This is a genomic window from Pandoraea sp. PE-S2T-3 (genome assembly GCF_002179965.1).
Lineage (GTDB): Bacteria > Pseudomonadota > Gammaproteobacteria > Burkholderiales > Burkholderiaceae > Pandoraea.
This window is the reverse complement of sequence record NZ_NGUQ01000011.1, coordinates 57672-113948: the sequence shown is the minus strand read 5'-3', so window position 1 is coordinate 113948 and position 56277 is coordinate 57672. Positions and strand designations below refer to the sequence as shown.

Annotated in this window: 54 protein-coding genes and 1 riboswitch (2 of these 55 running past the window's edge); of the genes, 27 read left to right on the top strand and 27 right to left on the bottom strand. The window is 63.5% G+C overall.

The genetic code is table 11. The features are described 5' to 3' along the window. From CDV46_RS07865 to CDV46_RS07855, 3 genes are all read right to left on the bottom strand, one after another. A protein-coding gene (locus tag CDV46_RS07865; RefSeq protein ID WP_058377739.1) for an ABC transporter ATP-binding protein crosses the window boundary here: on the bottom strand, nt 1-905 show its 5' portion. 25 nt of this gene lie to the left of the window's left edge; only the first 905 of its 930 coding nucleotides appear in the window; its start codon is at nt 903-905; the stop codon falls past the left edge of the window. 156 nt (nt 906-1061) lie between these two features. Beyond that, a complete protein-coding gene (locus CDV46_RS07860) occupies nt 1062-1490 on the bottom strand; it encodes a VOC family protein (RefSeq protein WP_087686618.1) in 429 nt (142 codons plus the stop codon). Between the two features lie 94 nt (nt 1491-1584). Then, entirely contained in the window at nt 1585-2007 is a 423-nt protein-coding gene (locus tag CDV46_RS07855; protein WP_087722252.1) for a YybH family protein, read from the bottom strand. Nucleotides 2008-2231: 224 nt separating this feature from the next. Here CDV46_RS07855 and CDV46_RS07850 point away from each other — a divergent pair, with 224 nt between their 5' ends. Beyond that, the gene (locus CDV46_RS07850; protein ID WP_087686620.1) at nt 2232-2885 is read left to right on the top strand and encodes a TetR/AcrR family transcriptional regulator; all 654 of its coding nucleotides are present in this window, start codon (nt 2232-2234) and stop codon (nt 2883-2885) included. An 85-nt stretch (nt 2886-2970) separates the two neighbouring features. On the opposite strand, the gene CDV46_RS07845 is transcribed toward CDV46_RS07850, so the two are convergent. Beyond that, nucleotides 2971-3885, bottom strand: coding sequence for a LysR family transcriptional regulator (locus tag CDV46_RS07845; RefSeq protein ID WP_087686621.1), 915 nt, complete (start codon nt 3883-3885; stop codon nt 2971-2973). 162 nt (nt 3886-4047) lie between these two features. Between CDV46_RS07845 and CDV46_RS07840 the strand changes: the two genes are divergently transcribed. Beyond that, nucleotides 4048-4806: an SDR family NAD(P)-dependent oxidoreductase gene (locus CDV46_RS07840; RefSeq protein ID WP_087686622.1), complete on the top strand. Its 759-nt coding sequence runs from the start codon at nt 4048-4050 to the stop codon at nt 4804-4806. A 54-nt stretch (nt 4807-4860) separates the two neighbouring features. Here CDV46_RS07840 and CDV46_RS07835 read toward each other — a convergent pair whose 3' ends face one another. After that, entirely contained in the window at nt 4861-5772 is a 912-nt protein-coding gene (locus tag CDV46_RS07835; protein ID WP_087686623.1) for a DMT family transporter, read from the bottom strand. Then, complete coding sequence (locus CDV46_RS07830) at nt 5765-6244, bottom strand: Lrp/AsnC family transcriptional regulator (protein WP_058377746.1); 480 nt, start codon at nt 6242-6244, stop codon at nt 5765-5767. The genes CDV46_RS07835 and CDV46_RS07830 overlap by 8 nt, the downstream gene beginning before the upstream one ends. A 342-nt stretch (nt 6245-6586) precedes the next feature. On the opposite strand from CDV46_RS07830, the gene CDV46_RS07825 reads away from it, so the two are divergent. The 3 genes from CDV46_RS07825 to CDV46_RS07815 all read left to right on the top strand — a co-directional run bounded on the left by CDV46_RS07825 (nt 6587) and on the right by CDV46_RS07815 (nt 10226). Then, nucleotides 6587-8824: a TonB-dependent siderophore receptor gene (locus CDV46_RS07825; RefSeq protein WP_087722251.1), complete on the top strand. Its 2238-nt coding sequence runs from the start codon at nt 6587-6589 to the stop codon at nt 8822-8824. Nucleotides 8825-9012: 188 nt separating this feature from the next. Next, nucleotides 9013-9597 (top strand): TetR/AcrR family transcriptional regulator, encoded by a 585-nt coding sequence (locus CDV46_RS07820; protein ID WP_087686625.1) that lies wholly within the window; start codon nt 9013-9015, stop codon nt 9595-9597. 203 nt (nt 9598-9800) lie between these two features. Next, entirely contained in the window at nt 9801-10226 is a 426-nt protein-coding gene (locus CDV46_RS07815) for an organic hydroperoxide resistance protein (RefSeq protein ID WP_058377748.1), read from the top strand. Nucleotides 10227-10386: 160 nt separating this feature from the next. Here the strand turns inward: CDV46_RS07815 and CDV46_RS07810 are convergent, their stop codons facing one another. Next, nucleotides 10387-10992 (bottom strand): DUF1439 domain-containing protein, encoded by a 606-nt coding sequence (locus CDV46_RS07810; RefSeq protein WP_087686626.1) that lies wholly within the window; start codon nt 10990-10992, stop codon nt 10387-10389. 169 nt (nt 10993-11161) lie between these two features. Continuing rightward, complete coding sequence (locus tag CDV46_RS07805; RefSeq protein WP_058380156.1) at nt 11162-11365, bottom strand: SlyX family protein; 204 nt, start codon at nt 11363-11365, stop codon at nt 11162-11164. Nucleotides 11366-11479: 114 nt separating this feature from the next. Between CDV46_RS07805 and CDV46_RS07800 the strand changes: the two genes are divergently transcribed. After that, complete coding sequence (locus CDV46_RS07800) at nt 11480-11797, top strand: YnfA family protein (protein ID WP_058377750.1); 318 nt, start codon at nt 11480-11482, stop codon at nt 11795-11797. Nucleotides 11798-11852: 55 nt separating this feature from the next. Here CDV46_RS07800 and CDV46_RS07795 read toward each other — a convergent pair whose 3' ends face one another. Next, nucleotides 11853-12455, bottom strand: coding sequence for a helix-turn-helix transcriptional regulator (locus CDV46_RS07795; protein ID WP_369597103.1), 603 nt, complete (start codon nt 12453-12455; stop codon nt 11853-11855). A 128-nt stretch (nt 12456-12583) separates the two neighbouring features. On the opposite strand from CDV46_RS07795, the gene CDV46_RS07790 reads away from it, so the two are divergent. Continuing rightward, on the top strand, nt 12584-14077 hold the full coding sequence (locus tag CDV46_RS07790; RefSeq protein WP_087722249.1) for an MFS transporter: 1494 nt from the start codon (nt 12584-12586) through the stop codon (nt 14075-14077). Then, nucleotides 14074-15189 carry a LysR family transcriptional regulator gene (locus tag CDV46_RS07785; RefSeq protein ID WP_087722248.1) on the top strand — a complete coding sequence of 372 codons (1116 nt, stop codon included), beginning with the start codon at nt 14074-14076 and terminating at the stop codon, nt 15187-15189. The genes CDV46_RS07790 and CDV46_RS07785 overlap by 4 nt, the downstream gene beginning before the upstream one ends. Here CDV46_RS07785 and CDV46_RS07780 read toward each other — a convergent pair. Both CDV46_RS07780 and CDV46_RS07775 read right to left on the bottom strand, forming a co-directional pair. Further along, nucleotides 15096-16652 (bottom strand): sensor domain-containing diguanylate cyclase, encoded by a 1557-nt coding sequence (locus CDV46_RS07780; RefSeq protein WP_249277388.1) that lies wholly within the window; start codon nt 16650-16652, stop codon nt 15096-15098. The genes CDV46_RS07785 and CDV46_RS07780 overlap by 94 nt on opposite strands. Before the next feature lie 122 nt (nt 16653-16774). Further along, a complete protein-coding gene (locus tag CDV46_RS07775; protein ID WP_058377755.1) occupies nt 16775-17239 on the bottom strand; it encodes an Lrp/AsnC family transcriptional regulator in 465 nt (154 codons plus the stop codon). Between the two features lie 269 nt (nt 17240-17508). Here CDV46_RS07775 and CDV46_RS07770 point away from each other — a divergent pair, with 269 nt between their 5' ends. The 5 genes from CDV46_RS07770 (at nt 17509) to CDV46_RS27055 (ending at nt 22716) form a co-directional block, all read left to right on the top strand. After that, a complete protein-coding gene (locus CDV46_RS07770) occupies nt 17509-18138 on the top strand; it encodes a LysE family translocator (RefSeq protein WP_058377756.1) in 630 nt (209 codons plus the stop codon). Nucleotides 18139-18649: 511 nt separating this feature from the next. Next, nucleotides 18650-19726: a ubiquinol oxidase subunit II gene (cyoA, locus tag CDV46_RS07765; protein WP_084656064.1), complete on the top strand. Its 1077-nt coding sequence runs from the start codon at nt 18650-18652 to the stop codon at nt 19724-19726. 15 nt (nt 19727-19741) lie between these two features. Then, nucleotides 19742-21721 carry a cytochrome o ubiquinol oxidase subunit I gene (cyoB, locus tag CDV46_RS07760; RefSeq protein ID WP_087687186.1) on the top strand — a complete coding sequence of 660 codons (1980 nt, stop codon included), beginning with the start codon at nt 19742-19744 and terminating at the stop codon, nt 21719-21721. Between the two features lie 2 nt (nt 21722-21723). Then, nucleotides 21724-22350 carry a cytochrome o ubiquinol oxidase subunit III gene (locus CDV46_RS27060; protein WP_058377758.1) on the top strand — a complete coding sequence of 209 codons (627 nt, stop codon included), beginning with the start codon at nt 21724-21726 and terminating at the stop codon, nt 22348-22350. Then, a complete protein-coding gene (locus CDV46_RS27055) occupies nt 22351-22716 on the top strand; it encodes a cytochrome o ubiquinol oxidase subunit IV (protein ID WP_058377759.1) in 366 nt (121 codons plus the stop codon). It abuts the gene before it with no gap. A 237-nt stretch (nt 22717-22953) separates the two neighbouring features. Here the strand turns inward: CDV46_RS27055 and CDV46_RS07750 are convergent, their stop codons facing one another. From CDV46_RS07750 to CDV46_RS07740, 3 genes are all read right to left on the bottom strand, one after another. Continuing rightward, a complete protein-coding gene (locus tag CDV46_RS07750; RefSeq protein ID WP_254915959.1) occupies nt 22954-24675 on the bottom strand; it encodes a peptidoglycan D,D-transpeptidase FtsI family protein in 1722 nt (573 codons plus the stop codon). A 315-nt stretch (nt 24676-24990) separates the two neighbouring features. Beyond that, nucleotides 24991-25827: a DUF3047 domain-containing protein gene (locus CDV46_RS07745; RefSeq protein WP_087722247.1), complete on the bottom strand. Its 837-nt coding sequence runs from the start codon at nt 25825-25827 to the stop codon at nt 24991-24993. A gap of 47 nt (nt 25828-25874) precedes the next feature. Continuing rightward, nucleotides 25875-26501, bottom strand: a complete 627-nt coding sequence (locus CDV46_RS07740) for a LysE family translocator (protein WP_087686633.1) — start codon at nt 26499-26501, stop codon at nt 25875-25877. Between the two features lie 37 nt (nt 26502-26538). Here CDV46_RS07740 and CDV46_RS07735 point away from each other — a divergent pair, with 37 nt between their 5' ends. Then, on the top strand, nt 26539-28296 hold the full coding sequence (locus tag CDV46_RS07735) for a hypothetical protein (protein WP_140413321.1): 1758 nt from the start codon (nt 26539-26541) through the stop codon (nt 28294-28296). A 9-nt stretch (nt 28297-28305) separates the two neighbouring features. Here the strand turns inward: CDV46_RS07735 and CDV46_RS07730 are convergent, their stop codons facing one another. Both CDV46_RS07730 and CDV46_RS07725 read right to left on the bottom strand, forming a co-directional pair. Further along, on the bottom strand, nt 28306-28836 hold the full coding sequence (locus CDV46_RS07730; RefSeq protein WP_087686635.1) for a chromate transporter: 531 nt from the start codon (nt 28834-28836) through the stop codon (nt 28306-28308). Continuing rightward, nucleotides 28833-29456: a chromate transporter gene (locus CDV46_RS07725; RefSeq protein ID WP_087686636.1), complete on the bottom strand. Its 624-nt coding sequence runs from the start codon at nt 29454-29456 to the stop codon at nt 28833-28835. Before CDV46_RS07725 ends, CDV46_RS07730 begins: the two co-directional genes overlap by 4 nt. Nucleotides 29457-29616: 160 nt before the next feature. Between CDV46_RS07725 and CDV46_RS07720 the strand changes: the two genes are divergently transcribed. Continuing rightward, nucleotides 29617-30600 carry a LysR family transcriptional regulator gene (locus CDV46_RS07720; protein WP_087722245.1) on the top strand — a complete coding sequence of 328 codons (984 nt, stop codon included), beginning with the start codon at nt 29617-29619 and terminating at the stop codon, nt 30598-30600. Between the two features lie 55 nt (nt 30601-30655). Here the strand turns inward: CDV46_RS07720 and CDV46_RS07715 are convergent, their stop codons facing one another. Together CDV46_RS07715 and CDV46_RS07710 are read right to left on the bottom strand one after the other, a co-directional pair. Then, nucleotides 30656-31258 (bottom strand): TlpA family protein disulfide reductase, encoded by a 603-nt coding sequence (locus CDV46_RS07715; RefSeq protein WP_087686639.1) that lies wholly within the window; start codon nt 31256-31258, stop codon nt 30656-30658. 55 nt (nt 31259-31313) lie between these two features. After that, nucleotides 31314-32477 (bottom strand): transglutaminase-like domain-containing protein, encoded by a 1164-nt coding sequence (locus CDV46_RS07710; protein ID WP_087722244.1) that lies wholly within the window; start codon nt 32475-32477, stop codon nt 31314-31316. Between the two features lie 233 nt (nt 32478-32710). On the opposite strand from CDV46_RS07710, the gene selD reads away from it, so the two are divergent. Further along, nucleotides 32711-33823, top strand: a complete 1113-nt coding sequence (gene selD / locus CDV46_RS07705; RefSeq protein WP_254915958.1) for a selenide, water dikinase SelD — start codon at nt 32711-32713, stop codon at nt 33821-33823. Here the strand turns inward: selD and CDV46_RS07700 are convergent. Beyond that, complete coding sequence (locus tag CDV46_RS07700; protein ID WP_140413320.1) at nt 33707-34957, bottom strand: FAD-dependent monooxygenase; 1251 nt, start codon at nt 34955-34957, stop codon at nt 33707-33709. The genes selD and CDV46_RS07700 overlap by 117 nt on opposite strands. 144 nt (nt 34958-35101) lie before the next feature. On the opposite strand from CDV46_RS07700, the gene CDV46_RS07695 reads away from it, so the two are divergent. Continuing rightward, nucleotides 35102-35815: a TetR/AcrR family transcriptional regulator gene (locus tag CDV46_RS07695; RefSeq protein ID WP_087722242.1), complete on the top strand. Its 714-nt coding sequence runs from the start codon at nt 35102-35104 to the stop codon at nt 35813-35815. An 83-nt stretch (nt 35816-35898) separates the two neighbouring features. On the opposite strand, the gene CDV46_RS07690 is transcribed toward CDV46_RS07695, so the two are convergent. The 4 genes from CDV46_RS07690 to CDV46_RS07675 all read right to left on the bottom strand — a co-directional run bounded on the left by CDV46_RS07690 (nt 35899) and on the right by CDV46_RS07675 (nt 40636). Beyond that, complete coding sequence (locus CDV46_RS07690) at nt 35899-36738, bottom strand: alpha/beta fold hydrolase (protein ID WP_087722241.1); 840 nt, start codon at nt 36736-36738, stop codon at nt 35899-35901. 14 nt (nt 36739-36752) lie between these two features. Then, nucleotides 36753-38327 carry a benzoate-CoA ligase family protein gene (locus CDV46_RS07685; protein ID WP_087722240.1) on the bottom strand — a complete coding sequence of 525 codons (1575 nt, stop codon included), beginning with the start codon at nt 38325-38327 and terminating at the stop codon, nt 36753-36755. 187 nt (nt 38328-38514) lie between these two features. Beyond that, nucleotides 38515-40092 (bottom strand): 3,4-dehydroadipyl-CoA semialdehyde dehydrogenase, encoded by a 1578-nt coding sequence (locus CDV46_RS07680; RefSeq protein WP_087722239.1) that lies wholly within the window; start codon nt 40090-40092, stop codon nt 38515-38517. A gap of 73 nt (nt 40093-40165) precedes the next feature. Further along, nucleotides 40166-40636: a DUF4863 family protein gene (locus CDV46_RS07675; protein WP_087722238.1), complete on the bottom strand. Its 471-nt coding sequence runs from the start codon at nt 40634-40636 to the stop codon at nt 40166-40168. A 250-nt stretch (nt 40637-40886) separates the two neighbouring features. Here CDV46_RS07675 and CDV46_RS07670 point away from each other — a divergent pair, with 250 nt between their 5' ends. The 4 genes from CDV46_RS07670 (at nt 40887) to boxA (ending at nt 46411) form a co-directional block, all read left to right on the top strand. Next, entirely contained in the window at nt 40887-41801 is a 915-nt protein-coding gene (locus CDV46_RS07670) for a helix-turn-helix transcriptional regulator (RefSeq protein WP_087722237.1), read from the top strand. 112 nt (nt 41802-41913) lie between these two features. Continuing rightward, complete coding sequence (gene boxC, locus CDV46_RS07665) at nt 41914-43569, top strand: 2,3-epoxybenzoyl-CoA dihydrolase (protein WP_087686647.1); 1656 nt, start codon at nt 41914-41916, stop codon at nt 43567-43569. An 89-nt stretch (nt 43570-43658) separates the two neighbouring features. Beyond that, nucleotides 43659-45086, top strand: a complete 1428-nt coding sequence (gene boxB, locus CDV46_RS07660) for a benzoyl-CoA 2,3-epoxidase subunit BoxB (protein WP_058377774.1) — start codon at nt 43659-43661, stop codon at nt 45084-45086. A 59-nt stretch (nt 45087-45145) separates the two neighbouring features. After that, the gene (gene boxA / locus CDV46_RS07655; RefSeq protein WP_087686648.1) at nt 45146-46411 is read left to right on the top strand and encodes a benzoyl-CoA 2,3-epoxidase subunit BoxA; all 1266 of its coding nucleotides are present in this window, start codon (nt 45146-45148) and stop codon (nt 46409-46411) included. A gap of 149 nt (nt 46412-46560) precedes the next feature. Here boxA and CDV46_RS07650 read toward each other — a convergent pair whose 3' ends face one another. Next, on the bottom strand, nt 46561-47211 hold the full coding sequence (locus tag CDV46_RS07650; RefSeq protein WP_087722236.1) for a TetR/AcrR family transcriptional regulator: 651 nt from the start codon (nt 47209-47211) through the stop codon (nt 46561-46563). 165 nt (nt 47212-47376) lie between these two features. Here CDV46_RS07650 and CDV46_RS07645 point away from each other — a divergent pair, with 165 nt between their 5' ends. Further along, on the top strand, nt 47377-47958 hold the full coding sequence (locus CDV46_RS07645) for a DJ-1/PfpI family protein (RefSeq protein ID WP_058377777.1): 582 nt from the start codon (nt 47377-47379) through the stop codon (nt 47956-47958). An 86-nt stretch (nt 47959-48044) separates the two neighbouring features. On the opposite strand, the gene CDV46_RS07640 is transcribed toward CDV46_RS07645, so the two are convergent. Further along, nucleotides 48045-48602 (bottom strand): DUF523 domain-containing protein, encoded by a 558-nt coding sequence (locus CDV46_RS07640; protein ID WP_087722235.1) that lies wholly within the window; start codon nt 48600-48602, stop codon nt 48045-48047. Nucleotides 48603-48825: 223 nt separating this feature from the next. Between CDV46_RS07640 and CDV46_RS07635 the strand changes: the two genes are divergently transcribed. Continuing rightward, nucleotides 48826-50250, top strand: coding sequence for a hypothetical protein (locus tag CDV46_RS07635; RefSeq protein ID WP_140413319.1), 1425 nt, complete (start codon nt 48826-48828; stop codon nt 50248-50250). Here the strand turns inward: CDV46_RS07635 and CDV46_RS07630 are convergent. Next, nucleotides 50237-51331, bottom strand: coding sequence for a LysR family transcriptional regulator (locus CDV46_RS07630; RefSeq protein ID WP_087722233.1), 1095 nt, complete (start codon nt 51329-51331; stop codon nt 50237-50239). The genes CDV46_RS07635 and CDV46_RS07630 overlap by 14 nt on opposite strands. A gap of 142 nt (nt 51332-51473) precedes the next feature. On the opposite strand from CDV46_RS07630, the gene CDV46_RS07625 reads away from it, so the two are divergent. From CDV46_RS07625 to CDV46_RS07610, 4 genes are all read left to right on the top strand, one after another. Then, nucleotides 51474-52469 (top strand): zinc-dependent alcohol dehydrogenase family protein, encoded by a 996-nt coding sequence (locus CDV46_RS07625; protein WP_087722308.1) that lies wholly within the window; start codon nt 51474-51476, stop codon nt 52467-52469. A 100-nt stretch (nt 52470-52569) separates the two neighbouring features. Then, nucleotides 52570-52677: riboswitch (ZMP/ZTP riboswitch) on the top strand. 98 nt (nt 52678-52775) lie between these two features. Continuing rightward, a complete protein-coding gene (gene glyA / locus CDV46_RS07620; protein ID WP_087686653.1) occupies nt 52776-54023 on the top strand; it encodes a serine hydroxymethyltransferase in 1248 nt (415 codons plus the stop codon). 18 nt (nt 54024-54041) lie between these two features. Then, on the top strand, nt 54042-54524 hold the full coding sequence (gene nrdR, locus CDV46_RS07615; protein WP_058377782.1) for a transcriptional regulator NrdR: 483 nt from the start codon (nt 54042-54044) through the stop codon (nt 54522-54524). Nucleotides 54525-54815: 291 nt separating this feature from the next. Further along, on the top strand, nt 54816-55931 hold the full coding sequence (locus tag CDV46_RS07610; RefSeq protein WP_176399032.1) for an autotransporter outer membrane beta-barrel domain-containing protein: 1116 nt from the start codon (nt 54816-54818) through the stop codon (nt 55929-55931). 147 nt (nt 55932-56078) lie between these two features. Here CDV46_RS07610 and CDV46_RS07605 read toward each other — a convergent pair whose 3' ends face one another. After that, nucleotides 56079-56277, bottom strand: partial view of a porin gene (locus CDV46_RS07605; RefSeq protein WP_087686655.1) — the 3' portion only. It continues 863 nt past the right edge of the window; 199 of the gene's 1062 nt are visible here — the last part of the coding sequence; the start codon falls outside the window, past its right edge — the gene reads right to left on this strand; it ends in the stop codon at nt 56079-56081.

Genomic DNA, 56277 nt, shown 5'->3' with positions numbered 1-56277 from the left:
GAGACGAAGATGTCTTCGAGCGAGCTTTGCGTCGTATTCAGATCCTTCACGGCGATGCCGGCGCGTTCCAGATCGCGCAACAGGGCGGCGATGGTCGTCTGTTCGATGTTGGCATCGTAGGAGAAGACCAGTTCGTTGCCTTCCTGTCCGATCGTGAGGCCGTAGCCGCCCAGCGCATCGGGCACGGCCGAGAGCGGTTCGCTCAGTTGCAGCGTCAGGTGCTTGCTGCCGAGGCGTCGCATCAGTTCGGTCTTCTCTTGCACCAGCGTGATTTCGCCGCCGGTGATGATGCCCACGCGGTCCGCCATTTCTTCGGCTTCTTCGATGTAGTGCGTGGTGAGAATGACGGTCACGCCAGTCTCGCGCAGTGACTGCACCAGCCGCCACATGTCGCGGCGCAACTCGACGTCGACACCGGCGGTGGGTTCGTCGAGGAACAGCACACGCGGTTCGTGCGAGAGCGCTTTGGCGATCAGCACACGCCGCTTCATGCCGCCCGAGAGCTGCATGAGACGGTTGTCCTTTTTCTCCCAGAGCGAGAGCGAGCGCAGCACCTTTTCGATGTGCGCCGGGTTCGCGGGCTTGCCGAACAGGCCGCGCGAAAAAGAGACCGTGGCCCACACCGATTCGAACGCGTCGGTGGTCAGCTCCTGCGGCACGAGACCGATGGCTTCGCGCGCAGCACGGTAGTCGGTGACGATGTCGTGACCGTCGACCGTGACCGTGCCCGAGGTGGGCCGCACGATGCCGCAAATGGTGCTGATGAGGGTTGTCTTGCCGGCGCCGTTGGGGCCGAGCAGTGCGAAGATCTCGCCGCGGTGGATATCCAGGTTGATGTTCTTGAGCGCCTGGAAGCCCGATGCGTACGTCTTCGACAGATTTTGGATTGAGATCACTGGAGGCATGGCGGCGACGATAGCACAGGCTTGCGTAATCTGTTGGCGAGGGGCGACGGCTGTGCCCAATGAAAACGCGGGCATCGGGCCGTTGCCAGCCCGATGCCCGTGGACCCGCCCTTGAGGGGGCGGGCCGATACCCTGCCTGCGGCGTGCTTCCGTACGTCAGGCCTTCGGCATCTCGCGCGGCACGATGACCATCCAGTTCATGCCGAAGCGGTCCTTGACCATGCCGAACGTGATGGCGAAGAAGGTCGGTCCGAGTGGCATGCCGATCTCGCCGCCGTCGGCCAGTGCGTTGAAAGCCTTTTCGGCGTCTTTGCTTTCGGTGAAGTCGACCGACAACGAGAAGCCGCCGAAATTCGGCTTACCGCTCACCCGGCCGTCGGACACCATCACCATCGTTTCGCCGATGGTCATTTCGCCGTGCATGATCTTGCTCTCGCTGCCCGGCGGCAGCATGCCTTCCGGACACGACTCCGGGCTGTCGCTGTAACGCATCATCATGCCGGGTTTGGCACCCAGCGCCTTCTTGTAGAACTCCAGCGCTTCTTCGCAACGGCCTTCGAAAAACAAATAGGAATGAACTTGCATGGAATGCTCCTCGATCTCTTCTGGGGATGGGGGGCTGATACCCGCAGGCGACGGCCCCTGATACGGTCAAACAAGATGAATCAACGGTGACAACTCAACACGGTGCCATCGCCATCGGCACCGACGCATGCTCGTGCACGACACGCCAACGGCCCTCGGTTTTGCGATAGCAGACGGTGGCACGCACGGTGGCGCCACGCGACTGGCCGTCCGGGCTCGTATTGCGCACAGTGTTCACGCTGTGACTGAACGCCAGTTCACCGGCGAGCGTGAGCTGCCACTGCGCCACTTCGAAATGAATCGGTCCGACCGCATGGCTGAACCAACTCTCGAGCAACTCACGGTATGCCTCGATACCGCGATGCTCGGCGGGTGGCATCACGTCGAACAACACGACTTCGGGGTCGTAATGCGCGAACAGTGTGCCGACCTTCTTGTTGCGCACGGCGTCGAGCCATGCCGCATTGATCGCACGAATGGCGGCTTCGTCGCCGTGTGCGGGATACGTCTCAACCATAGTGCCTCCTGATGCAAAGCGTGTGACTTCGGGGGGACTGCAACGGCGGCGAAACGAAACGATTGAAATGAACGCGGGCGCGGCATGAGAGCGAGGGGAATAACGCCTGCGTCGACCGTCCCGGTGAGTGCAAATAACGCCTTTTTGCGCACTGCAACTTGCCTTTGTGGACAGTGTACACAAACAATAGCAGACATAATGGACACTGTCCACAAGGAGTTGCAATGACAGAAGAAGACACAACAGCGGGGCCGGTGCGCACGACTTACCGTCACGGGGACCTGCACCGGGCCTTGCTGGAGGCGGGGATTGCGCTTGCGCGCGATGGTGGACCGGACGCCGTGATCCTACGTGAAGCCACCCGCCGGGCCGGGGTGGTTCCCAACGCGGCGTATCGGCACTTTGCCAACCGGCAGGATTTACTGGATGCCGTGCGCTCAGCCGCACTGGCCGAATTGGCCATCGCGATCGAGCAGGAACTTGCCACCCTCGACGCGATGCCGCAGGACGATGCGGTGGCACTTGCGCGTGCGGGGTTGCGGGCGGTAGGGATTGGCTATCTGCATTACGCCCGGCAGCATCCGGGGTTGTTTCGCACGGCGTTTGCGAGTTCGGAGAATGTGCGCGGGCCGGCCGATCCTGAGAAGGCGGGCGCGAGCGGGTTGAACCCGTTCCAGTTGCTCGGCGCGGCGCTCGACCGGATGCTGGCGGCGGGGATCATTGCGCCGTCGCAGCGGCCCGGCGCGGAATATCTGGCCTGGGCCGCCGTGCACGGCTTGTCGGTGCTGGTGATCGACGGCCCGCTGCGGGATCTGCCGGACGAACAAGTCGATGCGCTCGGCTACCGGCTCGTGGCGATGGTGGAGCAGGGGCTGTAATGCATGGCGGCATCCGGCGCGGGATAACGTGCTGGCTGATGTGCCGGCTGATGTGCCGGCTGATGTGCTGGTGTGCCGGTTGTGCCTATTTGCCCTCGGTTGCCGTCAGCTTCGGCGTGAGCAAATCGGCGAGCCAGTTCATGAAGGCTTGCGCGCGGCGGGGCAGGTGGCGGCGGTTGGCGTAAAGCAACGTCACTGCCAGCGGCTCGGCCTGAAAGCCGGGCATCACTTCCCGCAGCGTGCCTTCTGCCAGATGCGTGCGCACGCCGGTTTCCGGTGCTTGAATCAGCCCCAGTCCCGCGAGACAGGCCGATTGATAGGCATCGGTGTTGTTCACGGTCAGCACGCCGTCCATTGGCCACTGAGCGTAACGCTCACCATCGAAATACTCCCAGCCGATGGGGCGCGTGCCGAGCGTGGTCGTGTAGTGAATCAACCGATGCTCATGCAGGTCTTCGAGCGATTTGGGCTCGCCATAGCGCTTCAGATATGCGGCACTGGCGACGTTCACCTGACGCAGCGACCCTAGCGGGCGTGCGATCAGTGTCGAATCGGCGTTGGTGCCGATCCGCAGCACGCAATCAAACCCCTCTCGCACGAGATCGACGCGCCGGTCGGTGCTCGACAGCTCCACGCGCAGCGCCGGATGCAACGCCAGAAACGCCGGGAGCTGCGGAATCACGACCGTGCGCGCGATCGTCGCAGGCAAGTCCACACGCAGCCGCCCCGTGAGCGCTTCGTCGCGCGCCACGAACATCGTTTCCCACTCTTCCATATCGGCAAGCAGGTCCTTGCAGCGCTCCAGACACGCCTGACCGTCCTGCGTGAGTTGCACGCGCCGGGTGGTCCGGTGGAGGAGGCGCGTGCCCAGTTTGGTTTCGAGTTGCTTGATGGCGTTGGACACGCTGGCGCGCGGCAGTCCCAGACTGTCGGCGGCCTGCGTGAAGCTGCCGGTCTCCGTCACCCGGACGAAGATGCGCATGGCGTCGAGTTGATGCATGGCGGGCGTTGGCCGGTGGGCGTGCCGGTCGATTGTTATCGGAATTTGATCAGTTTAATCAAATTCATCGGGTTTATTGGCGGAATTCGTTGCAATAGGATGTTGATACCGAGGCGCCGTCAGCACCTACCGCATGCAGCGCTCGAACTCAGGAGTTACACCATGACCCGCAAGATCGTTCTCATCACCGGTGGCAGCCGCGGTCTGGGCCGCGCTTCGGCACTGGCCGCCGCCCGTCGCGGTATCGACGTCATCGTGACCTATCGCAGCCAGCGTGCCGACGCCGACGCGGTCGTCACCGAGATCGGCAAGCTCGGTGCCAATGCCGTCGCCTTGCCGCTCGACGTCGCCGATAGCGCGCAGTTCGCACCGTTCGCCGCCGAGGTGAAGCGTGTGCTCAAGGAAGTCTGGAAGCGCGACACGTTCGACTTCCTCGTGAACAACGCCGGCACGGGGTTACACGCACCGTTCGCGGAAACGACCGAAGCGCAGTTCGACGACCTCGTGCGCATTCACCTGAAGGGCCCGTATTTCCTCACGCAGACGCTGCTGCCGTTGATTGCCGATGGCGGGCGCATTCTGAATGTGTCGAGCGGTCTGGCGCGCTTCTCGCTGCCGGGGGCATCGGCCTACGCGATCATGAAGGGCGGCATCGAGGTGTTCTCGCGCTATCTCGCGAAAGAGTTGGGCGCGCGGGGCATTCGCGCCAACACGGTTGCACCGGGAGCGATTGCCACGGACTTCAACGGCGGCACGGTGCGTGACAACGCGGGCGTGAATCAGATGGTCGCTGCGAATACGGCACTCGGCCGCGTGGGCGAAGCCGAGGATATCGGCGGCATGGTGGCGGCGCTGCTGGCCGATGAAACGGGCTGGATCAACGCCCAACGCATCGAAGCCTCGGGCGGCATGTTCGTCTGAGCGGCTAGCGGTTGTGTCACACAGGGGCTTCGGCCCCTGTTTTTTCGCGTGGCCTCAGTGGGCGCCGCGACGCCCGCGCATCCAGCCGGACCATGCAACGGCCCCGACGATGCACGCGCCGCCCACGAGCATCTTGAGCGTGGGCGAGGTGCCGAACAGCACCCATGCAAACGCAATCGCATACACCGGTTCCAGCGCAATGACGACGGCCGCCTGACTCGCCTTCACGGTGCGCAACGCGTGGATGAACAGGGTGTACGCGAGCGCCGTGCATACGATGCCGAGGCACGCGAGCCAGCCCCATTGCGACGCAGGCAGGTCGAGCGCTTCGCGGCCGACGAAGGGCGCGAGCACGATCACGATGGCGAGGCACTGCCACCAACTGGCCTGCAACGGCGACGCCTGCGCGCCAAGCACCCGATTCGAGAGCGCAATGACGGCGTAGATCGCACCGGAGAGCACGCCCCACGCGAGACCGATGGTGGCGTTGGCCTGCCAGTCGAATTGCGGCGTGACAAGCGCAAGCCCGATGCACACCAGCGCGATGACACCCGCGTCGCCAAGCGTCGGGCGCTCACGGCGCAATGGCCATTCGAGCAGGATGACGAACGCCGGGAAGCACGCAAAACCGAGGGTGCCGACGGCGACCCCGCCTTCCTTGATGGCAAGAAAGAAGGCCAGCCAATGCACGGCGAGCAGGACGCCCGCGATGAGCAGGCGCACGGCCGACGACGGGGCGAGACCCTGCCATGGCGCGCCGCCCGAGAGCCGCGCAGCACTGCGCAAGCCAGCGAGTCCCGCTACTGCGATGACGGTGAGTGCCAGCCACGAGAACAGGCCGCGCCCGAACACGATCATCGTGCTCGATGCCGCAATATGCTCGCCGAACAACGCCGACGCGCCAAAGAGCATCGCGGCCGTGTGCAAGGCAAGTTGTTGACCGAAGTGCGACGTGCCCTCAGGCATCGCCGGACGCGTCGGGCACCGGCACGGCAGTTGTGTAAAGCACCTGCTTGAGCGCGAAGCTGGAGCGGATGTTGCGAATGCCGGGGATGCGCGAGATGCGATCGGTGATCAACGTTTCGTAGGCGCTCATGTCGGCCACCATCACGCGCAGCAGATAGTCGGCGTCACCCGACATCAGGTAACACTCCATGACGTTGGGCAGGGCGGTCACGGCGGCTTCGAAGGCGTCGAGGCCGTCGCGATGCTGGTTCTCCAGCGTGACGTGAATGAACACGTTGATGTGCAACCCGAGACGTGCCGGGTCGAGCAACGTCACGCGCTGCCGGATGTAACCCGCCGTTTCGAGCGCTTTCACCCGCGCCAGGCAAGGCGAGGGCGAGAGGTTCACGCGCGAGGCGAGTTCCACGTTGGTGAGGCGGGCGTCGGCTTGCAGCTCCCGCAGAATCTTCAAATCAATAGCGTCGAGTTCCATACCACAATGCGCTGCGGCCCCTGATAAGGACCGGCGTTCCAGTCAATTGGCCGCCCGGTAGGCGACAGTGCCGCAATACTAGCGTATTTATCGCGCATTTCGCGCGGGTATCGACGCCCCCTCAGTCCCCGCGGCTCACACGCCGAATGTCTCCCCGCGCTGTAAGGATTTGGAATGTTGTGAATGTTGTATTTGGGTGTTGTTTCTCCCCGCACGGCTCAACGTTTGTTGACGATGCGTGACAGTCTGCTAACATCCCGCGTCACAAATGAGAACATTAACGATTCTCATTACGAAAAATTAGCAAAAGGCTTTTTGCTTCTGTCACTCGGGATTTTTGTCATGTCTTTCGATTACGCCTCACGTGCACGCCGCGCGGCCGGCCGCCGTATTTCCGGCACCCAGTTCGTTCCGTTCACGCCGATTACGCTCGCCGCCATGCTGGCATTGGGTGTGAGCGCCCCGGCGCTGGCCCAGTCGGCCGACACGGGTGCCCAGACACCCGCGGTCACGACGGCACCTGCCACGACAGCCGCTACGGCGGCGTCGGCCAACGACGCGACTGCGGCGCAGGCCACCCTCAAAGCCACGACCGTGACCAGCTCGGTACTGCGCGAAACGCCGCAAAACCTGAAGCAGTCGGTGTCGAACGGCGCGCTCGGCTCGCGCAGCCAGCTCGATACGCCGTTCTCGACCACGGTGGTGAGTCAGGAACAACTCGAACAACGGCAACCGGCCAAACTCGGCGACGTGTTCTCGACCGACGCCTCGGTCACCGACGGCAGCAACGCGTTCGACGCATGGGCCGGTTACGTCTATGTGCGTGGCATGCCGATCGACTGGCAATACGGCTTCAAGCTCGATGGCCTGCCGGTGATGACCTACGGTGTGACCATGCCGTACGAACAGTTCGATCGCGTGGAATTGCTCAAGGGCCTGTCGGGCTTCATGTACGGCTTTGTGGCGCCGGGCGGCGTGATCAACTATGTGACGAAGAAGCCCACCGACGAGCGCATCGCCAGCGTGGATGTGGGCTTCCACTCGGAAGGTATCTGGCGCGAACACATCGATCTGGGCGGGCGCGCCGGGCCGGACGATATGTTCGGCGCTCGCCTGAATTACACGCACGAAGAGGGCCGCACTTACACGGACGGCAATCTGAATCGCGATACGGTGTCGGTCGCGCTCGACGCCCGCATTACGCGGGACCTGACATGGAATTTCGGCGCGATGTATCAGGACCGCCGCGCGACGGGCACGTCGCCGTCGCTCTCGACATACAGCTTCACGGGCAATCAACTGCCCGGCCCGATCAACGCGTCGACGTCGAACCTGCAAACGCAGGCCACGCACCTGAACACGATCACGCAGTTCTATACGACGGGTCTGCAATATCAGATCAATCCGGACTGGAAGGTGTCGGCGAACTACGCGTTCAACAAGTCGACGCGCGACCGTAACGAAGCGACGCTGTATCTGCTGAACGGTGCCGGCGACTTCAGCGGGCAGAACGATCTGGGCTCGGAGACGAACATGTTCCGCGCCTGGCAGATCACGGCCGAAGGCAAGCTGCGCACGGGCCCGTTTGCCCATCAACTGACGTTCGGCATCGCCTCGCAGTACCAGACGAACGACTACGCCTACGTCTACAGCCCGACCTATCTGGGCAATCTGTATCAGGGCACGTCGTATCAGTATTACGGCAACGGCACGCCGCTTCAGGCGCAACGCTCCAGCGCCATCGAGCAACGCTCGGCCTTCGCCTCGGACACGGTGCAGCTCACGGATCGCTGGTCGGTACTCGCCGGTGTCCGCTTCACGAACTACAACCAGACGAACGCGCAGGGCGTGTCGACATACTCGAAGAACGGCGTGGTCACGCCGACCATCGCGGTGATGTACAAGCTCACGCCGAATACCACGGCTTATGCGAGCTACGTCGAGGCGCTGGAAGCGGGCGAAGTGGTCGCCGTGCAGTACGCAAACGCGGGTGCGGTGCTCAATCCGGTGAAGAGCCGTCAGTACGAAGTGGGCGTGAAGACGGAGCAGTCGAACTGGAGCGCAACGGCGGCGCTGTTCCGCATCGAGCGCGGTGCCGTGTACACGGATGGCAGCAACGTGCGTGTGTCGGACGGGCAGTCGATCTATCAGGGGATCGAAATGGCCGGCTCGGTGAAGCTGGGCACGCAATGGACGCTGGGTGCCAGCGCCATGGCGCTCGATAGCTGGTACTCGCGTACGAACGGCTTCGACGGCAATCGCGTGGGAGGTGCACCGCGCTTCGTGCTCTCGGGTAACGTCGACTACAAGATTCCGTATGTGCCGGGTCTGTCGGTGGGCGGCGATATCCGCTACAACGGCCGCACGGTGCTGAACCCGGCGAACTCGCTCACAGTGTCGGGCTACACGCTGATCAACATCGGCGCGACGTACCGCACGCGTGTCGCCGGCAAGGACGTGACGCTGCGCGCAGCCGTCAGCAACCTGACGAACCGCAAGTACTGGGAATATCAGTACGACAACTACATCAAGCCGGCCGACCCGCGCATGGTGAGCCTGAACGCCAAGATCGATTTCTGATTGACGCGCCGGGCACCCGTGGCCCGGTGGGTAAGGCCAGCAAGACCAGACAGCGGCTTTCGGGCCGCTGTTTTCTTTGGGGCGCGGAGGTGTTGGCACACATCGCTATCGTTCCGATTGAAAGAAACAATCGACATCGGCTGAAAAACACCTTGCTTATCTATCTACCAGTAGATAAACTTGGCTGCATGAATCGCACAACGACATCGCCGGGAACCCCCACCGTCAGGGAACAGCTGCTGGAGCAAGCGCAGACGTTTCTGATGACGCGAGGCTACAACGGCTTCAGCTATCGGGATCTGTCGGAACGGGTCGGTGTGAAGACGTCGAGCATCCATTACTACTTCCCCGCCAAGGAAGATCTGGTGCTCGAAGCCGTGAAGGCTTATGACGAGGCGATCAGTGCGGGGCTGGCGAGTATCGATGAGGCATTGCCAGCGGCACAGAAGCTGTTGCTGTACGCCGAAGCATTCGGACGTATCGCCGCCGACGGCCACCGCATCTGCCTGTGCGGCATGCTCGCGGCAGACATTGAAACGCTGCCGGAGCCGGTGCGCGAAGCGGTGCAGAAGTTCTTCGCGTACCACGAGGCTTGGCTGGCACGTGTGCTGGCGGAGGGCGTCGCAGATGGATCGCTGAAGCTGACGTCCTCGCCGGAAGCGGCGGCACGAGCGCTGTTCGCCGGGTTTCAGGGCAGCGTGATGGCATCGCGACTCTTCCGGTCGCCGTCGCGGCTCGGGGATGTAGTGACGTCGGTGTGCGCGATCGCATGAGCGCGTGAGCGCACGGCAGATTTGCAGGAACACGGGAGCGAGACTCCCGTTTATTTGAGTTCATTTATCTATCTATGAGTAGATAAATAAATGTGAGGTTGTTGTCTAAAGCCAGACAAACGGGACGCAGGAAATCGGTTAGCGTCACGGTTATCGTCAGGCAGGTGCATTAAGATCGTTTTTCCACTTACCAGGAGTTCGTCATGTCGATCGAAAAAGTGCTGTACACCGCTCATGCCACCGCCACCGGGGGCCGTGACGGCCGCGCCGTTTCGTCGGACGGTGTGCTTGATGTGAAGTTGGTAGTGCCCAAGGAAATGGGCGGCCCGGGCGTGGGCGGCACCAATCCGGAACAACTGTTCGCCGCCGGTTACTCGGCTTGCTTCCTGGGCGCGTTGAAGTTTGTCGCCGGCAAGGAAAAGGTCGCACTTCCGGCTGAAACGAAGATCGACGGCAGCGTCGGTATCGGCCAGATCCCGACGGGCTTCGGCATTCAGGCCGAACTGAAGATCAGCGTGCCGGGACTGGATCGTGCCGTGGTCGAAGCGCTGGTGCAAAAGGCCCACATCGTGTGCCCGTACTCGAACGCGACGCGCGGCAATATCGACGTGACGCTGACGGTGGTCTGAGCAGGACGCTGCGCCGATTCGCCGATGTTGATGCTTTGACGTCGATTCATTGAGGCTGAAGCATCGGCAGCGATGCAAAAAGGGCTGAGTGCCATACGGCAACTCAGCCCTTTTCATTTTGCAGATCGCGTCGCGCATCGCGCCGCTTCGACTACTTCGGCTACTTCGTCTTGACCTCGACCTTGATGCCGTCGGGCAGCACGGTGATCGCGCCGGGTTCGACATCGCGTCCGCCGTAGCGCAGTTGTTCCGGCTTGAAGGTGTAGATCGCGTATTGGTTGAGCACCTGCTGGGCGACGGTGCCACCGACGGCACTCAGTTGCTGGCCATAGGCAGGTGGCATGCCGTCGACATCCACGCGCTCGACGCTCGGATTGTCGAGCACGACCGCCCGTTTGACCGGATCGTATTTGAGCGCGCTCGACATGGCGATCACGCCTTTGAGCGGTTGCCCGCCGATCAACACGTTGGCCACCTGCGCGTCGACCTGCGTGTTCACGCGATTGGCCTGCGGATTGAATCCGAGTTGCGGATGCGCCAACTCCACAGAGAGCAACTGGCCGTAACGCAGCGTCGTCGGGAAGCGCTTGTCGACTGCGCTCTCGATTTCCTGACGCGTCATCGTGTATTCCCCCGTCCAGATGTTGTACGCGGCGCGTGCCGGACGTACGACCGGGACAAGCACGAGACCCAGCGCACCGGCAGCGGCGAGACGCAGCAGGTCGCGGCGTGAGGGCGCGGCGCGCTCGTCGGTGACGTGGGCCATATCGGCCGTGGAAATGCGGGGCAAGCTACGGCGTGAAGTCATATCGCGATGGGCCGGGAGGCCTCGGGAGACGTAATCGCACGGGAGGTCCGTGCGCAAACCGTCGATGGTGCTGGGACTGCGCCAACGCCGATTCGTTCGGAACGGGCGCGCTGCCTGCCGGATGCCATCAATAGTGCGGGGGGATTTCGTGACGCGGATTGCTGTCGTTGCCGCCCTGTCCCTGCGACAGCATTTGCTGGTACAGCGCGCTGAACTGCTTTTGCAGCAGATCGATCTGCCGCTCCTGACGCGTGACGATCTCGTTGAGCGTCTCGATCAGGTCTTCCTGAAACGCCGTCTTGACTTCGAGTTCGACGATGCGCGATTCCAATGATTCCATGACCTTCTCCGGTGAACGCGGCATTGTAGGCCATCAACCGGCGCATTGACGCACACGATGTAGGCCTTTGCCGGACGTGGCAGGGGTTCTGGGCATAATCGCACCATGAAAACCTTTCTGCTTTATGTCGTCACGGCTGTGGCGGAAATCGTGGGCTGCTATCTGCCGTGGCTGTGGCTTCGACAGGATCGCAGTGCATGGCTGCTGGTCCCCGGCGCGCTGGCGCTCGCATTGTTCGCGTGGTTGCTCACGTTGCATCCGGCGGCTGCCGGGCGCGTGTATGCGGCGTATGGCGGCGTATACATCACGGTCGCCATCGTCTGGTTGTGGGCCGTCGACGGCATGCGCCCAACCCCGTGGGATCTGGCCGGCGTGGCGGTGGCGCTGCTGGGCATGGGCCTGATTGCGTTTCAGCCGCGCTGAATCGGCGTAATCCTCACGTCGTGCATCAGGCCTCGCGTGCCTGATCGCCAGCCGCTCACGTCGTCCGAACGCGATACGTGCAGCGCTGCCCGCCCGTGAGAATATGCGTTTCGCGCGTGACGGTGCCGCGCGCGCCCACCAACTCTTGAAACAGCTCCAGCTCGCTGCTGCAAAAGCCCTGACACGTCTTGGCGGCGGCGCAGATCGGGCAGTGATCTTCGATTAGCAGCCAGTCGTCGCCGTCGCGCTCGACGCGCGCCATATAGCCCTCCGCCGACCGAATCTCCGCGAGCCGCGTCAGCCGTTGCGACAGCGTCGGCAGCGGATCGACCGCGTGCTTGTACTGCGCCCGCGTTTCCGCCGCGCGTTGCGAGATCAGTCGATGCAGCCCTTCGTCGCCGAAGAGCTGTTTGATCGAGCCGATCAACTGAATCGTCAGATGGGAATGCGCATCGGGAAAGCGGTTGTGACCGGCACCGGTGAGCATCCACGCCTGACGCGGGCGCCCGGCGCCGCGTGACGGCATCGTCTCGCCCACGACCAGACCGTCGGCCACCAGCTTCTGCACCTGCTGACGCGCCGCTTCCGCCGTGATGCCCAGCGCGGACGCGACCTCTGCCGTCGACGCCGGTCCCTGTGTCTTGAGCCAATGCAACACACGCTCGTGTGCAGCATTCGGAACCGTTGCCCTATTATCCAAGTGGTTATTTGGGTAATTCATTGTGCCGCATGTAATATCCAAGAATTATCTTGCATATTAGTCGGCCTGCGGCCGGCTGTCCATCCATGACAACAACGACGACAAATGCTGCGGCGCCGGGATGGCGTGATCTGTTGACCGGCAACAATGGCTGGCGATCGCTGGCGCTGGCAGGCGGTGTGGCATTGCACGCCACCAATGTGTATGTCGCGACGACGGTGCTGCCCTCGATCGTGCGCGAGATCGGTGGTCTCGATCTCTACTCGTGGAACACCACACTGTTTGTGGTGGCGTCGATTCTCGGGGCGGTGTTCGCGTCGAAACTCTTCACGTCGCTCGGGCCGCGCACGGCGTACGTCGCGGCCCTGATCGGTTTCAGCGCGGGCACGATCGTTTGTGCGGCGGCCCCCACGATGGCGTGGATGCTGGCAGGGCGCACGTTGCAGGGCTTCGGCGGTGGCATTCTGCTCTCGCTCAGTTATGCGCTGATTCGCGTGGTGTTCGCGCCGCCGTTGTGGTCGCGAGCGATGGGATTGGTCTCGGGCATGTGGGGCGTGGCCACGTTGTGCGGGCCCGCCGTGGGTGGTGTGTTCGCGCAATTCGGCCACTGGCGCTGGGCGTTCTGGTCGCTGTTGCCGGTGGTGGTCGGGCTCGCGCTGATCATTCGTGCGCAGGTGCCGGCCGGGCGCGTTTCGCAAGCGTCGGGGAGCGCAGACGCAACGCAAGCCGACGAAAACCATGCCGTACCGTGGTTCAAGGTGATTCTGCTGTCGGCGTCGGTCGTGGCGATTTCGCTGGCTGCCGTGGTCAGCTCACATCTGATGGCCGCCGCGTGGGTGATCGTGGGTCTGGCGCTGGCGTGGTGGCTCGCCCAGCGTGAGCGCAGCGCCCGTCATGCGGTGCCGCGCCTGCTGCCGACCGGGGCGTATTCGATGCGCACGCGGCTCGGCGCGCTGTATGCGGCGATGAGCTTGCTTGGCATCGCGACGACGAGCGAAATCTATATCCCGTATTTCCTGCAAACCCTGCACGGTCAGACGCCGTTTGCTGCCGGTTATCTGGCGGCGCTCATGGCGGCCGGTTGGTCGGTCGGCTCGATGACGAGTGCAGGACGACACGGCAACGCCGCTGAACAGCGCGTGCGGTTGGGGCCCGTTATCGTCACGCTCGGCATGGTCGCACTCGCCTGGTTGTTGCCGCAGGCCGCGCTGTTCGAAACGGCGACGGGCGTCACGGCGCTCTGCATCGCGCTGTTTGCGGTCGGCGTCGGTGTCGGCATGGGCTGGCCGCATTTGCTCACGCGAGTGATGACCGCGGCGCGTCCGGGCGAAGTGCATCTGGCGTCGGCCTCGATCACCACTGTGCAGTTGTATTCGATGGCGCTTGGCTCCGCATTGGCAGGGCTTGTCGCGAACTTGGCCGGTTTGGCCGATGGGCAATACGCCGACGTGCAGCGTGCGTCGGTCTGGTTGTTTGCCGTATTTGCGCTGGCACCGGCGGCGGCTGCCGTGCTGGCTTTGCGTGGCCGCGTCGCAGCGCCCGCGGCGTCTCTTTCCGAGCAGGAGCAGGAGGCATCATGATCGATCGGATCACCGCCATGCGCACGTTCGTGCGTGTGGCCGACGTCGGCAGTTTCACCAAGGCAGCGGCCTCGCTCGACCTGCCGCGCGCCACGGCGACGACGCAGGTGCAGCATCTCGAGCGCTGGTTCGGCGTGGCACTCTTCACGCGCTCGACGCGGCGTGTCGCGCTCACGATCGAAGGGGCCGTCTATTACGAGCGGTGTGCGGCGATACTCGCCGACATCGAAGAGGTGGAAGCGGGACTGTTCGGTGCCGAAGTGCAGTTGCGCGGACGCCTTGCCATCGTGTTGCCACCGGTCATCGCGCGTGAAGTCGTGATGCCGGCGTTGGCAGAATTTCAGGCGCGCTACCCCGGGCTCGAAATCGCAATCGATGCGACGCCCGCGCACGGCGACTGGCGTGGCGACGGTGTGGAGTGCGGGGTGGTGTTGGGCGAGTTGCCCGATTCGCGGCTGGTGGCGCGGCATCTGGGGGACTTGCCGCGTGTGACGTGTGCGAGCCGTCGCTATCTCGACACGCATGGCGTGCCCGACGATCTCGAAGCGCTGACCGCACACACATCGGTGAAATGGCTGACGGCGCCTGCGGAGCCGCTAGCTTCTGCTTCGGTATCAGCGTCGATGTCGGCTTCGGCGGCGAATGACGCGCTGCCTGCGCTCGGTTCGATGCTTGCCACCTCGCCGCCGCCTGCATTGGTCACTGCCCGTTGCGGCGATCTGATGTTGATGGTCGGCGACCGGGCCACGTGCGTGCGCACACGCGGACAACTTCATGTGGGCGATGAAGCTGCGTATCTTGCCGCAGGGCTCGAAGGGCTCGGTCTGATTCAACCGACAGTGTTGGCGGCGGCCCCGTATCTCGCCTCGGGACGTCTGGTGCCGGTGTTGCCGAAATGTCCGCCACCGCCGTTGCGGCTCTCGGTGGCGTACCCCGCGCAAAAGCGCGTCTCACCGCGCGTGCGCGCCTTCGTCGACTGGCTCGCGCAGATTTGCGAGCCGCTCGCTACGCAGCAGCGCTATGCACCACCCGCGCCGCCCACGCCACCCGCCGGTCCGCTGCCGGAGGGCAAGCCGTCCAGCACGCGACGCTCATTCAGACTGCCGGCGTAGTGATTGCGCTTTTCTTCGTACATCAGCAGATCGGCCTTCTGCACGGTGGCTTCGAGGCGCTCACCGGCCTCGCACGTGGCCATGCCCATCGAGAACGACAGCGGCGTGCCCGGATAGAACGAGTTGTTGAGTTCGACGAGCTGACGAATGCTCTCCATCATCGCTGCACCACCCGTCGCATCGGTTGACGGCAGCAGCAGCGCAAATTCGTCGCCGCCAATGCGCGCCGCAATCTGCGGCGCCACCACCGACTTGCCGAGCACTTCGCCGGCGCGACGCAGCAGCGCGTCGCCAGCGGCGTGTCCGAGCTGGTCGTTCACCGCCTTGAGTCCGTTCAGATCGGCGACGATCACCGTCACCGGGAACGGGCCCTTGCGCTCCAGGCGGTTCAATTCATCCACGTAGAACGAGCGGTTGCGCAGCTTGGTGAGCACGTCGTGCTTGCCGAGGAATTCGAGATACGACTCGGCCTTCTTGCGCGCGGTGATGTCCGTGAGCGCGACGAGCACCAGATCCCAGCGCGGCTCATGCCCGGGGAGCACGGCAAATTGCAGGTGGACGTTGATCTCGTTGCCGTCGAGCGCGTAGTTCACGACTTCGCGCTGCTGGAAGAGTTTGTTCTCCCACAGATCGATCAACTGCTCGCGGAAGTTGTGCCGCATGTCGTCGCGAAACACATCGGGCAGACGCGAGAGCAGGGTGGCCTTGTCGGTTGCCACGAACATCGCGAGCGTGTGACGGTTCACGTCGAGCACGTGAATCTCGTTCATACAGCGCTCGACAAACTCGGGATGCACGTCGGTGAAGGTGCGGAAGTCAGTGATGCCGCGCGCACGTGCATCGTCGAGCAGCAACTTGATCGCGCTGAAATCCTCCACCCACAACGAGACCGGCGAGTATTCGAAGAGACCCCGTGCGTATTGCTCGCCCATGGTCACGCGCTCGCGTGCATGTTCGAGTTCGGTCACGTCTTCGAGCGAAATCAGCACGCGGTCGAGCGTGGTTTCGTGCCCCGGGAGGACCGAGCCGTTGAGCAGCACGTCCAGACGCCGTCCGTCGAGCGTGTAGTTGACAGTCTTGCTGGTGAAGTGCGTACGGCCGTCCCAAAGCTGGCAGAGCTCTTCGATATGCGTCTTGAGCATGTCGTCGCGGAACACGCGCGGCAGGTTGGCCACGAGCGCGTCGAGCGACGGTGCGTTGAACATCGAGAGCGTTTTGCGATTGACCTTGATGACGCGAATGCGCTGCGAGCACGCCGACACATGTGCCGCATCGGTCTTGAAGTGCGCGCGCAAATCGGTCACGCCCTGCGCCCGCCATTCGTCGAACAGATGCCGCACGCCGCTGAAGTCTTCGAGCCAGAGCGAGACCGGCGCGAGATCGAACATGACGGCGTCGTCGCTGGCGGCGCTCGGGAGGGCCACCGCAGGGGCAGCGGAAGACGTGGAAGGTACAGCGGGCATGGCGTCCGGCATGTGGCACCTGAAGTCGGGTCAGGCCGTCATTCTAAGGTGAAACGGCCCTAACCCCTATGGGACGAAATAGGGCCGTAATCACGAAGCCACAGGGAAGAAACCGCACCGAATCACAGCAACGGCGCACCGGTGTCGCGTTTGACTTCACGCAGCGAGAGCATCGATTCGATGGAGGAGACGCCGGGCAGGGCGCGCAGCACGTCGCGCGTGAACAGGCCGTAGTCGTCGAGATCGGTGGCGACCACGCCGAGCAGATAGTCGGCGCTGCCCGAAATGTTGTGGCACGACACGATGCGGTCGATGGCCTGCACTTCACGCTCGAACTGCTCGGAAAGCGCCCGGTCATGCACGGCAAAGCGCACGTGCACGAAGGCCACGACACCCAAGCCCAGCGCACGGCGGGAGAGTTCTGCCCGGTAGCCGGTGATATAGCCATCGGCTTCGAGGCGCTTGAGGCGGCGCGCACACGGAGTTTCGGAGAGTGACACGCGCTCGGCGAGCTTGGCGTTGGAGATGCGACCGTCGCGCTGGACGATGGCGAGAATCGCCCGATCGATGGCGTCGAGTTCGTTCATGGTGGGTATCCCGCTACAAAATCTGCTGCAAAGACGGCATTCCACCACGATCTGCGGTGCTGGGGAAGTGTTACCCCTCATCCAGACGGCTTAGGTCGCCCGGATATCGCCAAAAATGACTTTGGAGGATTGTCTTGTGATTTCTTTCGGTGTGGAGGAATCGACTAAATATAATGCTTGTATTTGATGAAAAACGCCACGTTTCTCCGATGAATTAGCGTGATCATGTAGACCTTTCCGGCCGCTGTGGCCGGGTCCGGAGACGTCTCATGGTTTCGCTTCAGTTGCTCACGGTTTTCATCGGCGCGCTTGTGGTGGTGTACGCATTGCCCGGCCCCGACATGGCGCTGGTGATGCAGACGAGCATGGTGCGCGGCGTGCGGCACGGGCTGGCAACGTCGGTCGGGCTGGCACTGGCGCGCGCGGGTCATGTGACGCTCTCGGCCTGTGGTGTGGCGGCGCTGCTGCGCGCGGCCCCGTGGCTGTTCGAAACGGTACGCATTGCCGGCGCGATCTATCTTGCGTGGATCGCCATCCAGATCTGGCGCTCGCCGGCGTTCGGCATCGAGGCGCTGTCGACGTCGCGCGAAGCGGCGCCGCCGCTGACACAGGCGGTGCGCCGTGGCGTGTTGTCCAGCGTGCTGAACCCGAAGGCGTTGCTGTTTTGTTCGGTGCTGTTGCCGCAGTTCGTGCGCCCGGAAGCGGGGCCGGTGTGGTCGCAGGTGCTGGAGTTGGGGGTGCTGCTCGTGGCGGTCGGGGCGGTGTTCGACGTGACGCTGACGTTCGGCGCAGCCCACATTGCGCGCTGGCTGCGCACGCGCCCGCTTGCACAAAAAGTACAACGCTGGTCATTCGCGGCGGCGCTCATGGCGTTCGCGCTCAGGTTGTCACTCGATTGACCTGACTCGCGGTAAGCTACCGCACTTTCCTCTGGGCAAATCATTGCACCAACCTGGTGCATTTCGCTGCGACACCGCAATTATGGGTGCGACAGAACGTCGCACCTATTGAAAAATGGGAACGTTCCCCAATTGCTGCATTGCACAGCGTTTGCCGTCAAAAGCCCCCATAACTACGTTGAAAACGTCGCGCGCGTACGCGGGTGACCGGCGCGACACATTGTCGCGCAGCCGTGCCCATCATGTCCGGCCTTATTAAACTTCGGCATAATGCCGCACCGTGATGGAAGTAAAAGCCAAGAAGTCGGACAGTGACTTGAGGCCTGCGGGCGGCAATCTGCCCCGGTTCCCGTCTTTTCGATGACCCAGTCGTCGTAGTTCGGCCGGTGCAATACCGGCGCGGCGACTGCTCCCGTCTCACCTTAACCCTTGCCAACCTCCTGCGACCCTGCATCAGGCCGGTAAGCCCGTGTTGTGCCGTTCGCTGGCCAACTCAACCCTGTCGTGTGACATGAAGAAACACAGAAACCCGCGATTGCTTAGGCTCCTCGCCTTGTGTTCGCCGCTGCTTTTGGCTGGCTGCGACATGGCGCTGCTCAACCCCAAAGGGCAGGTCGGAGAAGAGACCAAATCCCTGATCCTCACGGCCACCTGGCTGATGTTGATCGTTGTGATTCCGGTCATCGTGATGACGCTGTGGTTTGCGTGGAAGTACCGCGCGACCAACAAGTCGGCCCGCTACGAGCCGAATTGGTCTCACTCGACGGCCATTGAGGTCGTGGTGTGGCTCGTGCCGATCATCATTATTGCGATCCTCGCGCGCATTACCTGGGTCAGCACCCACGAACTCGATCCCTACAAGCCGCTGCAAAGCGACGTGAAGCCGATCACGGTCGAAGTGGTGTCGTTGAACTACAAGTGGTTGTTCATCTACCCGGAACAAGGCATCGCGACGATCAATGAACTGGCCGTTCCGGTCGATACCCCCGTGAATTTCAAGATCACGTCGGAATCGATCATGAACTCGTTCTTCATTCCGGAACTCGGCAGCCAGATCTACTCGATGGCCGGCATGGAAACGAAGCTGCATCTGATCGCGAATCACGTCGGCTCGTTCGACGGCATTTCGGCGAACTACAGCGGCGGCGGTTTCTCGGGCATGCGTTTCAAGACGCTGGCGATGACGGACAACGACTTCCAGCAATGGGTGACGAAGGTGCGTGAGTCGAAGAAGGTGCTCGACAAGTCGACCTACGCGTCGACGCTGGCACCGATGAGCGAGAACACGCCGGTGACGTATTACAGCTCGGTCGACGCGAACATGTTCCAGTCGATCCTGCACGCCCCGATGGCCGCGGGCATGGCTCAGCAGCACGAGGGTCACGCCGCCGGTCACGATGCCCATGAAGGCATGGACATGAAGGGCATGGACATGAAAATGGAAATGAAGGGCGCGGGTACTGACGCGGTGGCAGCTCCGGCTGCGGCAGCGAACGTGCAGAACGGCCAGCCCATGACCATGGCCATGGACGCCGGCGCGCATGCGATGCACGCCGCCGGTACGGCCGCGCACGCGCACAAGGAGTAAACAACAATGTCAACGCTGTTTGGCAAACTGACCCTCGAAGCCATCCCGTACCACGAGCCGATCATCGTCGGCGCCGTGGGCATGATGGTGCTGGGTGGGCTGGGCATCCTCGCGCTGCTCACCTACTTCGGCAAGTGGAAGTACCTGTGGAATGAGTGGATCACGTCGGTCGATCACAAGAAGATCGGCATCATGTACGTGCTCGTGGCGCTGGTCATGCTGTTGCGCGGCTTTGCCGACGCGATGATGATGCGTACCCAGTTGGCACTCGCCCACAATTCGCCTGGCATTCTGCCGCCGGAACACTACGACCAGATCTTCACCGCCCACGGCGTGATCATGATCTTCTTCGTGGCAATGCCGTTCATGACGGGCCTGGTGAACCTCGTGGTGCCGCTGCAAATCGGCGCACGCGACGTGGCTTTCCCGTTCCTGAATACGCTGTCGTTCTGGCTGTTCGTGGCCGGTATGGCACTGGTGAACCTGTCGCTGGGCGTGGGTGAATTCGCACGCACGGGCTGGCTGGCTTACCCGCCGCTCTCGGGCATTCAATTCAGCCCCGGCGTGGGCGTGGATTACTACATCTGGGCTTTGCAGATTTCAGGCTTGGGGACGTTGCTCACGGGTGTGAACTTCGTCGTCACGATTCTGAAGATGCGCGCTCCGGGCATGAACCTGATGAAGATGCCGGTCTTCACGTGGACGGCACTGTGCACGATGGTGCTGGTGTGCGCCGCGTTCCCGGTGCTGACGGTGACCCTGGCGCTGCTCTCGCTCGACCGCTACCTCGACTTCCATTTCTTTACGAATGAGTTGGGCGGCAACCCGATGATGTATATCAACCTGATCTGGATCTGGGGTCACCCTGAGGTGTACATCCTGATTCTGCCGGCGTTCGGTATCTTCTCGGAAATCATCTCGACGTTCTCGGGCAAGAAGCTGTTCGGCTACAAGTCGATGGTGTACGCCACGGCCGCGATCATGGTGCTGTCGTTCCTCGTGTGGGCGCACCACTTCTTCACGATGGGCTCGGGTGCCAGCGTGAACGCGTTCTTCGGTATCGCGACGATGATCATCTCGATCCCGACGGGCGTGAAGATCTTCAACTGGCTGTTCACGATGTACCGCGGTCGCGTGCAAATGACCGTGCCGGTGCTCTGGACGCTGGGCTTCATCGTGACGTTCGTGATCGGCGGTATGACGGGCGTGCTGCTCGCCGTGCCGGGCGCTGACTTCGTGCTGCACAACTCGCTGTTCCTGATTGCTCACTTCCACAACGTGATCATCGGTGGCGTGCTGTTCGGTTACATCGCCGGTATGAACTACTGGTTCCCGAAGGCTTTCGGCTTCAAGCTCGACGAACGTCTGGGCAAGTACAGCTTCTGGTGCTGGATCATCGGTTTCTACCTGGCCTTCATGCCGCTGTACGTGCTGGGTCTGATGGGCATGACGCGCCGTCTGAACCACTACGACAACCCGGCCTGGCAGCCGTGGCTGATCGCCGCACTGATCGGTGCGCTGTTCATCGCCGCCGGTATCGCCTTCCAGGTGCTGCAAGTGGTGGTGTCGATCAAGAACCGCAAGGCGCTTGCCGATACGACGGGTGACCCCTGGAACGGCCGTACGCTGGAGTGGATGACGTCCTCGCCGCCGCAGTTCTACAACTTTGCCGAAGAGCCGCGCGTGCACGATGTGGACGAGCTGGCCTACCGCAAGGAACACGGCATCAAGAGCGATCTGAAGACGAGCTACGCCCCGATCCACATGCCGAAGAACACCGGCGCCGGTTTCATCATCAGCGTGTTCTCGCTGGTGTTCGGTTTCGCCGCAATCTGGCACATCTGGTGGCTGGCTATCGTTGGCTTCGTCGGCATGATCGTGGCATTCATCTGCCGCAGCAACGACGATTCGATCGACTACTACGTGCAGTCGCCGGAAGTGGTGGCCATTGAAAAGGCCCACCATCAGGCACTGGCTGTAGCAGCAAAGGCTTAATCATGACGAGCGAAGTTCTTAAACACACGGGCTCGCATGCGGATGCGCATGCGCATGACCACGCGCACCACGACACCGGCGGCAATACGATCTTCGGTTTCTGGGTGTACCTGATGACCGACTTGGTGCTGTTTGCCGGCCTGTTCGCCACCTTCGCGGTGCTGCGTGACTCGTCGGCAGGCGGCCCCACCGGCAAGGAACTGTTCGACCTGAAGTTTGTGCTGGTCGAAACGTTCATCCTGCTGTTCTCGTCGATCACCTACGGCTTTGCCATGGTCGGCCTGCACGGCGGCAAGAAGGGCACGGTCATGGGTTGGCTGGCGGTGACGTGGCTGCTGGGCGCCGCGTTCATCGGCATGGAACTGTATGAGTTCCATCACCTGATCCTGGAAGGCGCCGGCCCGCAACGCAGCGCATTCCTGTCGTCGTTCTTCGCGCTCGTGGGCACCCACGGTCTGCACGTGGCCTCGGGCCTGCTGTGGATGGCCGTGCTGATGTTCCAGATCGGCAAGAAGGGCCTGAGCTCGACGAACACGACCCGCCTCCAGTGCCTCTCGCTGTTCTGGCACTTCTTGGACGTGGTCTGGATCGGCGTGTTCACGGTCGTGTACCTGATGGGAGCGATGTAAATGAGCAATAGCAAATCGGTGCAATCGCACGGCCACGAAGCTGGCCATAATGCCGCCGGTGGCAGCCACGGCAGCGTGAAGTCGTATCTGATCGGCTTCGTGCTCGCAGTGATCCTGACCGTGGTGCCGTTCAAACTGGTGATGGACGGCACGATGCCCCCGTCGACAGTGCTGCCGCTGATTCTCGGCGCAGCCCTGATCCAGATGATCGTTCACCTGATCTACTTCCTGCACATGGACCGCTCGTCGGAACAACGCTGGAACATCATGGCGTTCCTGTTCACCGGCCTGATCGTCGTGATCGTGCTCGTGGGCTCGCTGTGGATCATGCACAACGCTAACTCGCTGATGATGCCGGGGATGTAAGTTCTTCCTTCTCGGTGTTAGTGGTAAACAAAAAGGGCAGTTCGAATGATCGAACTGCCCTTTTTGTCTTGAGGCTCACGATGCGATGACGCCGACCGTTTGACTACCCGCTCCGTCCTCTCCCGCCACCCCGGCCCGCGGCGCTTGCCGGCCCTCCGGCTCACTCCAATTTAAAGTCGCTCCGCCAGAGGGCCGGCAATCACCGCTCATATTTCCCGTCGTTTCACCACTCCCACCCTATCCATGCGGTCCCGGGTCGTCCGCCGGTGTATCCGTGGTCGGTGCGGCCAATATCACTCCCGGCCTCACCGGCAAGTCCGGTCTGATACCCAGCAAAGGCAACGCCTGGGACGCGATTTCCGCAAACGCCGGGCCCGCCGCCTGTCCCCCAAAGTGCTGCGATGCCTTCGGCTCATCCACCGACACCGCAATCACCAATCTCGGCGCCGACAACGGCGCAATCCCCACAAACGACGCCCGATACTTCGAGTGATCGTAGCCGTGCACACCCGCCTTGTACGCCGTGCCCGTCTTGCCCCCAATGCTGTATCCCGCCACCTGCGCCGTCGTCGCCGTACCCCCCGTATCCACCACGGCCGCCAACATCTTTCGCATCTCCGATGCCGTACGGCTATCAATCACTCGCACCCCCTCCGGCTGCACCTGCGCGTCCGGCTTGATGATCGTGATCGGTACCAACACCCCATCGTTCGCAAAGATGGTGTACGCCCGCGCCAACTGGAACAACGACGCCGAAATACCATAGCCGTACGCCATGGTGGCCTGCTCGATGCGACGCCACGATTTGTACGGACGTAATCTCCCCGAGACAGCACCCGGGAAACCGAGCTTCGGCTGCTGACCCAACCCAATCTCGGTGAACATGTCCCACATCTCCTCCGCCCGCAACATGGTCGACACCTTGGTCATGCCAATGTTGCTCGACTTCTGAATCACACCCGCCGCCGTCAATACCCCGTTCGCGCTGTCGTCGCTGATGGTCGCACCCTCGAACACATAGCGGCCCGGGCCTGTGTCGATAAGCGTGGCCGGCGTCAGACGATGCAAGTCCAACGCCAACGCCATCGTGAACGGCTTGAGAATCGAACCCGGCTCGAATACGTCGGTAAACACCCGGTTTCGCAACTGCTCACCAGTCAAATGCTCCCGATCATTGGGGTTGTACGTCGGGAAGTTGGCCAGCGCCAACACCTGTCCGGTCTTGGCGTCGATGACGACGGCCATCGCCGCCTTCGCGCCGGTGCGATCCAGTGCGTTCTTCAATGCCTCGTACGCGATGTACTGCACGCGAGTATCGAGCGTCAGACGAATGTCCTTGCCGTCGCGCGGCGGGCTGGAGTCGTCAAGGTCCTGAATGGTGCGGCCGATTCGATCCTTGATGACGCGCCTCACCCCGGCTGCGCCTTCAAGCAACGGCTCTTCGCCCAACTCCATGCCTTCCTGCCCCTTGTCCTCGACGTTGGTGAAACCCACGACGTGGGCGGCAACGTCGCCTTCGGGATAGAAACGCTTGTACTCGCTGCTCTCGTACACGCCGGGAATGCCCAGTGCTTCCACCTGCTTGCCGATCTCGGGCGATACCTGCCGCTTGATATAGACGAATTTCTTCTCGCCGATCAACTTGCTGCGCAAGTCCTTGGCCGGCATGTCGAGTAATTTGCTCGCCTGCTGGATATCGCTGTCGGACAGGTCGTCCGGTACTTCGGTCGGCACGGCCCACACGGTACGCATGGGCAGGCTGGTGGCCAGCACGCGACCGTCGCGGTCTTCGATCTTGCCGCGCACGGCCGGCATGACGATGGTGTGCTCGTAACGCTTTTCACCCTGCGCGATATAGAAGCCGTTGCCGGGGCCCGCAATCCAGAAGGCACGCACGACCAAGCCGATGAACGCGAGGGTGATGACGATGACGACGAGTTTGGAGCGCCACAAGGACATGCGCGATTGAAGGACCGGACTGGCGGAGAACGTGACGTCCTTGGGCTGGCGTTTCTTTGCATGGCGCTCGCGGGGCGTTGAGATGCGATGACTGCGGTGAGCCAATCAACAGACTCTGGCTCAAATTCTAGGCCAGATAGCGTAGCACGCAAGCGACTGTTGCAATAGCGCAAAAGCCCCGTCACACGGGGCTTGCAGCGTTTTTTTCGATGACGTTGCGACGCGGTCGCGTATGGGTGTCAGCAGGTGAAACCGGACACGAAAAATCGGCGGAAAAACGCCCGCTTCCGGCCGCTCCCATCCGCTTCGGTGCCACTACTTCGCTGCGCCGAACCGGACGTCGCCGTACCACGCGTGCGCACTCGCGTGCGTGTTGTCGCTGTCGGTGAAAACCCCATAGCCCATCAACTTGCCGGGCTTCTGGTGATAAACACGCTCGTAGTCGGCCGCGAGATTGCGCGAGAAGGACTGCCATTTGCCGATGCTGGCGTCGCCACCCGCCACGACGAGCATCTGCACGCGGTCGGTATGCGGGTTCTGGATGACGCTGCCGGGGGCGGCATCGTTGGACCAGATGTACATCAACGTGGCGTAGGGCAGGTCTTCCCCGCCCGCTTTGGCGAGGCTCATCGCTGCCCGGTCGCCGAAGGGTAGCGACGACTTGTCGCCGTCGAAGAAGAAGACGATCCGCGCCGGCGAGTCTTCTTTGTCAGCTTCGCGGTTGTCGGCCCCGGGAATGGCGCCCGCCACTTTCCAGCGCCACGAGACGGTCGGGGTAGCCGCGAGATCGATGCCGTCGCCCTTGTACATGAGCGCCGAAGCCGAATCCACGGACTTGGCTTCGATCACATTGCGTCCGTCGTCAGCGACGACGTTGTACTGGGTGAGCTTCTTGCCTTTGACGACCGGCAGGTTCTGCGCGCCAACAGGCAACGCACTGCCCGCGGGCGCTTGCGAGAAGAGGGCGCCGCTTCCGGTATCGCTATCCGCCGCGAGGGCCGCGCCCGGGGCAAGGCCAACGAGCGTGAGGGCGAGTGCGGCGGCGCAGGCAGCGCGAAGGGCGCGCGCGCCCGGAGGAATCACCGGGCGGCGGCAGGTGCTGGAAATGCGGGAATTGCGGGAATTGCGAAGCGGCGAGACGATGCGTTGCATAGTGAGCGACTCCGGCTTTGAGAGGGGCGCGGCAGGCCCCGGAACACTTACCGCTGCTGCATGGCGACGCGCAACCCCAGTCCGATGAAGATGGTGCCGATGATCTTGCCCTGCCAGCGCAGCAGCCACGTAAAGCGCTTCACAAAGCGGCCGAGCGGGCGTACCGACAGGGCGATCGCGGCCGTGTACACGGCGCTCATGGCGACGAACACCATGCCCAGCACCAGAAACTGCATGAACACGTTGCCTTCGCTCGCATGCACGAACTGCGGCATGAAGGCGAGGAAGAAGAGCGCGGTCTTGGGGTTGAGCACTTCGGTGGCGACGGCCTGCGCAAACGCGCGCGTGGGCGACACCTGCGGCGCCACGGGCAACTGCGGATCGCTCGGGCGCTCACGCAGCGCCTTGATACCGAGATAGATCAGGTAGGCCGCCCCGATGTACTTGACGACGTCGAACGCGAGCGCAGAGGTCATCAGCACGGCCGACAAGCCCACGGCTGCACACAGGGTATGGACGAGGTCGCCGAGGGCGATACCCATGCCGGTCATGATGCCGGCGCGGCGCCCACCCTGCACGGTGCGGGTAATGGTGAGCAGCACGGCAGGGCCGGGAATCAGGAACAGCCCGAGCACGACGGCGAAGAACGTGGCGAGGGTGGCAATGGTCGGCATGGGGTCTCCGTGGATCAGGGCCGTCTAATAGTGGCCGGTGGCCGGTGGCTGGTGGCAGGTGGCAGATAGCCGGACAGTCGCCGGGAGGCAACGGCCGCCGGACGGCACGATTGCGACATCATCCCAGATTTGGGGCGTGCCTGCTGCGGTGTCCTCCAGAATGCGTTTTGCCATAGCCCTGCTGGAAATCCCGGAAGCGTGGCGGGCCTCGCCGCCGCATGCTGCGCAGCTCTTCAATGCCACCGGGATACTCAACATGCCAATGCTAGTGGATCTGATGTCTCATCTGGTTCAGCCGGAGCAGGCGTTCGGGCAGGTGCTGGACGTCCTTCGATCAGGCGAATTCGCGAGCAACTTCGCGAAGGTGCAAAACTGCTCGCAAACCTACGGATGTTGCGAGCGCACGACGATCAACGAAACCGCCATGGTGCTGACGCACTGTGACGAAGGGCCGGAGTACTTTCGTGCTGAGCACTATATCCATGGCATCAACGGATTCAGCGAATATTGGATGCCCCTCGCCGCGCTCGTCTCTACGGGCCTTGGGTGGTCGTCGCGGGCGGCACTCGACAAACTATTCTCGCCGTGGCTACGGTCCGATAACTGGGTTCCATCCACCCTCGGTGGGGCATTTCCGCCACCGGCCGACGATGCGGCCGCCAAGGCACCGTTGGATATCCCGCCGGAAGAGTGGCGCGCGAATCAACAGTACGACGCCGCCCGTGCGCTGACGGCATGGCGAAAGCCTGAGCTGCCGCAGGCGGATGCCGACATTTCCAGAGCGCTGATCGTGCATCTGTCGAACACGCCACGACAGAGCGACCCGGATAGCTGGCACGTCGTCGCGCTATGCGGACTGTTGGCTCACGGGCTCGACTTCCACCTGAACGCCGCCCACGTACAGAACCTTCGAATCATTCCCGCCATGCCTTCGTTGATTCGGCGCGACGAGATGTTCGCGCTGCTTCACGACCTGTTGGTACCCGCTTGGGAGACGGATGTGGCAGGGGCGCCGACATTTTCGGTGCATCCGGTCGATGTGCAACTCTTCGATCCGGAGGAGACGACCGGTGATCTCGAGGCACTGGAGGAGGTGTGCGATGACGCGTCGGTGCCGAAGAAGTCACACGACACGCGAAAGCAGGAGATCAGAGAGAACCGGGAGCGGCTGACCGACGTGGCGGCGCTTGAACGTGTCCGGGCGCGCGTCGTGTCACTGATCGCCGCCAGCGTGCGCAACGACTGTGGCATGCGAGCCGACTGGCGATATCTTTTCAATATGCAGATGTCTATTGCGTCGGTGTATCTCGACAGCTGCTCGAGCGTGCTCGAACGCATTGGAAACAGCGTCATGGCGGACATCTCGACGCGCGACATCTGGAAGTGGCACGACGCGCCACCGGCAGGCACCCATGGGCCATGGCCGCCATCGATGCCGATGCACGTGGCGCAGTGGCTGGCACGCGTCCTGATTACCGAAGCCGGAATTCAGGCAACGCCGACGGCGCGCTCGGCATACGGATTTGCGGCGATGGCTCGGATGGACACGCCGCCTGCGCTGGTCATCGGCTCGCTTGAGTGGAGCGAACTCGTCAAGGGCGTGGAGATCATGGGCAACGCGCACTGGCGTGCGTCGTTCGATACGGTCAGCCGGGCTGGCAGAACCGGAGGGAACCCGATGCCGGACACGAGCGAACAGGACGCCCCCGAGCGTGAAGCGTCGACTCGGTGGCGCAAGCCGGCGCGAGCCCGTAAGCCGAGCCACAAGCACGGCGCAAACTGGCGCCACGCCTGAGCACTTCGCTCACAACCACGCCCCACCCACCAATCCCGCAACGCTACCCGCCGCCAGCCACCACAGCGGGTGAACACGCGTTCGGATGGCCAGCACGGCCACGCTTGCGGTAATGCCTGCAAGCAGCCACGACGTGGCCGATGCCTCGGCAATCAACGCCGCACTTGCGGCCACGAGTCCCGCCGTCATCGGCATCAACCCGGCCTGAACGATGCGTCGCCACGGCCGGTCTTTGAAGCGCTGCCACAGATGCAGCACGAAGATCGTAATCAGCGACGACGGCCCGAACTTGGCGAGCGTGGTGACCAGCATCCCCTGCCAACTGGCCACGTGCCAGCCGACCAGCGTGACGATCATGAGATTCGGGCCGGGCGCCGCCTGCCCAAGCGCGAACAGCGCGCTGAATTCTTCCGAGGTCATCCAGTGATGGATGTCGACGACCTGACGCTCCATCTCCGGCAAGATCGTGTTGCCCCCGCCGAACGCGAGCACGGACAACTGCGTGAAGATGAGCGCGAGCGAGATAAGGGTGCCGGTCATTGCGAAACCCTCCACGTGGCGTAGATGGACAGCGGCGTCATGATCAGCATGGTGAGCACGAGCGGCACGCGCAATACGGCAATCATGATGAAACACGCCGCCGCAACACCGGCCAGCACCACGGATTTGCGCAGCGGCCACGACACTTTCCACGCCATCTGTATCAGCAAACCTGCCGCCGCTGCCGCAAGCCCGGCGAAGAGATGCTTCACATGCGGGTCGTTCTGAAAGTGCTGATAGACCATGCCGAGCATGATCACGACGGCAGACGGCGCCGCAATCAATCCGAGAATCGACGCCAGCGCGCCGCGCCAGCCGTGAAAACGCATGCCCAATGCGACGGACAAGTTGATGATGTTGCCGCCGGGCAGAAACTGGCAAAGCCCAAGCAGATCGGTGAATTCTTCTGAGGTCAGCCAACGATGCCTGTCGACGATCATGCGGCGTGCCAGCGGCAATGCGCCGCCGAACGCGGTCATGCCCAAGCCGAGAAAGCCGAAGAAAAGCTGACGAATGCTCGGGACGACGGTGTCGTTGGTGTCTGAGGTACCGGAGACCGGGAGATCGGGCGGACGTGTTGCCGGGGCGGCGAGCTTGGTGGACGGAGCCGGAATGCGCATGGCGGGAATCTTCTAGAACTACTACAGCCGTGGGGGCCGCCCGGCAGGAGGTGACATCGCGGAAGGAGATGCACGGGCGCCGCGCGGGACAACGTCAGAGTAGGTCGATTGCGCTATATTGTCCAATATATGGAAGTGACTGGAATCATATCGAATCAATATGGCAAACATCGACATCCGGCTGCTGCGTTATTTCATTGCGGTGGCTGAAACGGGCCACATGACGCGGGCCGCCGAACGATTGGGTATCGGCCAGCCGCCGCTCTCGCAGCAGATTCGCGTGCTGGAGACACAACTGGGCGTGACGCTCTTTGAGCGGCTGCCGCGCGGCATGGCGCTTACCGACGCGGGGCAGGCGTTTCTGGGCGATGCCTACGACGTGGTGCGCAAACTCGATCAGGCGGTCGATGACGTCCGGCGCGTGGCCGCAGGTGTCAAAGGGCGGCTGGCGGTGGGCTTTACGAGTTCGTCGGCACTGCACCCGTTTGTGCCCGCTGTGATTCGCGCGTTCCGGGCGGATGCACCGGCGGTTTCTCTGATGCTCGACGAGAGCAGCACGACGGAATTGCTGGATGGCTTGCGCGACGGTCAGCTCGACGCAGTCTTCATTCGTCAGCCGCTGGGCGACATCGCGCAGATTGCCATCCTGCCGGTGCTGGAAGAGCCGATGGTGCTGGCCGTGCCATCGTCGCATCCGCTGGCGCTCAAGGGGCGCGCGGGCAAGGCAGCGGTGCCCCTGATGGCGCTCTCGGCGGAGAAACTGATTCTCTATCGACGCCGCACGGGGCAGGGGTTGTACGACGCGATCATTGCCGCGTGTCACGGGGCAGGGTTCAGCCCGCATATCGAGCAGGAGGCGCCGCGTCTGCCGTCGACGCTATCGCTGGTGGCTGCCGGGTTGGGGGTGTCGATCGTGCCCGCATCGCTCATGCGCATGCAGGTGGAGGGCATCGTCTACCGGCCACTGACCCCCGCACCGCGCGCGCCGCTGCACTTCGCTTATCGGGACGGGGTGCTCGCGGGGCCGACGGCGCGTTTGCTCGACCACGTGCGCACGGCGGCGAAAACCGGTGGATGGGGGGATGTGAGTTTGTTGAACGAAATGAGCGGGGTGAGTGGAAAGAGCGGCAAACGTGGGAGATGACGTTCGCCGAAAAGCGATCGATATCCGGTGCGGCCATCTCCTTCGACGGATGTCCTCAGGCCGTAGAACCCCCGCCGCCCTGTTGCAGCAACGCCTCGATATGCCCGTGCAGGCCGACGTCGGTCCATTCGAGCTCGCCCATGCGCCAGAAGCGCGCATTGCCGGCGCGGTCGACGAGGTAAGTCGCTGGCAGCCCGACGGAGCCGAAGCGTTTGAATACCGAGCCGTCGCGATCGAGCAGCACGGTGCCGTCGATGGGCAACTTCGAGAGGAATGGTTTGACGGTAGGCGGCGACTCTTTCACGTTCACGGCCACGAGGGCCAGCCCGCGATTGCGATACTGCCGGGCCACTGCGCCCATCGCCGGAATCTCTTCGCGGCACGGTCCACACCACGTGGCCCAGAAGTTGAGCACCACCACACGCCCACGCCATTCCGATAACGCATGCTGCTGGCCGTCCAGCCCCTCCAGCGTGAACGACGGGGTTGCCCCGCGCCACGCCGAGAGCGTGCCGCCGGAGTTGCCCGCGAGCGCGCTGTCGTCGACTTCGGCACCGGGTTTGCCCGGCCCTGCGGCGAGCGCGGGGGTGTCGATACCGGCCAGCGCCCCGGCTGTGCCGAGTGCGCCCAGCGTCTGAAGAAAATGACGGCGTTGCATGGTGAAGCTCTCCTTCGTTGTCTGACGCGAGTCTCGCAAGTCCCGCAAGTCCGGATCAGGCCTTGAGTTCGCGCGCGCTCATGCGATAGCGGAAAGCGTCCGGGTCCAGACTGTCGAGCCGGCCCTGTGCGACTTCGCCATTCGGATACATGAGGAACGGCACGGAGCCGTCGCGCTTGTCACGCGCGCCCGGCAGCGGCACGTCGGCACCGTGATTGAACGCGACCCAGTTCATTTCCCACTGGCCGAACAACATCGCCCGCGCAGCACGCACGCGCAGATCGTCGACCGGCAGACCGCCCGGTACTTCTTCGAGCACGACCTTGCGCACGTCCGCCGGGTCAACCGGCACCCAGCCATAGCCGGCCGCATAAAATTCAGCACGGCAATGCTGGGCACGTGTCACGTCGCCCGCTTTGCCGAGACTGTTGAAGCCGTGATTCGACGCCGCCACGCGAACACCGTAAGCATCGCGTGCGGGAATGCCGACCGAGCGTGCGAGCGCGGTGAAGAGCGCGTTGATGTCGGCACACTTGCCCGCAAGGTCGCCCGTCGTGAGGATGTAGCGCACGTCGCCGGTGCCGCAACCGCGCACCGACCCTTCGCGGCGGCAGTTGTCGACGATCCACTGATAGATGGCCTGTGCTTTCGCCACGTCGCCATCCTGCCCGCGCGTGATGCGCTGGGCCGTCTCACGCACGAGACCGTCGGTCGGCTGCAACTCGGTCGGTTGCAGATAGCGGCGCAGCACTTCGGCCGACTCGCGCGGGGCATTCGCCGACGGCGGCTGCGACAGATCGACGCGGCGGTCGCGCGTGGCAAAGGTGTTGATGAGCGTGACCGTACGCGCGGGGCCACCCTGCGCAGGCGCATCGGGCCACGCGACCGCGAGCATCGGCACGTCGACCCCGGCGGCACCGCGCACCTTGCGCAATTCCGCTTGCGCGCCGGGCGCTTCCCAACGGGTGCCGAGCGCTTGCTGATACGTTGCGGAGGGTGAAATGGCGACCGGCAGCCAGACGTTGGCAGGGCCAGCCGAGGCGGGCAGGTCGACTTGCGTCGTTAGCTCGAAGGTGCGCCAACCGTCGGCCGCATTGGGCGCATTCGTTGCGGCGGGTTGCGAGGTGGCGGCATCGGCCCGGCCGGAAACCAGCGCGGCGGGCAGCATGGCGGCGGGTACGGTGGACGCGGCGAGCGAGAGAAAACGACGACGTTGCATGATGGAATCCCCGTCAGAATCAGCGCCCACGGCGCATGGTGGTTGGGATGTCGTTCGACCGGCGACGCCATAGCACGGGCCATCGGGCGAAAGCTGCTCCATAATACGTCGACTTTTGGCAAACTGTCGTCATCGCACCGCAGGGTATGTACGTAGTCTGAGGCAGACATGCCGCACATCCCTTCCGCGCGCCACGAGCGCCACGAATGCCGCCCACTTCAACGCCAACGACCATGACCGCACACGATGCCACTCAGGTGGATGCTTCACCGGCAGCTTCACAGACGTCTCCGCAGACGACGCCTGCCGCCCCGCGTTTGACCTCGCTCTCGCACGGCGGCGGCTGCGGCTGCAAGATCGCACCGGGCGTGCTCTCGGAACTGCTCGCACGCAACGAGTCGCCCATGCCGATGCCGGCCGCTCTGCTGGTGGGCACCGAGACCTCGGACGACGCAGCGGTCTATCAGTTGAATGACGAGCAGGCGATCATCGCCACGACCGATTTCTTCATGCCGATCGTCGACGATCCGTTCGACTTTGGCCGCATCGCCGCGACCAACGCGCTCTCTGATATCTACGCCATGGGCGGCAAGCCGATCTTCGCGCTGGCCATCGTCGGCATGCCGATCAATGTGCTGCCGCGCGAGACGATCCGCGACATTCTGCGCGGTGGCGAATCGGTGTGCGCCGAAGCCGGTATCCCGATTGCGGGCGGTCACAGCATCGACTCGGTGGAACCGATCTACGGGCTGGCGGCGATGGGCGTGGTGCATCCGAAACGCATCAAGCGCAATGCCGACGCACAGGCGGGCGACGTGCTGGTGCTGGGCAAGCCGCTCGGCGTCGGCGTGATGTCGGCGGCGCTCAAGAAAGGCCTGCTCGACGCTGACGGCTATCGCAGCATGATCGACGCGACCACGCGTCTGAATCGTGTCGGCCCCGCGCTGGCCGCACTGCCGGGCGTGCACGCGCTCACCGACGTGACGGGCTTCGGTCTGCTGGGGCACACGCTGGAAATGTGCCGTGGCGCCAACCTCGCGGCGTATCTGCGCATGTCCGACGTGCCGCTGTTCGACGGCGTGCGCGAACTGGCCGACAAGGGCTGCATCACGGGCGCGTCGGGCCGCAACTGGGCGTCGTACGGCAGCGCGGTGGAACTGGGCGAGCGCCTCACCGACCGGGATCGCGACCTGCTGTGCGACCCGCAGACGGCGGGCGGGCTGCTGGTGTCATGCGCCCCGGGCGCGGTCGACGATGTGCTCGCCGTGTTCCGCGCCGACGGTTTCGCCGAAGCCGGTATCGTCGGTGCCATGCGGCCGGGCAAGCCAGGCGTGCGCGTGATCTGATCCGGCTAACAACTCGCCGAGCAGGTCACTGATTTCGATGCCGTTCTTGGCGGCATCCATCTGCTCGTCGGGCATGGGGCCATTGCGCCGCAAATCGACGAGCGCCTGATTGAGATCGACGTAAGGCCGCATGCGCCCTTCGTACTCGGCAAACGCATGCGCCGGATTCGGCCAGTGTTGCGCCAGCGAATACGCCAGCACGGCCGCACCGACCAGCGCAAGGCTGGTGCCCTGTCCAGAGAATGGCGAGGCGCAATGCGCCGCGTCCCCTGCGAGCGCCACACGTCCCTTGGACCACGACGGCATGCGAATCTGCGCCAGTTCGTTGTAATAGAACTCGTCAGTGGTCTGCATGGCCGAGATCAACTTGGGGATGTCGCCGCCCAAGTGTTCACAATGCGCAGCGACGAGACGCTTCTGCGCGGCCATGTCGTTACGTGGTAACGCCGGGACGGGGGCCTCGAAGCCCACGCCGACACGTAACGAATCCTGATCGAGACTCGGGTAGATGATGTACCCCACGCCGCCCTCGCGATGGCCCAGTTGCCAGTCCTTCAGATCGATCAGGTTGGGCGTGGAGAACAGGGCCAGCACCATGTTCAACGGCCGTACGACTGACGCCTCGTCGTCGAAGCACAGGCGGCGCACGTTGGAATAGGTGCCGTCGGCGCCAATCACCAGATCGAAGGCGCGCGGCGCGCCGTTCTCGAAGCTCACCACCACCTGATCGCCCCGGTCGTCGATGGCCCGAATGCTGTCGTCGTAAAGCCACTCGACGTCCTCGCCAAGTGCACCCGCCAGTAACTCGCAGAGATCGTCACGGAAGACCTCGATGTCGCCGATATTGATCCGGCCGCCGCTGAAGGTCCGCTCTTCGGAGCGATCGAGCTCGTTGCCTTGCGCGTCCAGCATCGACATGCCTTTGAGTTGCGTGCGCAGCGCCTTTGCCTGCCCCAGTAACCCCATCGCTTCAACCACATCGAGCGCAACGCCACGAATGTCGACTGCCTGACCGCCCCGGCGCAGTTCAGGCGCACGCTCGACCAGCGTGGTGGCGAAGCCTGCGCGATCGAGCCAATAAGCCAGCGCCAGACCGCTCACGCCAGCGCCGGAGATCAATACGTTTGCCTTCATGAATGCCTCTCGTTCGGATAAGTCGTTCCGGACATCGACGGGCGGCGGTCGCCATCCATTCGTCAATGTTTCCAGTGGAAAGATTTTGACGAGACTCCCGATTGCCGTCAACATATTTTTCCGTTGGAAACATTGACCTCAGGTATGACAGACAAATCCCCCGGCAAGCCTGCCGACAAGCCAGCCGATGAAACCGCCCGGGCACCGCGTGCCGGCCGTGGCGCGAAAGTGCGCCCATACCATCACGGCGGATTGCCCGAAGCGCTCTTGCAGGCCGCCGAGACGGTGCTCAAGCGCGATGGCCTGCGCGGGCTGACGTTGCGCTCGATTGCGCGCGAGGCGGGGGTGTCGCACACCGCGCCGCAGCATCACTTTGGCGATACCGCGGGGGTGTTGAGTGAACTCGTGGCCGACGGGCATCGGCGGCTGGCGGCGGCGATGTCGGCGCGCGCCAGCGAAGCCAAGCCCGGCCCGGCGCGTCGCAAGGCGGTCGCGCATGCGTATATCGATTTCGCGGTGGCGAATCCGGACATGTTCCGCCTGATGTCGCGCAACGAGTTGCTCGATCTGGAACGGACGTCGTTGCAAGACGCTCGCCGCAACTCCATGCGCTTGCTCTCAGGCGTGCTCGATCCCGCACCGGTAGTGGATGCGCAGGGCAATAACGAGTGGTGGGGAGAACTGGATGCCGAGCGGGCCGTCACGATGGCGGCGGGCTGGGCGTATGTGCATGGTTTGGCGGCGCTGCTGGTCGATCAGCGCTTTGCGGGGCTGGTGCGCCGCACGCCGTCCATCGAGGACGCCAAGGCGCTGGTGTATCGCGCCATCGAAGATATGGCGATTGCGCCGGAGCGTTGAGCCCGCCCCGGCGCGGTGAATCGGTGAATCTGCGAATCGTAAATCCGTGAATCGATGAGTCAGTGAATCAGCGAGTCAGTGAATCAGGCCGCGCGCTGATCGCCCGACGCTTCGACCGCACCGCCGCCATCGATGAACGACACGATGGCTTGCGCCAGTGCTTCAGGCGCATCGCGATGCGGGGAGTGGCCGCAGTCGGGCAGCTTCACCACTTTCGCATGCGACACGTTGGCGGCAATGCTGTCCATCTGCGCCATCGTGCCGTATTCGTCGTCCTCGCCCTGAATCGCGAGCAGCGGCTTCTCGATACTCGCCACGGCACCGACCAGATTCCATTCGCGAAACGCCGGGTTCAACCAGATGTCGTTCCAGCCCCAGAAGGCGCTCTCCACATCGTCGTGATAGCGCGCGAGCTTCGTGCGCAGATCGGTCGTCTCGAACACCGTTTTCGTCTTGGCAATACTCTCGACCGACACGTCTTCCACGAACAGATGCGGTGCCAGTACGACCGCCCCTGCCAGCCGGTCGGGGAACGCGGCCGAGAACAGCAGCGCAATCGAACCACCGTCGCTATGGCCCACGAGCCACACGCGCCCGGCGGCTTCAGGGCCGACACCGACCGCATCGAGAAACGCAGGCAACACTTCGCGCGCCTGCTTGTGCATGAAGTCGACCGGCCACTTCTCGTCATGCGGGCGCGGCGTCGAGCGGCCATAGCCGTTGCGCGAAAACACGAGGCCACGATAGCCCCCCGCGTCGCACAACTGCTGCGGCCAGTCTTTCCACATCGCGACCGATCCCAGCCCTTCGTGCAGAAAGACCAGCAACGGCGCGTCGGTGCGCTCACGATTGAGCCACCGGTATTCCAGCGAGAGCGGCCCGTGCGAGGCCGTCTCGATCCGGGCGAACTGTGTGTCCGACATCGTCTCGTCTTCTCCTAGAGCAACTCGCGCAGCTTGAAGCGCTGGACCTTGCCCGTCGCTGTCTTCGGCAGATCGTCGACGAACACCAGCTCGCGAGGGTATTTATGCGGCGCCAGACGCGCCTTGACGAACGCCTTGAGCGCCGTCGCCATCTCGTCATCGGCCACGACACCGGGCTTGAGTACGACAAAGGCCTGCGTCTTGGTCAGACCGTTGTCGTCGCGGCCGACCACGCCCGCTTCGAGTACCGCGTCGTGCTGCATCAGCACCATCTCGACTTCGATAGGCGAGACGTACTGGCCGCTGACCTTGAGCATATCGTCACTGCGCCCGGCATAGACGTAATACCCATTGGGCAGACGCTGGTACTTGTCGCCGCTCTTGAGCCAGTCGCCGAGGAACGTGGCGCGCGATTTCTCGCGATTGCACCAGTACATCAACGCGGCACTTGGCCCCTTGATGTACAGGTCGCCGATCTCGCCGTCGGGCACGGGCTGGCCGTTCTCGTCGCGCAGTTCCACCGAATAGCCGGGCACCGCTTCGCCGGTCGTCCCGTAGGCCACTTGCCCCGCACGATTCGACAGGAAGATGTGCAGCATCTCGGTCGAGCCGATGCCATCGAGAATCTCGGCACCGAAATGCGCAGTGAAGCGCTCGCCGATCTCGCGCGGCAACGCTTCGCCTGCTGACGTGCACAAGCGCAGCGCGACGTCTTCGCGGGCAGGCAGGTGCGGCGACGCGAGCAGGTTCGCGTAGAGCGTGGGCACGCCGTAGAAGATCGTCGGGCGATGCTGTTTCAGGCGCTGCGCCACCGCTTCGGCGGTCGGGCGCTCGGCCATCAGCAACACCGTTGCGCCGACGGACAGCGGGAACGTGAGGGCGTTGCCCAGCCCGTAGGCGAAGAACAATTTCGCGGCCGAAAAGACCACGTCCTCTTCGCGAATGCCGAGCACATTGCGGCCGTAGGTTTCTACCGTCCAGTACAGGTTCGCGTGCGTGTGCACGGTGCCCTTGGGCTTGCCAGTGGAACCTGAGGAATACAGCCAGAACGCAATGTCGTCGCCGGCGGTGTCGGCGGGCATGGCACTGGGCGGCCCGTCGATGAGCGAGTCGAACGTGACAGTCGGGGTGTGTGGTGCGGCGTCGGCAGCCTCCGCGACGGCGATTGGCTGCGACACCACACACGGCGGCGGTGCGCTGGTCTTGTCGAGTGCGGCCTGCACGGTCGGCATCAACGCGCCCGAGGCGATCACGAGTTGCGCCTTGCTGTGCGCGATCATGTACGCGTAATCGTCGGCGGTGAGCAGCGTGTTGACGACAACGGGCACTACACCCGCATACAGCGCGCCGAGAAAGGCGACGGGCAGGTCGATGGTGTCGAGCATCACGAGCAGGATGCGCTCTTCCCGATGCACGCCTGCGCGCGCGAGTCCCGTCGCAAAGCGCCGGCTACGCTCGGCAAGCTCGCCATAGGTGAGCGATTGTGTGTCGTCGAGATACGCAGTCTTGGCGGCGCGAGCGCGATTGAGCGCTTCAAGGTGCGCGGCGAAGTTGAAGTTCGCCGGCGGTGGGGTGAGTACGGCTTCCATGTTGCCTCCGGTGGATCGCCGCGCGAGCCCTGCACACGTGCGAGGGCAACGCGCACGTGGCGTTGGTTCTCTTCGGCGCTCTGACGGCACCTGTATGAAACACCTTGACTACGACGGCTTGCGACTGCTTGCGACTGCTTTCGGCTGCTGGTTATGGCTTAGGACTGCTTGGCATTGCTATCAACGGCTACTTCGGTAATTCAACGGCATCCGCCGTCAGGGATTCGACCAACGCTGCGGGGCCTTGCACGGCCGAGCGCACGTGATAGAAACGCAGCGCGCGCAGCCCGCCCAGTTCTTCACCACCACCGGCGCGGCCCGGGCCGCCATGCAGCGACTGCGGCATGACGTTGCCGTGACCGGTCTGCGTCTTGGCGACCGACGGATCGACCGCGTGCACACGGCCATGAGCATCGGCCAGCGCAACGGCGGGCGCGTGCATGGCGAGTGCGTCGTTGCTGAACAGCGACACGACGAGCGAGCCCTGACCGCGTTTGGCCAGCGCAATGGCCTCGTCGATATCGCGATAGCCGACGAGCGTGGCCACCGGCCCGAAGACTTCCGTGTCGTGCACGCGCTGACCCGATGCGCCATCGCGCAGCCCGAGCAGTACCGGCGCGACGCAAGCGCTATCCGCGGCGGCATCGACGAACGTGGCGTCGCGATTGCCGTCGTAGAGCGTTTCCGCTTCGGCTTGCAGATCGGCAATGCCTGCCAACACGGCGCGCTTTTGCGACAGGCTCACGAGCGAGCCCATCCGCACGGTGTCGTTACGCGGGTTGCCCACGACGGTCTTCGCCAGTCGCTCGGCAATCGCTGCCGCTGCCGCGTCGAAGTGTTCCACCGGCACCAATGCGCGACGAATGGCGGTGCATTTCTGTCCCGACTTGACGGTCATCTCGCGGGCCACTTCGCGCACGAACTGATCGAACGCAGCGGTGCCGGGTGCGGCATCGGGCAGCAGCAGGGCGCTGTTCAGGCTGTCGGCTTCGACGTTGATGCGTGCCGAGCGCTCGGTGAACGCCGGGTGCGCGCGCAACGTGGCGGCGGTGGCCGCCGACCCGGTGAACGACACCACGTCGAACGGCCCGATGCGATCGAGCAGCCCGGCGGCGCTGCCGCAAATTACCGAGAGACTGCCTGCCGGCAGCACGTTGGCGGCAACGGCATCGGCCACCATGCGCTGCGTAAGCCACGCGGTGGAGGTCGCAGGCTTGACGATCACCGGCACGCCGGCGAGCAGCGCTGCGGCGGCTTTCTCCCACAACCCCCACGCCGGGAAGTTGAAGGCGTTGATGAAGAGCGCCACGCCCGGTGTCGGACGCAAGACGTGGCGCACGGCAAACGAGCCATCTTTCGCGAGCGGCGTTGCGGCGCCATCGAGCAGCGTATGCGCGCCGCCGAGTGCAGCGCCGAGCTTGGCGTAGGTCGACAGCGTGTAGATGGCCCCGTCGATATCGACGGCGGAGTCGGTGGCGACGGTGCCCGAGTTGGCGGTAGCAATGGCGTAGTACTCGTCGCGGTTCGCCTGCAAGGCGGTGACGATCTGCGACAGCCGTTGCGCCCGTTCGGCGAACGACAGTGCCCGCAGCGCAGGCCCGGCGGTATCGCGTGCGAAGGTGAACGCGGCGTCGAGATCCAGTCCGTCGCTCGACACGCGGGCGAGGGTCTCGCCGGTGACGGGGTCGGTGAGGGCGGTCCCCTCACCACGACCGGCCACCCATTGGCCAGCGACGTAGTTTTCCAGCAAGACAGGCGTACTCATGGCAAAGACTCGGTGGGCAAGCGCGCATTCACCGGGTGGCCGCGTTGCGACGCGGCCACCGCAGAATCGGGCGTCAGGCGCTGCGGGTAAATTCGATGGCCCCTTGGGGCAGGAGATAAAGCACTAGCGCGCGACCGTGCGCCACGGTCGGGCGATGCGCCGTGCCGGGGCCGTAGACGCACCAGCCTGCGGGATGCCCGTCGAAGGTCGCGCCGGGCGTGAGCGGCATGATCAGATCGATTTCGCCGTTCGGATGCGTATGGTGCGGACCGGCCAGATCGGCCATGTCGACCACATCGACGGAAAAACCATGGGTATCTGAGGTGGGCTTGAGCACACGGCCGTAACGAATGCCGCCGCCTTCGCGATTGCACAGCCAGCCCTCGGCAACGCCGGTCTGGCAGGCGGCAGTGAGGGCGGCGAAGCCTTCGGAATCGGCACCGTAATGGGTGTTGAGCCAGTCGGCGAGGCCGGCGTCGAGCGCACGGCCGTCGAGCTGTCGCGTAAGGTCGGCGATCAGCGCCTGAAATTGGGGCACATCCATCCATGTCTCCTGGGGATGACGCAATGGCAAGCTGACCGCTTTTTCGCATCGGCGATCGCCATCGGGCGATGGCATGGCGGCGGCTCGCACTGTCTTGTTCTTACGATCTTCCGTACACCGGGTTTGACGCCGATCAGGCCGGGCTGCGGCCCGTGTTTGCTTTTTTATCGACGCATGGTGAAAATTAGAGCATGCAATTTTCGCTGTCAAGCAATATATTACATGTTACCTGTTCTGAGGATCTCGCCCAATGAATAAGAGTGCGCCTGCCGATGGGGTGTTGACGGCGCGTGCCGTCGTAGAGAAAGACCCGTTTCTGGTTGCGCTGGGCGAGCGCGTGCGCACGCTGCGCGCCCGTCGCGGCCTGACACGCAAGGCGCTGGCGCTCGACGCCGATGTGTCCGAGCGCCATGTCGCCAATCTGGAATCGGGCGTGGGCAACGCGTCCGTGCTGTTTCTGCGCCAGCTTGCACAGGCACTAAATTGCACATTGGCGGAAATCGTCGGCGATGAGACCACGTCGTCCGCCGAGTGGCTGCTGATTCGCGAAATCCTGCACGGTCGCGACGGCGAAGCGCTCACGCGGGCCCGTCAGGCACTCAGCGAGTTGTTCGCAGGCAGCGAGCGCGACCCGGACCGGCGTGGGCGCATTGCCCTCATCGGGCTGCGTGGCGCGGGCAAGTCCACGCTGGGCCGGATGCTGGCCGATGACATGCACGTGCCGTTTGTCGAACTCAACCGCGTGATCGAACAACTGGCCGGCTGCCCGCCGTCGGAAATCTATTCGCTCTATGGCGCCACCGCCTATCGCCGCTATGAGCTGCGGGCGCTGGAAGCCGTCGTGGCCGAGCATCCGCGTGCCGTGATCGCGTCGCCGGGCGGTATCGTGAGCGACGCGGCCACCTTCAATTTCCTGCTGACCCATTGCTACGCGGTCTGGCTGCAAGCGTCGCCGGAAGAGCACATGAAACGGGTGGTGGCGCAGGGTGACTTGCGGCCGATGTCGGGCAACGCCGAAGCGATGAACGATCTGAAGCGCATTCTCGCCGGCCGGCAGGACTTCTACGCCAAAGCGGACATGAGCTTCGATACCGGCGGGAAGGCACTGGCAGACGCGTATCTGCAACTGCGAGGACGCTTGGCAGTGCAGTTATCGTCCGACTGAATGTTAGTTATCTGCAAAATAATTCATTTTTATTCAAGTTAACCGTTGACGATGGGTTTGTGCTGCACTATATTGCAATTCAACAAGATCATTATTCGAGTTGGAGGCAATCATGTTCGGCAAACCCCACGTCGACTACCGTACGGACCCTACGCAGTACAAGCACTGGAAGCTGAGTTTCGAAGGCCAGGTCGCCACGCTGACGATCGACATCGCAGAAGACGGCGGCATTCGCGAGGGCTACAAGCTCAAGCTCAATTCGTACGATCTGGGTGTGGATATCGAGCTGCACGATGCCGTGCAGCGCATCCGCTTCGAACACCCTGAAGTCAAGACCGTGGTGGTCACGAGCGCGAAGGACCGCGTGTTCTGCTCGGGCGCCAACATCTTCATGCTGGGTGTGTCCTCGCATGCGTGGAAGGTCAACTTCTGCAAATTCACCAACGAAACGCGCAACGGTCTGGAAGACTCCAGCCGCTACTCGGGCCTGAAATTCCTCGCCGCCGTGAACGGCGCCTGCGCAGGCGGCGGCTACGAGCTGGCACTGGCCTGCGACGAAATCTATCTGGTCGACGACCGCTCGTCGTCCGTGTCGCTGCCGGAAGTGCCGCTGCTCGGCGTGCTGCCGGGTACGGGCGGCCTCACCCGCCTGACCGACAAGCGCCACGTGCGCAACGACCGCGCCGACATTTTCTGCACCATCGTGGAAGGCATTCGTGGCGAGCGTGCCAAGCAATGGCGTCTGGTCGATGACGTGGTCAAGCCCGCGCAGTTCGCGCAAACCATCTCGGCACGCGCGCTGGAACTGGCGCAACAAAGTGACCGCCCGGGCGGCAAGGGCGTGACGCTCACGCGTATCGAACGCACCGACGAAGCCGATGCCATCCGCTACGAATTCGTCGACGTGGAAATCGACCGCACCAATCGCACGGCCAGCCTGACCGTGAAGGCACCGAAGTCGGCGCCGCCGCAGGACATTGCCGGCATCGAAGCCGCCGGTGTGCGCTGGTGGCCGTTGCAGATGGCGCGCGAACTCGACGACGCCATTCTCAATCTGCGCACCAACGAGCTCGACATCGGCACGTGGCTGCTGCGTACCGAAGGCGATGCCCAACACGTGCTGGCGGCCGACGCGTCGCTCATGGCACATCAAAGCCACTGGCTCGTGCGTGAAACCATCGGCATGCTGCGCCGCACGCTGGCCCGCATCGACGTGTCGTCGCGTTCGCTGTTCGCGCTCATCGAGCCGGACTCGTGCTTCACGGGCACGCTCGCCGAATTCGCGTTCGCCGCCGACCGCACCTATATGGCCGCGCTGCCTGCCAGCGAAGAAGACGAACCGGCGATCACGCTCTCGGAAGTGAACTTCGGCTTGCTGCCGATGGTGACCGACCAGTCGCGTCTGGCCCGCCGCTTCTACGAAGACAAGGCGGAACTCGACGCCGTGCGCGAAACCATCGGACGCCGCGTGCGTCCGGACGAGGCCGAGCGTCTGGGACTGGTCACCGCAGCGGTGGACGATCTGGATTGGCCGGACGAGATTCGCATCGCCATCGAAGAGCGCGCGGCGATGTCGCCCGATGCGCTCACGGGGCTGGAAGCCAACTTGCGCTTCAACGGCAAAGAGACGATGAACACGCGCATCTTCGGGCGTCTGTCGGCCTGGCAGAACTGGATCTTCACCCGTCCGAACGCCGTGGGCGAGAAGGGCGCGCTGAAGGTCTACGGCAAGGGCAACAAGGCGCAGTTCGACCTGACCCGCGTCTGACGCCACCCAGCGAAAAGACGCGCGACACGACATAGCGCGGCACGACGAGACGTTTCCACAGATACGCACGAGACACGAGGAACCCCACGATGGCTTCGATCAACTACAGCGAGAAGATCCCCAACAACGTCAACCTGTCCGACGACCGCACGCTGCAACGTGCGCTCGAACAGTGGCAGCCGAACTTCCTGTCCTGGTGGGGCGACATGGGCCCGGAAGGCTCGCACGGTTTCGACGTCTATCTGCGCACGGCCGTGAGCGTGGACCCGAGCGGCTGGGCGCACTTCGATCACGTGAAGATGCCGGACTATCGCTGGGGCATTTTCCTCACGCCGGGCGACACCGACCGCAAGATTCATTTCGGCGAACACAAGGGCGAAGCCGTGTGGCAGGACGTGCCGGGCGAGCATCGTGCCAACCTGCGCCGCATCATCGTCACGCAAGGCGATACGGAACCGGCGTCGGTGGAACAACAGCGCCATCTGGGCCTGACCGCACCGTCGATGTACGACCTGCGCAACCTGTTTCAGGTGAACGTGGAAGAAGGGCGCCACCTGTGGGCGATGGTCTATCTGCTGCATCGCTACTTCGGCCGCGATGGCCGCGAAGAAGCCGAAGCGCTGCTCGGCCGCCGCTCGGGTGACGAAGACAACCCCCGCATTCTCGGCGCGTTCAACGAGAAGACGCCGGACTGGCTGGCGTTCTACATGTTCACGTATTTCACCGATCGCGACGGCAAGTTCCAGCTCTCGGCACTGGCGGAATCGGGTTTCGATCCGCTCGCCCGCACCACCAAGTTCATGCTGACCGAAGAGGCGCACCACATGTTCGTGGGCGAGTCGGGCGTGTCGCGCGTGATCTCGCGCACGGCGCAGGTGATGAACGAACTGGGCACCGACGACGTCTCGAAGCTGCGTGCGGCAGGCGTGATCGATCTGCCGACGATTCAGCGCTACATCAACTTCCACTATTCGGTGACGATCGATCTGTTCGGTGCCGACCAGTCGTCGAACGCGGCCATCTTCTACAGCTCGGGCCTGAAAGGCCGCTATGAAGAAGGCAAGCGCGACGACGACCATCAACTCAATGGTCAGATGTATCGGCTGCTGGGGGTTGACAACGGCAAGCTCGTGGAGCGCGAAGTGCCGATGCTCAACGCGATGAACGAAGTGCTGCGCGACGACTACATCAAGGACTCGGTGGCCGGCGTGAACCGCTGGAACAAGGTGCTGGAGAAGGCCGGTATCGACTTCCGCCTCACCGTGCCGCACAAGGCGTTCAATCGCCAGATCGGCACCTTTGCGGGCGTACGCGTATCGCCGGATGGCCGCGTCGTGAGCGAGACCGAATGGGCCGCACATGAACGCGAATGGCTGGCCACGGCAGAAGACCGCGCCTATGTCGCATCGCTCATGGGCCGTGTGATCGAGCCGGGCAAGTTCGCGAACTGGATTGCGCCGCCCCCGCTGGGCATCAACCGCCAGCCGATCGACTTCGAATACGTGCGGTTCAACTGAAGCTAAAGCTAAAGCGGGTCAGTCGAGCCCGCAGCGCAACCCCACAAGGAGACAGCATCATGAACGGCCCCGCGCCGCGAGAAGTCCTGAAGCAGCATCTGATCGATCCGGAGATCTGCATTCGCTGCAATACCTGCGAGGAGACGTGTCCGATCGACGCGATCACGCATGACGAGAACAACTACGTCGTGCGCGCGGACACGTGCAACGGTTGCATGGCGTGCATTTCGCCGTGCCCGACGGGGGCCATCGACAACTGGCGCGACGTGCTCAAGGCCGAGTCGTACTCGGTCGACGCGCAGCTCACGTGGGACGAACTGCCCGTGCAGGACGACGCGCTGGCCGGTCAGGGCGCGATCGGTGAGGCAGCGGAAGGCGCTGCCGCCGGGACAACTGCGGGAGATGCCGAGTCTGCCGAACCGGTGATTGGCGGCTCGGACCTCGTGCGCGGTTCTGTCGTGCCGCCGTGGTCCGCCGCCAAGCCGTACGTCAATCTGTACAACCACAAGGCGCCGGTGCAGGCCACCGTCGTGGGCAACTACCGGCTCACCGACACGAGCACGGAAAGCGATATTCACCACATCGTGCTCGACTTCGGCAAGCAGCCGTTTCCGGTGCTAGAAGGCCAGTCGATCGGCATCATCCCGCCGGGTACCACAGCAGACGGACGCGCGCATCACGCACGGCAGTATTCGATCGCCTCGCCGCGCGACGGCGAGCGTGCCGGGTACAACAATCTGGCGCTGACCGTGAAGCGCGTGACGAAAGATCATCACGAGCAGGCAGTGGGTGGCGTTTGCTCGAACTATCTGTGCGATCTGAAGAAGGGCGATGTGGTGAACGTGATGGGCCCGTTCGGCAGCACGTTCCTGATGCCCAATCACGCCGACTCGCATTTGCTGATGATCTGCACGGGCACGGGGGCTGCGCCGATGCGCGCGATGACCGAGTACCGCCGTCGCCGCCGATTGAAAGGGGCGACGGGCAAGCTCATGCTGTTCTTCGGCGCACGCACGCAGGGCGAACTGCCGTACTTCGGCCCGCTGCTGAATCTGCCGAAGGATTTCATCGACACCAATCTGGCCTTCTCGCGCACGCCGGGGCAAGCCAAACGCTATGTGCAGGACGCCATGCGCGAGCGCGCGGCCGACGTGGCGGCACTGCTGCGCCATGAGCACACCTACATCTATGTGTGCGGCCTGAAGGGCATGGAAGATGGCGTGTTGCAGGCGCTGCAAGCGATCGCCGGTGAAGCGGGACTCGACTGGCAGGCGTTGTGGCAACGGATGAAGACGGAAGGGCGCCTGCATCTCGAAACGTATTGAATCGTCAGGCGTCTGTGCGGCGGTGCCAACGTGGCCGCACAGGGGCTCACCATTGACCGACGGCGCATTGCGCCGGCTTGACACCGCGTGCTTCGGCACGCGGTTTTTTTTGTCCCGTCGATCGTTGACGTGGATGTGCCGCGATGGCGTTACTTGATCGGCTTTGCGATGGGGGACAGCATCCGCAGGCACGCCTCGGAGAGGCTTTGCGCAAACTTGGCGCCGTCTTGCGCGCGCTTCGGTTTGGCCGCGATGAGGTCGTCTGTCGCGCCGTGAACGCCCGAGTAAATCAGCAGCGCCACAACGCGGGGTTCCTCTGGCGCCCACGCGCCCGCCGCCTTGCCGCGCACGATGATTTCCGTCAACTGGTCGAGGATGGCGTTCTTGTCCCGGTTGGTGCGGTCGTGGTGGTGGTGATGGGCATAAACGATGTCGTGCGTGCGGTAGGTCTTCACATAGGTTTCGACATTCGTCTGAATCCACACGCGAAGCCGTTGCACCCAGTCGTCTGCTGCGCAGTCATCGACGGCGGCCTGCAACGTTGCCATGAACTGCTCGGTATAGCGCTTGCCGAGCGCGTCGAGCATCTCGTTCTTGGAAGCGAAGTAGTGATAGAAGGTGCCCTTGGCCACCTGCGCCTTCTCGACGATTTCATTGATCGTCGTGGCTTCCACGCCCTGCGCGAGAAACAAGGCTTCGGCCGCCCCCATCAGTTCTTCAAGACGAACCTCCGCCGGTTTGGTGCGGGGGCGCGTGGGTGCGGTCTCCGGCAGCTTCGCTTTGAGGGGTCTCACAGGCATCGGGTCAATTCACGAGAGTCAGTAATTGGGGAACTGCGCGGGCAACTGCGGAGGCAGCGGCGTCAGTTTAAGGGAAGTCCGCCAACGCTGTCCCGAGGGCGTCACCGGAATTGGGTAACATGGGCGTGCTGTTTCCTTCCATTTTTTCTCTGAACGGAGAGTCTCATGGGCAAGAAGCGGATTCTGGTACTGGCTGGCGACTACGTTGAAGACTACGAACTGATGGTGCCCGTGCAGGCACTGATGGCCGTGGGGCATCGCGTGGAAGTGGTGTGTCCGGGCAAGAAGGCGGGCGACAAGGTGCGCACGGCGATTCACGATTTTGAAGGCGATCAGACGTACAGCGAGAAGCGCGGCCACGACTTCACGCTCAACGCAACGTTCGATGGCCTGTCACCGGCCGATTTCGATGCGCTGGTGATTCCCGGCGGCCGCGCACCGGAGTATCTGCGCCTCAATGAGCAGGTGCTCGCCGCCGTGCGGCATTTTGCCGAGAACGACAAGCCGATCGCAGCGATTTGCCACGGCGCGCAATTGCTGGCGGCTGCCGGTGTGATCGAAGGGCGCGAGTGTTCGGCGTATCCGGCGTGCGCGCCGGAAGTGCGGCTCGCAGGCGGCAAGTACATGGAGATCGAGATCGACGCGGCGCACACCGACGGCAAGCTTGTCACGGCACCGGCATGGCCCGCGCATCCCGCATGGATTGCGCAGTTCCTCGCCGTACTGGGGACGAAGATCGAGCTTTGAGAATGAGGTGATGCCGTAAGCAGCGGGGGCCAGTGACGGCCCCCGTTTTTCATTGCCGTCACGGGAATTGCAGACGTCAGGACGCTTCAGTTGCCTTGGCCGTTCAACGCATCCAAACGGGCGTCTGCGGCAGCGAGCATGTGCTCGCTGAAGACTTCGATGCCGTGCTCGCGCAACAACGCAGCGGCCACGCCGCGCCCCGCGATTCTTGCACCGGTAAATGTCCCGTCGTACACGAACGTGCTGCCGCACGACGGGCTTCCTTCCTTCAACACCGCAATCCGGATGCCGTGACGCTGGGCGATAGCCAGTGCGCGTTGGGCGCCGTCAATGAATTCGGCCGTGACATCGGCGCCGGTGTCGTCAATCACGCGCGCCAACTGTTGCCAGACGCGTTCACCACCCGCCGCCGCGCTGATTTCGGCGGGCGGGCGCGGCGTAGGCAAACCGCCAGCAACCTCCGGACAGACGGCGGCGATGATGCCCGCCTTGCGCCAACGTTCGAGGATGGCGGCGGCCTCGGCCTCGCAAGGCGCCGCGCGCCCGTGATAGCGAACCGGCTGACCGAGCAGGCAACTGCTGACAAGAATGCGAGGCGTGCGCGCGCCGGATGTTGCGAGGGGAGAAGTGGGCTGCGTAGACATGCGCCGGAGCCTATCACGGGGGCGCGTGCGTGTGAATGTGTCAGATCGGTCAGCCCAATCAGGTGAGTCAGGTTTGTCCGAATGCGGCGCGTTTTCGAAAGCCTTTCGTCGCGCGGCGCAGCAGAATCCGCCGATTCTGACCACGGCTGTTGGCGCGCAGAACGGCCTCGCGGCGGTGGTCCCTTCAAACGATCAAACGATCGCACGATGATGGAGGATCGCCATGCACCGCGTTGACCTTGCCCGACCCTATGGTGTCCCCGATGGCGCGCGCCTTTCGCCTGTGCCGGAAGCGTTACAGCACCCGTTTGCCGATTGCCCTGCGCTGCCGGAGATGGGGCCGCACGGCATGCACGGCGCCGTCGTTGGCCACGACGGCAGTGCGGCGGCCTTGCCGGCGATCGGGCCATACGATTTCTCGTCGGCGGAACGCGTACGCGATGCACTGCCGATGGGCGCGACAGGCGCCGCAGTGCGCATGACGCTGGCGTCTCACGCAAATGCTACGCAATACGTGGTCAAGCGCTGCCCGGATGCGTGGCACACCACGCAGGCATGGCTCGCGTCGCGTCTCTTCGGCGCAATGGGGTTGCCGACCCCGACAACGTTTCTCGTGCGCGGGTGCGACGAGGCTTTCGACGGCACGCGCGAGTCCGGCAGGCTGCATCTCGCGAGCGTCTATCTGCCGTCGTACGAAGACTTCGGCCTTTGGCTGATCGGCGAAGAAGCGCGCCGGGCGGTCGTGAGTCAGGCGCACGACAGCGAGTGCACGACGATCTGCGACGGCGCGCGCATCGGCGCCCACATGGCGGGCAGAGTCATGGATAAGTTGTGCAAGCAGGAGGGCGCGGCGTTCTGGGCGCTCTCGCCGCAATGCGCGAGGATCTACGCGGGGGAGGTCACAAGCCGCAACGCCATGCTCGGCCTGCTCTGCGAGATGTTGCCCGACGTCTACCAATGCGAACTGGAGCGGCACTACATCGCCGCGCTCTGGCTAGGCAACTGGGACTTGTGCAACGTGTTCATGGAAAACGTGGGCGTGTGGCGTGACAAGGAAGACTTGCCGCGCATGATGACGGTGGACTTCGGTGCGTGTCTGGAAATGGGGTTTCAGGGCACCTGCAAAGATACCGGTTACGAAGTGGCCGTGACGCAACGGACTGGCTTGCCTGCGCTGCCGCCGCTGACGTCGGCGTTCCGGCGTGATGCCGCATGTTTCTCGGCTGAATTGCCGCCCGATTCACTGACCGATCTCACGCAATTTCCCTATGGAGAGCAGTACGCGCCGTTCGTGCGCCGATTGAAGGGGTTCACGCCCGACGCCAAGGAGGACGTTGTCATCGATGCGCTGAAGGACCCGACCAGTGCGCGTGCCGTTGCTGCCGAAATGGCGTATCGGCTCGGCAGGATTCATCAGGACACGCTTTTGCCGTGGGCGAATACTGCCAGCCAACTCGCCTGCGCGGAGATGGGCGGCCCGCTCCACGGTCGATGCGATGCGCCGGCGCAAGTGCATCGCCTGCTGTCCCGGCGCGACAGTCTCATGCGGCTGCTGGGCGGCGAGTGGGCGGGGCAGGCATGGGCGCGCACGCATCCGACACGGGCCGCTGCCATCATCGCCCAGCAATCGCCATTCATGCACCTTTGAACTCGGGGATGAGCGCCGACACCAGCGCGTCGATGGCGGCGCGCAGTTTCGGCGACGGGTGCCGGGTATCGGGCCAGACGAGATGAAGCGGGGTGCCGGCCGAGCGGGTGTCGGGCATCAGTCGAACCAGAGTCCCGTGGCTCAGCGGCAGGGCGGCCACCCAGTGCGGAATGCAGACGACGCCGAGCCCTTGCTCCGCTGCTGTCACCAGCGCCACGAGGTCGTCGAGTACGAAACGCGCCGTGCGCCCCCGGCGAAAACCGGCGGACGTGCGATTGGCGGGCGACCGGGTATTGGCACCCGTATCAACATCCGCACCCGCACCCGCACCCGCACCCGCACCCGCACCCGCACCCGCACCCGCACCCGCACCCGCATCGGTTTCGGTATCGGTATCGATTCGGCCATCAGGGCGTGAGGCGCCCGGCGTCGCGCAGGGCACAAACGCCGGCCATTCGTAGAGATTGCCACCCCGGCCGTACATCAGGCGTTCGTGATCGGCCAGATCGGCGAAGGTGCGCGGGGTGCCAAATTCGGCCAGATAGCCGGGCGACGCGCACAGGATCATCGTCTGCTCGCCGAGCGAGCGCGCTTTGAGACCGGGCGTATCGTCGAGCCGCCCGCTGCGCACGGCCAAGTCGTAACCTTCTTCGATCAGATCCACGCGCCGGTCGCTGAACGCCATTTCCAGACGCAATTGCGGATGCGCCTTCGCCATGGCCAGCAGCACCGGGGCAATGCACTGCCGCCCGATCTGTACCGGCATCGTGACCCGGAGCTTACCCATCGGCGATTGCGTGCCGGCGCTCAGTTCGTCTTCCGCCTCCGATAACTCGGACAACACCTTGATACAGCGCTGATAGAACGTCTCGCCTTCGTCGGTCAGATGCTGGCTTCTTGTCGTGCGGTGAAAGAGCCGTACCCCCAGCCGCGCTTCGAGCCGGGCGATGCGTTTGGCCACGGCCGAGCGCGTGAGGTGCAGCCGCTCGGCGGCACCGGCAAAGCTGCCCGCGTCTACCGCCGCCACAAAAGCGGAGATGCCTGAGAGCCGGTCGGGCGTATAGCCGTCAGTGATTACCATTAATTGATTCCAAGATATCGCCAATAAGTGGATAAATTGCCGTCACTGCTTCGAAGTATTCTCCAATAAGCTGATTCTTGTCTACCCGACGCGCTTTCCGTGCGGCGGGGTTCCCCAAGATAAGGATCAAGCGATGAAGACGATGAAACAGTGGCAAATGGCGACGCTGGGCGAAAACGCACTGGAACTGGCCACGGTCGACATTCCCCAGCCCGGCCCGGGCGAAGTGCTGGTGAAGGTGAAGGCGGTGTCGCTCAACTTCCGCGATGCACTGATGATCGACACCGGTATGGGCTTGCCGGTGACATTCCCGTTCGTGCCGGGCTCGGACATGGCGGGCGAGGTGGTCGCTGTCGGCGAGGGCGTGACGCGCGTGGCGGCGGGCGACCGGGTGATCAATACGTTCTGGGACCGCTGGATCGACGGCGAAGCCGCGCCGGACGGGCTCAAGGTCTTCGGCGGCACCTTGCAGGGCGTGCTGCGTGAATATGCCGTCTTTGCCGAAGACACACTGCTGGCAGCGCCCGCCACGCTCGACGACGTGGCGGCGTCTACGCTGACGTGCGCCGGGTTGACGGCGTGGTTTGCGCTGTTCGAAGCGGGCCACAAGTTGCAGCCGGGCCAGACGGTGCTGTCGACCGGCACCGGCGGGGTCGCCTTGTTCGGCGCGCAATTGGCGCTCGCGCATGGGGCGAAGGCCATCGTGACCAGCGGCAGCCCGGACAAGCTGGCGCGCGCGGCGGCGCTCGGTGTGACGCATGGCGTGCAGCGCACGGAGGGCTGGGCCGACGAGGTGCTCGCGTTGACCGGCGGACGCGGTGTTGAACAGGTGCTGGAACTGGCCGGGGGCGATATGGCCGGGACGATGCGGGCGCTGGCGCCTAACGGCAAGGTGTCCGTGATCGGCATGCTCGACGGCGAGACCCTGCGCGCGCCGGTCTACGGCGTGCTGGGCAAGCGGGCACAGATTCAGGGCATCGGCGTCGGCCATCGCCGGGCACTGGAAGCGCTGGCCGCCGCCGTGGACCGCCATGAAATCGTGCCGGTGGTCGACGCCGTCTACGATTTCGCAGACTTCGGCCAAGCCTTGGCGCACCTGCGCCGGGGGGCGTTCGGCAAGGTTGTTGTGCGCGTGTAACGGGCGTAGAGGGGCGTAAGAGTGGCGTAAGAGGGGCGCGCGCGGCGGGCGGCATGGGCGGTTGCCTAACGCCCAAAGCTCGCATACACTATCGACGCCACAAACCCCGCGTGACTGGCGATTAGGGTGCACAGCCTTGTGTGCCCGAGGTGGAGCAACCCACCGGGAAGCGCTGGGGTCTTATTTGCCGTTCGCCTGGGCAGCCGTGATGGTTGGTGCTGCCCTGTCTATCGTCTTCCAAAGCACAAAGGAAGATGCGCTGCGCCATCCCCTCCCGGAAAACCTGTTCAATTCAACGCAAACGCCATGTTCGATAAATCGAAATCCACTGTTGCCGCCGTCGATCCCGAAGTCTGGGCCGCGATTCAGAAGGAAGATCAGCGTCAGGAAGACCACATTGAGCTGATCGCGTCGGAAAACTACACCAGCCCGGCCGTGATGGAAGCGCAGGGCTCGCAGCTGACCAACAAGTACGCCGAAGGCTATCCGGGCAAGCGCTACTACGGCGGTTGCGAATATGTCGACGTCGTCGAGCAACTGGCGATCGACCGCGTGAAGGCGCTGTTCGGGGCAGAAGCCGCGAACGTGCAGCCGAACTCGGGCTCGCAAGCCAATCAGGGCGTGTATTTCGCCATGCTCAAGCCGGGCGACACGATCATGGGCATGAGCCTCGCCCACGGCGGTCACCTGACGCACGGTTCGCCGGTGAACATGTCGGGCAAGTGGTTCAACGTGGTGAGCTACGGCCTGAACGAGAACGAAGACATCGATTACGACGCTGCCGAGAAGCTCGCGCAGCAACACAAGCCGAAGCTGATCGTGGCCGGTGCCTCGGCGTTCGCGCTGAAGATCGACTTCGAGCGTATGTCGCAGATCGCCAAGTCGGTCGGCGCGTACTTCATGGTCGACATGGCGCACTACGCCGGTCTGATCGCCGCCGGTGTGTACCCGAACCCGGTGCCGCACGCCGACTTCGTGACCACCACGACGCACAAGAGCCTGCGTGGCCCGCGCGGCGGCGTGATCCTGATGAAGGCCGAGTTCGAGAAGCCGATCAATTCGGCCATCTTCCCGGGCATTCAGGGTGGCCCGCTCATGCACGTGATCGCCGGTAAGGCCGTCGCGTTCAAGGAAGCCGCCACGCCGGAATTCAAGGCTTATCAAGAGCAAGTCGTGAAGAACGCTCGCGTGCTGGCCGAGACGCTGGTGGCGCGCGGCCTGCGCATCGTGTCGGGCAAGACCGAATCGCACGTGATGCTGGTCGATCTGCGCGCCAAGAACATCACCGGCAAGGCAGCGGAAGCCGCCCTGGGTGCTGCGCACATCACCGTGAACAAGAACGCGATCCCGAACGATCCGGAAAAGCCGTTCGTCACGAGCGGTGTGCGTCTGGGTTCGCCGGCAATGACCACGCGCGGCTTCAAGGAAGACGAAGCCAAGCTGGTCGGCAACCTGATCGCCGACGTGCTCGAAAACCCGGAAAACGAGGAAAACCTGGCCAAGGTGCGTGCACAAGTGGCCGAGTTGACCAAGCGTTTCCCGGTCTACGGCTAAGCGGACGGCCCCGCACGCATGCGTTGCCCGTTCTGCCGGCATGACGACACGCAAGTCATCGACTCGCGTGAAGCGGAAGACGGCGCTGCCATTCGGCGGCGCCGGCGCTGTCCGTCGTGCGACAAGCGATTCACCACTTATGAGCGCGTCGAGCTGACGATGCCGGCCGTCGTCAAGAAAGACGGCAGCCGTGCGGAGTACGACCGTGCGAAGGTGCGCGCCAGTATGCAGTTGGCGATTCGCAAGCGCCCCGTGAGTGCCGAAGCGATGGATGCCGCGATTGCGCGCATCGAGTACAAGCTGCTGGCCGGCGCGGAGCGCGAAGTGGTGAGCCAGCGCATTGGCGAACTGGTGATGCGCGAGCTCAAGCGTCTGGACAAGATCGCGTACATCCGGTTCGCGTCGGTGTATCGCAGCTTCGAAGACATTGCGGAGTTCCGCGATGTGCTCGAAGAGATCGACAGCACCGACGTCAAGCCCAAGCGCAAGCCGGTGGCCTGAACACGAGCGCTGCAAACGCTGCGCATGCAGGACGGAAAACCCGTCGTTCCCGAAAGGGTACGGCGGGTTTTTTATTGGCTATTCATTCCGTGAATTTAATGTCGATAATCTGCAATGTTGGGAAAACGTCCAAATGAAGATTGAGTGATGTATTAAAAGAACGTATGGGTGACCGGCTTTCCATAAGCCGCCTCATAGAATTCGCGAGCCTTGCCGGATGGCGATATGCCGTCGTCTGGAGCGTGATGAAGCGATTCATCATTTCTCGCGAATTAAATGAGGGGTTATCAAATGAAAGCAGTGGGTTATCAGTCGTTCACGCTTCGTATCGGCGGAATATTCTCAGCGGCGGTTGCGCTTTTCTCGATGGGGGTGTCGCCGGCGAATGCTGAAGAAGTGGCTGAAATGCGCCGCACGCTCATCGTGCTCTCAGGCGCGGCGCAGTTGAACAACGCCGCCATGGCGCAAGGGGCGGCCAGCGCATTTCAACGGGCCATGCAAACACGGATGATGAGCGGCGGGGCGATGTTCGATGACGCCCCCGGCAAGGGCCTTGCGCCCGACGGCAGAAACATCGTCGGCTGGGCGTCGTTCACCGGCGAGCGCTCACATCAAAACGGCGAAACGGGGTTGTTCGACGTGCGTGGCGTGAACGGTGCGATCGGTGTGGACTCGCGAATCAGTGCGAACACGATCGTTGGCGCGTCATTGGGCGTGGGCAATCACAACTCGCAGATCGAGGATCAACTGGGCGAAGCCCGGGTCAACAGCGTCAGTCTGGGTGTGTACGCGTCGCATCTGAGTGACCAGCAGTGGCTCGTCAACGGCGGCGTGTCGTACACCAATCACAGCCTGAAGAGCGATCGCAGCATCGACACGAGCGACGTTTCGCCGCGCATCAAAAGCAACACGCGAGGCAACACCTTCGGCGCGTTCGGCGAAGTGGGGCGGCGCAATGCCCTTGCCGGCATCAACGTGGATTCGACGCTGGGTATGCGCTTCCTGTCCACGCGCGTGAACGCCTTCGACGAGACCGGCGGCGGCATCTCCGCTGAGAATGCCCTGAAGATCGGCTCGCAGTCGCGCACGTCAACGCGTGGCATCGTCGGCGTGCGCCTGTGGCGCGAACTGGTCAACGTGGGGGGCGGCAAGGCGATTCCCTCGCTACGCGTGGCCTACGAGTACGAGTTTGGCGACAAGCGCAGCAGCCTGACCAACGCCTTCTACGGCGCCACGCGTTCGTTCACGGTTCAGAGCGCGAAGCTCGGCGCCCACATCGTTACGGCCGATCTTGGCGTTGACGTTCAATTCCAGAAGCAGTTCGACGTGCATGTCGGGGGCAGCATGAGCGCCCGCCGCGGTGAAACCACCGTGGGGGGCGGTGTCTCGGCGCGGTATCGCTTCTAAGCCGAGGCGTCACCCCGATACTTGACGGCAGAAAGTCACGATCAGCGCGTGCACAAAGCAAAACCCGCCGCAGCCCAGAGGGCCCGGCGGGTTTTTCGTGAGATGACGGACTGGCCAGCCTCGCGCTGTAACGCGGCGGCCGCGACGTCAGAATGAGTGTGAGATCCCGATATACGCGCCGGTCTGGCCTTTTCCTGGCGGCGGGTTGTCGAGCGAATCGCTCGGAATCGCCGCGACCGAGAAGCTCTGGTTGGCGCTGTTCAACACGTAGGCGACCGTGCCATACAGGAAGGTGCGCTTCGAGAGGTTGTACGTCGTGCCCAATTCGAACATCGTCGCGTGACCG

Coding starts and splice junctions, on each gene's coding strand:
- cyoA (WP_084656064.1), top strand. CDS start 18,650: ATGAAGAAACACAGAAACCCGCGATTGCTTAGGCTCCTCGCCTTGTGT.
- CDV46_RS07635 (WP_140413319.1), top strand. CDS start 48,826: ATGCACCGCGTTGACCTTGCCCGACCCTATGGTGTCCCCGATGGCGCG.
- CDV46_RS07715 (WP_087686639.1), bottom strand. CDS start 31,258: ATGCAACGCCGTCATTTTCTTCAGACGCTGGGCGCACTCGGCACAGCC.
- CDV46_RS07830 (WP_058377746.1), bottom strand. CDS start 6,244: ATGGAACTCGACGCTATTGATTTGAAGATTCTGCGGGAGCTGCAAGCC.
- CDV46_RS07860 (WP_087686618.1), bottom strand. CDS start 1,490: ATGCAAGTTCATTCCTATTTGTTTTTCGAAGGCCGTTGCGAAGAAGCG.
- CDV46_RS07825 (WP_087722251.1), top strand. CDS start 6,587: ATGTCTTTCGATTACGCCTCACGTGCACGCCGCGCGGCCGGCCGCCGT.
- CDV46_RS07640 (WP_087722235.1), bottom strand. CDS start 48,602: ATGTCTACGCAGCCCACTTCTCCCCTCGCAACATCCGGCGCGCGCACG.
- nrdR (WP_058377782.1), top strand. CDS start 54,042: ATGCGTTGCCCGTTCTGCCGGCATGACGACACGCAAGTCATCGACTCG.
- CDV46_RS07855 (WP_087722252.1), bottom strand. CDS start 2,007: ATGGTTGAGACGTATCCCGCACACGGCGACGAAGCCGCCATTCGTGCG.
- CDV46_RS07670 (WP_087722237.1), top strand. CDS start 40,887: ATGAATAAGAGTGCGCCTGCCGATGGGGTGTTGACGGCGCGTGCCGTC.
- CDV46_RS07790 (WP_087722249.1), top strand. CDS start 12,584: ATGACAACAACGACGACAAATGCTGCGGCGCCGGGATGGCGTGATCTG.
- boxA (WP_087686648.1), top strand. CDS start 45,146: ATGAACGGCCCCGCGCCGCGAGAAGTCCTGAAGCAGCATCTGATCGAT.
- CDV46_RS07740 (WP_087686633.1), bottom strand. CDS start 26,501: ATGCCGACCATTGCCACCCTCGCCACGTTCTTCGCCGTCGTGCTCGGG.
- CDV46_RS07800 (WP_058377750.1), top strand. CDS start 11,480: ATGAAAACCTTTCTGCTTTATGTCGTCACGGCTGTGGCGGAAATCGTG.
- CDV46_RS07850 (WP_087686620.1), top strand. CDS start 2,232: ATGACAGAAGAAGACACAACAGCGGGGCCGGTGCGCACGACTTACCGT.
- CDV46_RS07730 (WP_087686635.1), bottom strand. CDS start 28,836: ATGACCGGCACCCTTATCTCGCTCGCGCTCATCTTCACGCAGTTGTCC.
- CDV46_RS07610 (WP_176399032.1), top strand. CDS start 54,816: ATGAAAGCAGTGGGTTATCAGTCGTTCACGCTTCGTATCGGCGGAATA.
- CDV46_RS07695 (WP_087722242.1), top strand. CDS start 35,102: ATGACAGACAAATCCCCCGGCAAGCCTGCCGACAAGCCAGCCGATGAA.
- CDV46_RS07630 (WP_087722233.1), bottom strand. CDS start 51,331: ATGGTAATCACTGACGGCTATACGCCCGACCGGCTCTCAGGCATCTCC.
- boxC (WP_087686647.1), top strand. CDS start 41,914: ATGTTCGGCAAACCCCACGTCGACTACCGTACGGACCCTACGCAGTAC.
- CDV46_RS27055 (WP_058377759.1), top strand. CDS start 22,351: ATGAGCAATAGCAAATCGGTGCAATCGCACGGCCACGAAGCTGGCCAT.
- CDV46_RS07680 (WP_087722239.1), bottom strand. CDS start 40,092: ATGAGTACGCCTGTCTTGCTGGAAAACTACGTCGCTGGCCAATGGGTG.
- glyA (WP_087686653.1), top strand. CDS start 52,776: ATGTTCGATAAATCGAAATCCACTGTTGCCGCCGTCGATCCCGAAGTC.
- CDV46_RS07685 (WP_087722240.1), bottom strand. CDS start 38,327: ATGGAAGCCGTACTCACCCCACCGCCGGCGAACTTCAACTTCGCCGCG.
- CDV46_RS07710 (WP_087722244.1), bottom strand. CDS start 32,477: ATGCAACGTCGTCGTTTTCTCTCGCTCGCCGCGTCCACCGTACCCGCC.
- CDV46_RS07835 (WP_087686623.1), bottom strand. CDS start 5,772: ATGCCTGAGGGCACGTCGCACTTCGGTCAACAACTTGCCTTGCACACG.
- selD (WP_254915958.1), top strand. CDS start 32,711: ATGACCGCACACGATGCCACTCAGGTGGATGCTTCACCGGCAGCTTCA.
- CDV46_RS07845 (WP_087686621.1), bottom strand. CDS start 3,885: ATGCATCAACTCGACGCCATGCGCATCTTCGTCCGGGTGACGGAGACC.
- CDV46_RS07810 (WP_087686626.1), bottom strand. CDS start 10,992: ATGGCCCACGTCACCGACGAGCGCGCCGCGCCCTCACGCCGCGACCTG.
- CDV46_RS07645 (WP_058377777.1), top strand. CDS start 47,377: ATGGGCAAGAAGCGGATTCTGGTACTGGCTGGCGACTACGTTGAAGAC.
- CDV46_RS07750 (WP_254915959.1), bottom strand. CDS start 24,675: ATGTCCTTGTGGCGCTCCAAACTCGTCGTCATCGTCATCACCCTCGCG.
- CDV46_RS07625 (WP_087722308.1), top strand. CDS start 51,474: ATGAAACAGTGGCAAATGGCGACGCTGGGCGAAAACGCACTGGAACTG.
- CDV46_RS27060 (WP_058377758.1), top strand. CDS start 21,724: ATGACGAGCGAAGTTCTTAAACACACGGGCTCGCATGCGGATGCGCAT.
- CDV46_RS07690 (WP_087722241.1), bottom strand. CDS start 36,738: ATGTCGGACACACAGTTCGCCCGGATCGAGACGGCCTCGCACGGGCCG.
- CDV46_RS07840 (WP_087686622.1), top strand. CDS start 4,048: ATGACCCGCAAGATCGTTCTCATCACCGGTGGCAGCCGCGGTCTGGGC.
- CDV46_RS07785 (WP_087722248.1), top strand. CDS start 14,074: ATGATCGATCGGATCACCGCCATGCGCACGTTCGTGCGTGTGGCCGAC.
- CDV46_RS07675 (WP_087722238.1), bottom strand. CDS start 40,636: ATGGATGTGCCCCAATTTCAGGCGCTGATCGCCGACCTTACGCGACAG.
- CDV46_RS07700 (WP_140413320.1), bottom strand. CDS start 34,957: ATGAAGGCAAACGTATTGATCTCCGGCGCTGGCGTGAGCGGTCTGGCG.
- CDV46_RS07745 (WP_087722247.1), bottom strand. CDS start 25,827: ATGCAACGCATCGTCTCGCCGCTTCGCAATTCCCGCAATTCCCGCATT.
- CDV46_RS07815 (WP_058377748.1), top strand. CDS start 9,801: ATGTCGATCGAAAAAGTGCTGTACACCGCTCATGCCACCGCCACCGGG.
- CDV46_RS07780 (WP_249277388.1), bottom strand. CDS start 16,652: ATGCCCGCTGTACCTTCCACGTCTTCCGCTGCCCCTGCGGTGGCCCTC.
- CDV46_RS07650 (WP_087722236.1), bottom strand. CDS start 47,211: ATGCCTGTGAGACCCCTCAAAGCGAAGCTGCCGGAGACCGCACCCACG.
- CDV46_RS07720 (WP_087722245.1), top strand. CDS start 29,617: ATGGCAAACATCGACATCCGGCTGCTGCGTTATTTCATTGCGGTGGCT.
- CDV46_RS07725 (WP_087686636.1), bottom strand. CDS start 29,456: ATGCGCATTCCGGCTCCGTCCACCAAGCTCGCCGCCCCGGCAACACGT.
- CDV46_RS07775 (WP_058377755.1), bottom strand. CDS start 17,239: ATGAACGAACTCGACGCCATCGATCGGGCGATTCTCGCCATCGTCCAG.
- boxB (WP_058377774.1), top strand. CDS start 43,659: ATGGCTTCGATCAACTACAGCGAGAAGATCCCCAACAACGTCAACCTG.
- CDV46_RS07820 (WP_087686625.1), top strand. CDS start 9,013: ATGAATCGCACAACGACATCGCCGGGAACCCCCACCGTCAGGGAACAG.
- CDV46_RS07770 (WP_058377756.1), top strand. CDS start 17,509: ATGGTTTCGCTTCAGTTGCTCACGGTTTTCATCGGCGCGCTTGTGGTG.